This is a genomic window from Aeromicrobium stalagmiti (assembly GCF_013283745.1).
In the GTDB taxonomy this organism is placed as follows: Bacteria; Actinomycetota; Actinomycetes; order Propionibacteriales; family Nocardioidaceae; genus Aeromicrobium; species Aeromicrobium stalagmiti.
In genome coordinates this window covers 1-53,956 of the sequence record NZ_JABSTZ010000006.1, presented here as the reverse complement: position 1 = coordinate 53,956, position 53,956 = coordinate 1, and the positions used below count along the sequence as shown (strand labels likewise).

The 53,956-nt window shown below is 68.3% G+C and carries 51 protein-coding genes, 1 tRNA gene, 1 rRNA gene and 2 pseudogenes; 9 read left to right on the top strand and 46 right to left on the bottom strand.

All coding sequences use genetic code 11. The features are described 5' to 3' along the window. A pseudogene (locus HQK15_RS17735) lies at positions 1 to 128 on the top strand (IS481 family transposase); the annotation flags it as partial. On the opposite strand, the gene HQK15_RS17730 reads toward HQK15_RS17735, so the two are convergent. The 4 genes from HQK15_RS17730 to HQK15_RS17715 are packed head-to-tail and all read right to left on the bottom strand — an operon-like array spanning position 125 to position 3,841. After that, positions 125 to 2,077: a bifunctional copper resistance protein CopD/cytochrome c oxidase assembly protein gene (locus HQK15_RS17730; protein ID WP_173492838.1), complete on the bottom strand. Its 1,953-nt coding sequence runs from the start codon at positions 2,075 to 2,077 to the stop codon at positions 125 to 127. The pseudogene HQK15_RS17735 and the gene HQK15_RS17730 sit on opposite strands and share 4 nt — an antisense overlap. Further along, a complete protein-coding gene (locus tag HQK15_RS17725) occupies positions 2,058 to 2,573 on the bottom strand; it encodes a copper resistance CopC family protein (RefSeq protein WP_173492837.1) in 516 nt (171 codons plus the stop codon). Before HQK15_RS17725 ends, HQK15_RS17730 begins: the two co-directional genes overlap by 20 nt. Continuing rightward, positions 2,566 to 3,273, bottom strand: a complete 708-nt coding sequence (locus tag HQK15_RS17720) for a YcnI family protein (protein WP_173492836.1) — start codon at positions 3,271 to 3,273, stop codon at positions 2,566 to 2,568. The genes HQK15_RS17725 and HQK15_RS17720 overlap by 8 nt, the downstream gene beginning before the upstream one ends. Positions 3,274 to 3,310: 37 nt before the next feature. Then, on the bottom strand, positions 3,311 to 3,841 hold the full coding sequence (locus HQK15_RS17715; RefSeq protein ID WP_173492835.1) for a hypothetical protein: 531 nt from the start codon (positions 3,839 to 3,841) through the stop codon (positions 3,311 to 3,313). Positions 3,842 to 3,898: 57 nt separating this feature from the next. Between HQK15_RS17715 and rocD the strand changes: the two genes are divergently transcribed. Next, complete coding sequence (gene rocD, locus HQK15_RS17710; protein ID WP_173492834.1) at positions 3,899 to 5,110, top strand: ornithine--oxo-acid transaminase; 1,212 nt, start codon at positions 3,899 to 3,901, stop codon at positions 5,108 to 5,110. Positions 5,111 to 5,207: 97 nt separating this feature from the next. Here the strand turns inward: rocD and HQK15_RS17705 are convergent, their stop codons facing one another. After that, positions 5,208 to 6,029 (bottom strand): spermidine synthase, encoded by an 822-nt coding sequence (locus HQK15_RS17705; protein WP_173492833.1) that lies wholly within the window; start codon positions 6,027 to 6,029, stop codon positions 5,208 to 5,210. Positions 6,030 to 6,120: 91 nt separating this feature from the next. Here HQK15_RS17705 and HQK15_RS17700 point away from each other — a divergent pair, with 91 nt between their 5' ends. Beyond that, positions 6,121 to 6,519, top strand: coding sequence for a hypothetical protein (locus tag HQK15_RS17700; RefSeq protein ID WP_173492832.1), 399 nt, complete (start codon positions 6,121 to 6,123; stop codon positions 6,517 to 6,519). Between the two features lie 25 nt (positions 6,520 to 6,544). Here the strand turns inward: HQK15_RS17700 and HQK15_RS17695 are convergent, their stop codons facing one another. Next, positions 6,545 to 7,600 carry an LLM class flavin-dependent oxidoreductase gene (locus HQK15_RS17695; RefSeq protein WP_173492831.1) on the bottom strand — a complete coding sequence of 352 codons (1,056 nt, stop codon included), beginning with the start codon at positions 7,598 to 7,600 and terminating at the stop codon, positions 6,545 to 6,547. A 33-nt stretch (positions 7,601 to 7,633) separates the two neighbouring features. Between HQK15_RS17695 and HQK15_RS17690 the strand changes: the two genes are divergently transcribed. Further along, positions 7,634 to 8,044, top strand: coding sequence for a hypothetical protein (locus HQK15_RS17690; protein ID WP_173492830.1), 411 nt, complete (start codon positions 7,634 to 7,636; stop codon positions 8,042 to 8,044). Positions 8,045 to 8,081: 37 nt separating this feature from the next. Here the strand turns inward: HQK15_RS17690 and HQK15_RS17685 are convergent, their stop codons facing one another. After that, positions 8,082 to 8,312, bottom strand: coding sequence for an RNA-binding S4 domain-containing protein (locus HQK15_RS17685; RefSeq protein ID WP_173492829.1), 231 nt, complete (start codon positions 8,310 to 8,312; stop codon positions 8,082 to 8,084). Between the two features lie 23 nt (positions 8,313 to 8,335). Here HQK15_RS17685 and HQK15_RS17680 point away from each other — a divergent pair, with 23 nt between their 5' ends. Next, on the top strand, positions 8,336 to 8,701 hold the full coding sequence (locus tag HQK15_RS17680) for an RNA-binding S4 domain-containing protein (RefSeq protein WP_173492828.1): 366 nt from the start codon (positions 8,336 to 8,338) through the stop codon (positions 8,699 to 8,701). A 2-nt stretch (positions 8,702 to 8,703) separates the two neighbouring features. Here HQK15_RS17680 and HQK15_RS17675 read toward each other — a convergent pair whose 3' ends face one another. The 5 genes from HQK15_RS17675 to HQK15_RS17655 form a co-directional block, all read right to left on the bottom strand. Further along, positions 8,704 to 9,327 carry an alpha/beta hydrolase gene (locus HQK15_RS17675; RefSeq protein ID WP_173492827.1) on the bottom strand — a complete coding sequence of 208 codons (624 nt, stop codon included), beginning with the start codon at positions 9,325 to 9,327 and terminating at the stop codon, positions 8,704 to 8,706. 25 nt (positions 9,328 to 9,352) lie between these two features. Beyond that, positions 9,353 to 9,757, bottom strand: a complete 405-nt coding sequence (locus HQK15_RS17670; protein WP_367649240.1) for an NUDIX hydrolase — start codon at positions 9,755 to 9,757, stop codon at positions 9,353 to 9,355. Then, a complete protein-coding gene (locus tag HQK15_RS17665; protein ID WP_217361832.1) occupies positions 9,754 to 10,350 on the bottom strand; it encodes an LOG family protein in 597 nt (198 codons plus the stop codon). The genes HQK15_RS17670 and HQK15_RS17665 overlap by 4 nt, the downstream gene beginning before the upstream one ends. 90 nt (positions 10,351 to 10,440) lie before the next feature. Continuing rightward, positions 10,441 to 11,625 carry an endonuclease/exonuclease/phosphatase family protein gene (locus HQK15_RS17660; protein ID WP_173492825.1) on the bottom strand — a complete coding sequence of 395 codons (1,185 nt, stop codon included), beginning with the start codon at positions 11,623 to 11,625 and terminating at the stop codon, positions 10,441 to 10,443. After that, positions 11,622 to 12,911, bottom strand: a complete 1,290-nt coding sequence (locus HQK15_RS17655; RefSeq protein WP_173492824.1) for an endonuclease/exonuclease/phosphatase family protein — start codon at positions 12,909 to 12,911, stop codon at positions 11,622 to 11,624. The genes HQK15_RS17660 and HQK15_RS17655 overlap by 4 nt, the downstream gene beginning before the upstream one ends. A 1,113-nt stretch (positions 12,912 to 14,024) precedes the next feature. On the opposite strand from HQK15_RS17655, the gene HQK15_RS17650 reads away from it, so the two are divergent. After that, positions 14,025 to 16,421 carry a heavy metal translocating P-type ATPase gene (locus tag HQK15_RS17650; protein ID WP_173492823.1) on the top strand — a complete coding sequence of 799 codons (2,397 nt, stop codon included), beginning with the start codon at positions 14,025 to 14,027 and terminating at the stop codon, positions 16,419 to 16,421. A 29-nt stretch (positions 16,422 to 16,450) separates the two neighbouring features. Next, positions 16,451 to 16,744: a metal-sensitive transcriptional regulator gene (locus tag HQK15_RS17645; protein ID WP_173492822.1), complete on the top strand. Its 294-nt coding sequence runs from the start codon at positions 16,451 to 16,453 to the stop codon at positions 16,742 to 16,744. Here HQK15_RS17645 and HQK15_RS17640 read toward each other — a convergent pair. The 11 genes and pseudogenes from HQK15_RS17640 to HQK15_RS17590 all read right to left on the bottom strand — a co-directional run bounded on the left by HQK15_RS17640 (position 16,701) and on the right by HQK15_RS17590 (position 30,974). Then, positions 16,701 to 17,611, bottom strand: a pseudogene (locus HQK15_RS17640) (cation diffusion facilitator family transporter). The gene HQK15_RS17645 and the pseudogene HQK15_RS17640 overlap by 44 nt on opposite strands. Before the next feature lie 216 nt (positions 17,612 to 17,827). Next, complete coding sequence (locus tag HQK15_RS17635; RefSeq protein WP_437340257.1) at positions 17,828 to 18,121, bottom strand: ArsR/SmtB family transcription factor; 294 nt, start codon at positions 18,119 to 18,121, stop codon at positions 17,828 to 17,830. 310 nt (positions 18,122 to 18,431) lie between these two features. Continuing rightward, complete coding sequence (locus HQK15_RS17630) at positions 18,432 to 20,987, bottom strand: glycoside hydrolase family 65 protein (protein WP_173492820.1); 2,556 nt, start codon at positions 20,985 to 20,987, stop codon at positions 18,432 to 18,434. Then, the gene (locus HQK15_RS17625) at positions 20,984 to 23,431 is read right to left on the bottom strand and encodes a phosphoketolase family protein (protein WP_173492819.1); all 2,448 of its coding nucleotides are present in this window, start codon (positions 23,429 to 23,431) and stop codon (positions 20,984 to 20,986) included. The genes HQK15_RS17630 and HQK15_RS17625 overlap by 4 nt, the downstream gene beginning before the upstream one ends. Before the next feature lie 143 nt (positions 23,432 to 23,574). Next, positions 23,575 to 24,492 (bottom strand): carbamate kinase, encoded by a 918-nt coding sequence (locus tag HQK15_RS17620; RefSeq protein WP_173492818.1) that lies wholly within the window; start codon positions 24,490 to 24,492, stop codon positions 23,575 to 23,577. A 376-nt stretch (positions 24,493 to 24,868) separates the two neighbouring features. After that, complete coding sequence (locus tag HQK15_RS17615; RefSeq protein WP_173492817.1) at positions 24,869 to 26,434, bottom strand: multicopper oxidase family protein; 1,566 nt, start codon at positions 26,432 to 26,434, stop codon at positions 24,869 to 24,871. A 6-nt stretch (positions 26,435 to 26,440) separates the two neighbouring features. Further along, complete coding sequence (locus HQK15_RS19205; protein WP_217361831.1) at positions 26,441 to 26,746, bottom strand: SHOCT domain-containing protein; 306 nt, start codon at positions 26,744 to 26,746, stop codon at positions 26,441 to 26,443. 92 nt (positions 26,747 to 26,838) lie between these two features. Then, on the bottom strand, positions 26,839 to 27,804 hold the full coding sequence (locus tag HQK15_RS17605) for a DMT family transporter (protein WP_217361830.1): 966 nt from the start codon (positions 27,802 to 27,804) through the stop codon (positions 26,839 to 26,841). Further along, positions 27,801 to 28,193 carry a DUF6629 family protein gene (locus HQK15_RS17600; RefSeq protein WP_173492816.1) on the bottom strand — a complete coding sequence of 131 codons (393 nt, stop codon included), beginning with the start codon at positions 28,191 to 28,193 and terminating at the stop codon, positions 27,801 to 27,803. The genes HQK15_RS17605 and HQK15_RS17600 overlap by 4 nt, the downstream gene beginning before the upstream one ends. After that, positions 28,174 to 30,633 (bottom strand): heavy metal translocating P-type ATPase, encoded by a 2,460-nt coding sequence (locus HQK15_RS17595; RefSeq protein WP_217361829.1) that lies wholly within the window; start codon positions 30,631 to 30,633, stop codon positions 28,174 to 28,176. The genes HQK15_RS17600 and HQK15_RS17595 overlap by 20 nt, the downstream gene beginning before the upstream one ends. A gap of 101 nt (positions 30,634 to 30,734) precedes the next feature. Then, the gene (locus HQK15_RS17590) at positions 30,735 to 30,974 is read right to left on the bottom strand and encodes a DUF2933 domain-containing protein (protein ID WP_173492815.1); all 240 of its coding nucleotides are present in this window, start codon (positions 30,972 to 30,974) and stop codon (positions 30,735 to 30,737) included. Positions 30,975 to 31,292: 318 nt separating this feature from the next. Here HQK15_RS17590 and HQK15_RS17585 point away from each other — a divergent pair, with 318 nt between their 5' ends. Further along, positions 31,293 to 32,528 (top strand): IS256 family transposase, encoded by a 1,236-nt coding sequence (locus tag HQK15_RS17585; RefSeq protein ID WP_437340256.1) that lies wholly within the window; start codon positions 31,293 to 31,295, stop codon positions 32,526 to 32,528. 174 nt (positions 32,529 to 32,702) lie between these two features. Here HQK15_RS17585 and HQK15_RS17580 read toward each other — a convergent pair. The 13 genes from HQK15_RS17580 to pyrG all read right to left on the bottom strand — a co-directional run bounded on the left by HQK15_RS17580 (position 32,703) and on the right by pyrG (position 43,474). Then, a tRNA-Pro gene (locus HQK15_RS17580) sits at positions 32,703 to 32,776 on the bottom strand. Positions 32,777 to 32,842: 66 nt separating this feature from the next. Beyond that, positions 32,843 to 34,168, bottom strand: a complete 1,326-nt coding sequence (der, locus tag HQK15_RS17575; protein ID WP_173492813.1) for a ribosome biogenesis GTPase Der — start codon at positions 34,166 to 34,168, stop codon at positions 32,843 to 32,845. Continuing rightward, positions 34,161 to 34,853, bottom strand: coding sequence for a lysophospholipid acyltransferase family protein (locus HQK15_RS17570; protein WP_173492812.1), 693 nt, complete (start codon positions 34,851 to 34,853; stop codon positions 34,161 to 34,163). The genes der and HQK15_RS17570 overlap by 8 nt, the downstream gene beginning before the upstream one ends. A gap of 5 nt (positions 34,854 to 34,858) precedes the next feature. After that, the gene (cmk, locus tag HQK15_RS17565; RefSeq protein WP_173492841.1) at positions 34,859 to 35,509 is read right to left on the bottom strand and encodes a (d)CMP kinase; all 651 of its coding nucleotides are present in this window, start codon (positions 35,507 to 35,509) and stop codon (positions 34,859 to 34,861) included. Positions 35,510 to 35,580: 71 nt separating this feature from the next. Continuing rightward, positions 35,581 to 36,657 (bottom strand): prephenate dehydrogenase, encoded by a 1,077-nt coding sequence (locus HQK15_RS17560; RefSeq protein WP_173492811.1) that lies wholly within the window; start codon positions 36,655 to 36,657, stop codon positions 35,581 to 35,583. Beyond that, complete coding sequence (locus HQK15_RS17555; protein ID WP_367649239.1) at positions 36,654 to 37,382, bottom strand: pseudouridine synthase; 729 nt, start codon at positions 37,380 to 37,382, stop codon at positions 36,654 to 36,656. The genes HQK15_RS17560 and HQK15_RS17555 overlap by 4 nt, the downstream gene beginning before the upstream one ends. Then, complete coding sequence (gene scpB / locus HQK15_RS17550) at positions 37,375 to 38,097, bottom strand: SMC-Scp complex subunit ScpB (RefSeq protein WP_173492810.1); 723 nt, start codon at positions 38,095 to 38,097, stop codon at positions 37,375 to 37,377. The genes HQK15_RS17555 and scpB overlap by 8 nt, the downstream gene beginning before the upstream one ends. Next, positions 38,090 to 38,998, bottom strand: coding sequence for a segregation and condensation protein A (locus HQK15_RS17545; RefSeq protein ID WP_173492809.1), 909 nt, complete (start codon positions 38,996 to 38,998; stop codon positions 38,090 to 38,092). Before HQK15_RS17545 ends, scpB begins: the two co-directional genes overlap by 8 nt. Next, positions 38,995 to 39,342: a hypothetical protein gene (locus HQK15_RS17540; RefSeq protein WP_217361828.1), complete on the bottom strand. Its 348-nt coding sequence runs from the start codon at positions 39,340 to 39,342 to the stop codon at positions 38,995 to 38,997. Before HQK15_RS17540 ends, HQK15_RS17545 begins: the two co-directional genes overlap by 4 nt. Beyond that, positions 39,327 to 40,175 (bottom strand): ParA family protein, encoded by an 849-nt coding sequence (locus tag HQK15_RS17535; RefSeq protein ID WP_173492808.1) that lies wholly within the window; start codon positions 40,173 to 40,175, stop codon positions 39,327 to 39,329. The genes HQK15_RS17540 and HQK15_RS17535 overlap by 16 nt, the downstream gene beginning before the upstream one ends. A 91-nt stretch (positions 40,176 to 40,266) precedes the next feature. After that, positions 40,267 to 41,196 carry a site-specific tyrosine recombinase XerD gene (xerD, locus tag HQK15_RS17530; protein ID WP_173492807.1) on the bottom strand — a complete coding sequence of 310 codons (930 nt, stop codon included), beginning with the start codon at positions 41,194 to 41,196 and terminating at the stop codon, positions 40,267 to 40,269. Next, positions 41,193 to 41,801, bottom strand: a complete 609-nt coding sequence (locus tag HQK15_RS17525; protein WP_173492806.1) for an NUDIX domain-containing protein — start codon at positions 41,799 to 41,801, stop codon at positions 41,193 to 41,195. The genes xerD and HQK15_RS17525 overlap by 4 nt, the downstream gene beginning before the upstream one ends. After that, complete coding sequence (gene pyrG / locus HQK15_RS17520) at positions 41,798 to 43,474, bottom strand: CTP synthase (protein WP_173492805.1); 1,677 nt, start codon at positions 43,472 to 43,474, stop codon at positions 41,798 to 41,800. Before pyrG ends, HQK15_RS17525 begins: the two co-directional genes overlap by 4 nt. Before the next feature lie 165 nt (positions 43,475 to 43,639). Here pyrG and HQK15_RS17515 point away from each other — a divergent pair, with 165 nt between their 5' ends. Further along, complete coding sequence (locus HQK15_RS17515) at positions 43,640 to 45,529, top strand: beta-propeller domain-containing protein (protein WP_173492804.1); 1,890 nt, start codon at positions 43,640 to 43,642, stop codon at positions 45,527 to 45,529. Between the two features lie 5 nt (positions 45,530 to 45,534). On the opposite strand, the gene HQK15_RS17510 is transcribed toward HQK15_RS17515, so the two are convergent. The 10 genes from HQK15_RS17510 to rrf all read right to left on the bottom strand — a co-directional run. Further along, on the bottom strand, positions 45,535 to 46,413 hold the full coding sequence (locus HQK15_RS17510; RefSeq protein ID WP_173492803.1) for a copper transporter: 879 nt from the start codon (positions 46,411 to 46,413) through the stop codon (positions 45,535 to 45,537). After that, complete coding sequence (gene steA / locus HQK15_RS17505) at positions 46,410 to 47,585, bottom strand: putative cytokinetic ring protein SteA (RefSeq protein ID WP_173492802.1); 1,176 nt, start codon at positions 47,583 to 47,585, stop codon at positions 46,410 to 46,412. The genes HQK15_RS17510 and steA overlap by 4 nt, the downstream gene beginning before the upstream one ends. A gap of 90 nt (positions 47,586 to 47,675) precedes the next feature. Continuing rightward, positions 47,676 to 49,361, bottom strand: a complete 1,686-nt coding sequence (gene recN / locus HQK15_RS17500; RefSeq protein ID WP_173492801.1) for a DNA repair protein RecN — start codon at positions 49,359 to 49,361, stop codon at positions 47,676 to 47,678. After that, positions 49,361 to 50,275: an NAD kinase gene (locus tag HQK15_RS17495; RefSeq protein WP_173492800.1), complete on the bottom strand. Its 915-nt coding sequence runs from the start codon at positions 50,273 to 50,275 to the stop codon at positions 49,361 to 49,363. Before HQK15_RS17495 ends, recN begins: the two co-directional genes overlap by 1 nt. 13 nt (positions 50,276 to 50,288) lie before the next feature. Continuing rightward, the gene (locus tag HQK15_RS17490; RefSeq protein ID WP_173492799.1) at positions 50,289 to 51,119 is read right to left on the bottom strand and encodes a TlyA family RNA methyltransferase; all 831 of its coding nucleotides are present in this window, start codon (positions 51,117 to 51,119) and stop codon (positions 50,289 to 50,291) included. Then, complete coding sequence (locus HQK15_RS17485; RefSeq protein WP_173492795.1) at positions 51,116 to 51,355, bottom strand: hypothetical protein; 240 nt, start codon at positions 51,353 to 51,355, stop codon at positions 51,116 to 51,118. Before HQK15_RS17485 ends, HQK15_RS17490 begins: the two co-directional genes overlap by 4 nt. Further along, positions 51,352 to 52,374, bottom strand: a complete 1,023-nt coding sequence (locus tag HQK15_RS17480) for an HAD-IIA family hydrolase (RefSeq protein ID WP_173492798.1) — start codon at positions 52,372 to 52,374, stop codon at positions 51,352 to 51,354. The genes HQK15_RS17485 and HQK15_RS17480 overlap by 4 nt, the downstream gene beginning before the upstream one ends. Further along, a complete protein-coding gene (locus HQK15_RS17475; protein WP_173492797.1) occupies positions 52,371 to 52,718 on the bottom strand; it encodes a single-stranded DNA-binding protein in 348 nt (115 codons plus the stop codon). Before HQK15_RS17475 ends, HQK15_RS17480 begins: the two co-directional genes overlap by 4 nt. Positions 52,719 to 52,792: 74 nt before the next feature. Continuing rightward, positions 52,793 to 53,764, bottom strand: a complete 972-nt coding sequence (locus HQK15_RS17470; protein ID WP_173492796.1) for a tetratricopeptide repeat protein — start codon at positions 53,762 to 53,764, stop codon at positions 52,793 to 52,795. Positions 53,765 to 53,859: 95 nt separating this feature from the next. Further along, positions 53,860 to 53,956 (bottom strand): 5S ribosomal RNA (rrf, locus tag HQK15_RS17465); the annotation flags it as partial.

The following is a 53,956-nucleotide window of genomic DNA, read 5'->3' as shown; positions in this document are numbered from 1 at the left end:
CAAACGACCAGCGCACCGCAGCGCTGCCGCGCTGGCTGCACTTCTACAATCATCACCGAGCCCACTCCGCTACCGGCGGCAAGCCACCAGTCACCCGACTGACCAACGTCCCTGGACATCACACCTAGGGCTCGCGCCGCTTGCCGTACTCGGCGAGGTCGCGCAGCCGTGCGTTGTAGGCCTCGAGCGCGGCGTCCTCGGTGCGGTCCTCGGCACGGTCGAAGCGCTTGGCCTCCCGGGCGTCGGAGCGGAACCACTGGAACAAGATGGCGACCATCACGAGCACCAGCGGGATCTCGCCCATCGCCCAGGCCATGCCGCCGCCGAGGTACTGGTCGGCCAGCAGGTCCGTGCGGTAGGGGCGGTCGAGCTCCTTCCAGTAGTCGAGGGCGAAGACCGTGTTGGACGACATCACCGCGATCGCGAAGAAGGCGTGGAATGGCACCGTGACGAGCAGGACGCCGAAGCGGGCGACCGGCTGCAGGTTGCGCGGCGAGGGGTCGATGCCGATCAGCACGTAGTAGAACAACGTCCCGACGGCCAGGAAGTGGATCTCCATGATCGCGTGACCCCAGTGGTTGCCCATCAGGGTCTCGAAGATCCCGGTGAAGTAGAGCCCGTAGAGGCTTCCGACGAACAGGACCGGCCCGACGACGGGATGGGTCACGAACGAGGAGTAGCGCGAGCTGAGGAACCCCAGGAGCATCGACCGAGGTGAGACCTCCCCCGGCTGACGAGGACCGGGCAGGGTGCGCAGGGCCAGGGTCATCGGGGCGCCGAGGGCGATGAAGATCGGCGCGACCATCGACAGCAGCATGTGCGACGCCATGTGTGCGCTGAACAGCACGTGGGAGTACTCCCCCAGGCCACCGAACGTGGCCCAGGCGATGACCAGCATCCCTGCCATCCACGAGAGGGTGCGCCCGACGGGCCAGTGGTCGCCGCGACGACGCATCGTCAGCACGCCCCGCAGGTAGAACGCGGTGCCGAGGCCAACGATGGCCAGGCCGACGCCATTGCCGGAGAAGCCCCACAGGAGCCTCAGGACCGTCGGCGCGTCGGGCAACGGCCCGCCGAGCAGCTCCTCGACCGGGGTCTTGAGGACGTCGTCACCGACCGGCGTCGGTGTGCGTGAGAGCGCCACGGCGAGACCCATCGCGGCGCCCATGACGAACACCTCGGTGATCGCGATGCGGAGGAACCCGCCGCCCGTGGCGACGATCCTGCGGCGGTGCCAGTAGCCGAAGCCGCCGAGGATCACGAGGGCCGCGATCTTGGTGACGACGAGCAGGCCGTATGCCTCGCCGAACACGTCGCCGAGCGATCGCAGCCGTACGGCAGCGTTGACGGCGCCGGAGACGCCGACGATCACGAAGGCCCACAGGGCCACCGACGAGTAGCGGGCGATGGCCGGCTCGAGCCGCTTGCTGCCGCGCAGCGCGACCCACGCCAGCGCGGCGAGGCCGCCGACCCAGATCGTGGCCCCCATGATGTGCAGGTAGAGGCTCGTGGTCGCGAGGTCGTGCGACCCGGAGCCGGCCGAGTGACCGGTGAGGGCCACCGGAGCCAGGGTCGCCAGCGAGAGCCCCAGGATCGCGGCCAGGGCGCGGATCGAGAGCGTCCAGCGCGTCGCGACCGCGACGAGCAGTGCGGCGAGCGCCTGCACCCAGACCGCGCGGCCGTTGGAGGTGCCCGCGAAGCCGGTGATCTCGGCGAACGACAGGTCGAGGATGCCCTTGCCGAACGCCTCGGCGGTCTTGGCGAAGAAGGAGAAGAGGCTCGCGACCCACCAGACGTGCGCCCAGCGGGAGGCCAGTCGCACGGCCTGCACCGAGAGTCCCTGGGCCTCGGGCTCGGCCGACGGGAGCAGGAAGGTCGCGGCCAGCAGGAAGCCGACCACGAGCACCGCGCAGACGTCCGTCAGCAGCTTGACGAACGGCACGCTCCAGCCGACGAACGCCCCCGGGTCACCGACCGGGGTCGGCTCGGGTGCTCCCCCGCCGACGACGAGGAAGAACAGCAGGGCGAGGCCCGCGACCAGGAAGCCTGCCGTGGTGTCACGCACGGTCTGCGTCATCGCGCCTCCTCAGGGGTGCCAGGAGCAGTGCGACCGCGACGACCGCGGCGAGGATGCCCCAGAACAGGTGGTTGCTGTGCCGGTGGAAGAAGGACTGCTCCTGCGGCGCCTCCACCTGGGTGACGGCGCGACCGGCCGAGACGTCGTACGTCAATGTGCCCGCGACGGGGTGACCGTCGGCCGACACGACCCGGTAGGCCGCGCTGTAGCGACCCTTCTGGTCGACGTCGGCGACCGTGGCGGTGACCTCCTGGTCGACGGCGCGGATGTCGGTGACCGACAGCTTCGTGCCGTCCGGCGCCGTCACGGCGAGATAGGCCGGGTTGCCGATCGGCTCGTTGAAGGTCAGCGTCACGGTGGTCGGCGCGGACGTCTGGGTCGACCCGTCGGCCGGGTCGGAACCGACCAGCGCCGCATGGGCACTGGCCGGTCCCGCCCCGGCGACGAGCAGCACGAGACCCACGAGGATCCCGCGGATGAGGACGTCTTTACGCACGACGTCGATTCTCCCGCAGTGCCACAACAAGTGCAGCGAGAGCCACCAGGAGCGCCCCGCCGCCGAGCCACGTGCCGAGGCTGTCGCCCGAGTCGTCGGAGCCACTGGCCTCGTCGGTGTCGTCGGACTCGTCCGCGGCGGACGTCGCCGTCGCCGCCCCGTGGTGGTCGGTCGTCGCCTTCGCCAGGGCGAGGACAGGCGCCGGGTTCTCGGGCTCGGTGTCACCCTCCTGCGCCTCGTCCCAGCTGGAGACCTCGCCGTCGTCATAGGTCTGCTCGACCGTGAAGGCGATCTCGTCGGCCTCCGGGAACGGTCCGCCGGAGATCGCGAACTCGTCGAACTGTCCGACCGGGATGCCGTCGCCGCTCGTCGTCCACGTGATGGTGCGGACGGCCTCGGTCAGCTCGAAGTCGCCGACCTTCGTGGCGCGGTCGAGCTTCTTCTTCGCGATCGTGACCTTCCAGCCCGGCTTGGCGCCGGCGGTCACGAAGGCGAACGGGGTGTCGGCCGGCAGGGTCACCGCGACCGTGGTCGTCGCGGCGGTGTCGGACTCGTTGGGGACGCGGAACACGGCCTTGCCGTAGCCGCCCTGGGCCGCGTCGGTCGACGAGACGTTGACGTGGGCCGAAGCCGGGGCGGCGACGGCCACGAGGGCAACCGTGATGAGCGCAGCGCTGAGCCGCGCGGTGGTGCGATGCATGATGGTGAGCTTTCTGGGTGAGAGGGGTGCGGTCGGGTCAGCTGAGCCCGAGCGGCGGTCCTCTCAACGAGCGCGAGTGCGCGAGACGTACGTCGTGCAGGGTCCGCTCGACCAGCACGGGCAGCAGCCGTGGGGTCAGCGGCAGTGCGCCGATCGTCCACCGGACCGGCAGCAGGCGCAGACCGAGCCGCTCGGCGAGGAGGAACACGAGCCGCTCGCCGCGCGCGAGCGTCAGCACGCTGACGGCAGTCGCCACGACGTGGGCGCCGAGCATCGACACCGACATCGTCATGTCCTGGCCCGAGGCGCCCAGGTGCACGGCGACCTGGCACAGCACGAGCAGGCCGAGCATCTGGCCCACAGTGACGCGCCGGGCGGCCAGCAGCCACGCGACGGCGCCCGCCCCCGCCAGGACCGAGAGCACGGCGACGAGCGGCAGCTCTCCCCCGGCCTCGTGGTGCCCGACGGCTGCTGCCGTCACGCAGACCAGTGCGGCGGCCAGGGACCGAAGAGCCCGGACCGGACCACTGACCGGGCGCACGGCGGCGGCGAGATCGGGTCCAAGCACGTGCTCAGGCTAGCCTGCCGGGCTGGCGACAGATCTCGCGGCTTGTACCGTGGGCGCATGGCTGATTCCGGACTGACCTCCTCCTTCATCAAGCTCGACGAGGAGTGGGGGGCGCACAACTACCACCCGCTCCCGGTCGTGATCGCCGAGGCCGAGGGCGCCTGGGTGACCGACGTCGACGGCAACCGCTACCTCGACTTCCTGTCGGGCTACTCCGCGCTCAACTTCGGCCACCGCCACCCGGCCCTCGTCGAGGCGGCGCGGTCACAGCTCGACAAGCTGACGCTGACGTCGCGCGCCTTCCACAACGACCAGTTCGGCGCGTTCTGCCGCGAGCTGGCCGAGCTGACCGGCACCGAGATGGTGCTGACGATGAACACGGGCGCCGAAGCGGTCGAGTCGGCCATCAAGGTCGCCCGCAAGTGGGCCTACGAGGTCAAGGGCGTGGAGTTCAACTCCGCCGAGATCATCGTCGCCGCGGGCAACTTCCACGGTCGGACGACGACGATCGTGTCGTTCTCCGACGACCCGGCCGCGCACGACAACTACGGACCGTTCACGCCGGGCTTCATCACGGTGCCGTACGGCGACCTCGAGGCGATCCGCGCGGCGATCACGCCCAACACCGCGGCGATCCTGATGGAGCCGATCCAGGGCGAGGCCGGCGTCATCGTGCCGCCGTCAGGGTTCTTCGCCGGCGTCCGCCAGCTGTGCGACGAGAACAACGTCCTGATGATCGACGACGAGATCCAGTCGGGCCTGGCGCGCACGGGCAAGCTCTTCGCCCTCGACCACGACGACGTCCGTGCCGATCTCTACACGCTCGGCAAGGCCCTCGGCGGCGGCATCATCCCCGTCTCGGCGGTCGTCGGTCGCGCCGACGTGCTCGGCGTGCTGAAGCCCGGCCAGCACGGGTCGACGTTCGGCGGCTATCCCGTGGCCTGCGCCGTGGGTCGCGCGGTCGTCGACCTGCTCGCCACCGGGGAGTTCCAGACGCGGTCGCTCGAGCTGGGTCGCTACCTGCACGGACGCCTCGACGAGCTGGTCGGCAAGGGCGTCGCGACGGTGCGCGGTCGCGGCCTCTGGGCCGGCGTCGACATCGACCCGCGCGCCAAGACCGGACGCGAGGTGTCGATGGCGCTGCGCGACCGCGGTGTCCTCTGCAAGGAGACCCACGAGCGGACGCTGCGCATCGCTCCCCCGCTGGTGATCACCAAGGAGGAGATCGACCACGCCGTCGACGCCCTCGCCGAGGCCCTCAACGCCTGACCCCCGATCCGCGAGTGGCGCAAGATCAACAAAGTGAGACGGCGAGTCGTCCGATTTTGCGCCACTCGGGGGACGGTTTGCGCCACTCGCGCGGGCGTCAGCTGAAGAAGGTCGCTCCGCCGGGCGGCGCAGGCGATCGTTGGCTGTCCGCGTCGGTGAACGGTGCCTTGGCTGCGAACGCGGCGACGACGTCGCGGTAGGGCAGCACGCGGTAGGGGAACGGCGAGCTGGCGGCCCGGCGTGCGAGCGCCTCCCACGGCAGGGGCGCTCGGGACGCCACGACCAGCACGTTGCCGAACCGGCGGCCCTTCAGGGTCGCGGGCTCGGCGCTGATCATGACCTGCGGAAACGTGTCGCAGACGCCGCGCACGACCCGGCGGGCGTACGGGAACGGCGCCTTGTCGGCGATGTTGAGCAGGACGAGACCGTCGTCGACGACGACCCGCGCCAGCTCGGCGAAGTACTCCACGGTCGTCAGCTCGGCCGGGATGCGTGCACCGTCGAAGGCGTCGAGCACGATGATGTCGGCGAGGTCGTCGCGCATCGCGGCGATGCCCGAGCGCCCGTCGACCGGGCGGATCTTGATGCCGCTGCTGCGGGGCAGCGGCAGCCGCTCGCGCACCAACGCCGTGACGGCCTCGTCCGGCTCGAGCACGGTCTGGGACGACCGGGGCCGGCTGGCCGCGACGTAGCGGGGAATCGTCAGGGCCGCTCCCCCGACGTGCACGCACCGCAGCGGAGCGCCCGCCGGGCCGTGTGCGTCGATGACGTCGGCGATGCGTTGCATGTAGTCGAACTCGAGCCGCGTCGGGTCGTCGAGATCGACGTAGGACTGGTCGGTGCCGTCGATCTGCAGGGTGAACGCCGACGGTCGGTCACGGTCAGGGACGATCTCGACACGTCGCTGGGCCTCGTCCACCCTGCCACTCTAGGAGGCGTGCGGCTCCGCCCCCCTCGCCGGTGCCACCGACTGCGGATACGGTCGAGGCTGCACCACAGGGAGGGAACCGATGCGACGGCGGATGCTGCAGGTGGTGACGCTGACGGTCGCCGTCGTGGTCGCGATCGGCGCTGGCACCCTCGTGCGCCGCCATCTCGACGGTCCCGACCCCATCGCCACGGTCAGGGCCGCGACGGCCGCGTACGCGAGCGGCGACTGCTCCGCGCTGCGCAAGGTGACCGTCGATCCCGACACGGTCGACTGCGCCGCGGTCGACAGCGTCCGCGACGCCTATCGGGCCGAGGGGCTCGAGCCCGCCACGTTCCGCTACGACGTCGTCGCACGTGACGGCGACGACGCCACGGTGCGCATCTGGTACGACCGAGGCAAGAACGCCGAGCAGGAGCTCGTGCAGGTCCGCAAGCGCGACGGCAGCTGGAAGGTGTTCCCCGCACCGCTGGGCGGCTGAGCCACCCCGCGCCCGGGCGTCACCGTCACGCCAGGGCTGCGTGGACGAGCGGCGCGACCTCGCGCCCGTAGAGCTCGATGCTCCGCATCAGCTTGTCGTGCGGCAGTGCCCCGTTGCTGAACTTGAGGTCGAACCGGTCCAGACCCAGGATGCGGGTGTTGCGGACGATCTTGTCGGCGACGGTCTGGGGCGATCCGACGTAGATCGCACCCTCGGGGCCCGCGGACGCCTCGAACTCCTCGCGGGTCGGTGGCGGCCAGCCTCGCTCCCGCCCGATGCGCTCGCGCTGCACCGCGAAGTGCGGCCACAGCTCCTCACGGGCCTGCTCGTCGGTGTCAGCGACGTGGCCGGGCGAGTGCACGCCGATCGGCAGGACGGGCTGGCCCAGCTGGTCGAGGGCCTGGCGGTAGAGGTCGGCGTACGGGGCGAACTGCGCGGGCGGACCACCAATGATGGCGAGCATCAACGGGATGCCGTAACGGGCCGCGCGGATGACAGACTCGGGACTGCCGCCGACGCCGATCCACGTCGTGACCGACCCGGCCGCCGTCTTGGGAAAGATATCCTGCTCCACCAGCGGCGGTCGCAGGTTGCCCTCCCACGTGATGGGGCCTTCGCTGCGCAGCGCGGCGAACAGGTCGAGCTTCTCGGCGAACAGCTCCTCGTACTGGGCGAGGTCGAAGCCGAACAGCGGGAACGACTCGGTGAACGAGCCCCGTCCCAAGATCACCTCGGCCCGTCCGCCGGAGACCGCGTCGAGCGTCGCGAACCGCTCGTAGACGCGGATCGGGTCGTCCGAGCTCAGCACCGTCACGGCCGTGCCGAGGTGGATGCGCGTCGTGCGCGACGCGATCGCCGCCAGGACGACCTCGGGCGCCGTGACCGCGAAGTCCTCGCGGTGGTGCTCCCCCACCCCGAAGAACGCCAGTCCCAGCTCGTCGGCGAGCACCGCCTGGTCGATGACGTTGCGGATCACCTGGTCGTACGGGAGCGGTGTGCCGTCCTCCCCGGCAGTGACGTCACCGAAGGTGTCGAGACCCAGCTCGAGGGGCGCGGAGGATCGGGGCGCGTCGGAGTCCATGGTTCGAGCCTAGGGGGCTGCCAGACTGGGGCCATGCTCGAGATCCTGGTCATCGTCGTGGGCGTCCTGGTGCTGGGTCTCCTGGCGCTCCGCCTCAAGGTCGGATCCGTCCGACGGCGTCATCGTCGCCGCATCGCCGCGACCGATCCCGAGCACAGCGCCCCGGCCAACCTCGTCGGGGTCGCCTCGGAGGGCAAGGCCCAGGTCCGCGGCCCCGGGACCCTGGTGCTCGGCCGCACCGACCTGGTGTTCGTGCAGCTCATGCCCGAGCGGGAGGTCGTCGTGCCCCGCGACATCATCACGTCGACGCGCACGACCCGGCACTTCCTGGGCAAGACCACGGGCAGCGACCTGCTGGTCGTCACGTGGGACCGCGACGGCCTGACCGATGCCGCCGCGTTCGCCGTGCAGGACCTCGAGGTCTGGCGCGACCGGCTGGCCTGACCGGCTGGCCTGACCGCCTCACCCCGGTGGACCCGGGTCAGCCGACCTGGGCGACGTGGGTCTCGGCCGCCGTGCGGACCTCGATGACCATGCCCTTGGCCAGCTGACGGCCACGACGGGTCTCGATCTCGCCGTCGACCAGCACGTCGCCGTCGCCGATCATCGCGCCGGCATGGGCGCCGGAGTCGGCGAAGTTGGCGAACTTCAAGAACTGGCCGAGACGGATCATGTCGCCGCTGATCGGGATGATCTCGATGTCGTCGCTCATGGCGCCAGTCTAGAGTCGGGCCCATGGACAGCACCGCGCGCGCCGACGTCTGGGTCTCGTCCGTCCGGCTCTACAAGAACCGCAGCATCGCGTCGTCGGAGTGCAAGGCGGGCCACGTCCGCATCAACGGCGCGAAGGCCAAGCCCTCGCAGCCGGTCAAGATCGGCGACCGCATCGAGGCCCTCACCGAGGGCGGCCTGCGCGTCGTGGTCGTCACCCGCATCATCGTCAAGCGCGTGGGCGCTCCCGTCGCGGTGCAGTGCTACGACGACAAGACGCCACCGCCTCCCCCGAAGGAGGAGGTCGCGGTCATGCCTCGGCGCGACCGAGGTGCCGGTCGGCCGACCAAGCGTGACCGCCGAGCGATGGACCGGCTCCGCGGACGCTGACCTCAGAGCACGTGCCGGTGCAGGAACGCCGCGATGTCGTCGAGCTCCTCGGCCGAGATGCCGTGCGCGAGTCCCGCATAGGTGCGGTCCGTGGTGTCGGCATGCTCGGCGAGCCAGGTCGATGCCCGCTGCGTCGCGTCCACGGCGATGACCGGGTCGGCGTCGCCGTGGCCGAAGAACACCGGCACCTGCCGAGCGGCGAGATCAGCATCGCCGGGCTGCTCGTCGTCGAGGACGAACCCCGACAGGACCAGCCCGGCCGCGAAGCGTCCAGGACGCGCACGGAGCAGCTGGCTCACCATGAGGCCTCCCTGGGAGAAGCCCAGCAGCACGACCCGGCGGTCAGCGTCGACGTGCGCGTCGAACCAGGTCAGCAGCGCGTCGGTCGATGCCGCCGTGATCTCGGGGTCGGGACGTCCGGGCACCCGTATCGGCACCCAGGCGTACGAGCCGGGACCGATCGTCAGGGGCGCCCGCACCGACGCATACGCCAGCTCATCGGGCAGGTACGCCGCGAGGCCCGGCAGGTCCTGCTCGTTGGAGCCGTAGCCGTGCAGCAGCAGGACGAGCGGCAGCGCGTCGTCCCCCGAGCGGACGGTGTGGGCGTCGTCGACGGGTGAGGTCATGCGACCACCTTAGTTGTCGGTTAAATCAACGGGCGAGGAGCAGCGGCAGCAGTGCCTCGCTGCTGAGCGGAGCGAGGTCGATGTCACCGGTGGCCCGCGGGTCGACCCACCGGCTCTCGGCGATCTCCGCTGCCGCGACGGTCAGCGCCGCGTCGATCGTCAGCGCGAAGACCTCCGCCCTGACCCGGTGCCCCGGCTCGTTGGCCGCATCCTCCTCGAACGAGCCGACCCACGTCAGGTCGTCGGCGCTCGGTCGCAGCCCGAGCTCCTCGTCGAGCTCGCGCCGCAGCGCGTCCAACGACGACTCCCCCGCCTCGATCTTGCCGCCGGGCTGCATGAACATCGTCGTGCCGTGCTTGCGCACCATGAGGGCACGCCCCGCCGCGTCCACGACGAGTGCCGCTGCGACATGGATGACCGGCGCTGTCACGGCGACGGGGTCTCGGCAGTCGAGGCGCCCCACTTGTCGGTCCATGCTGGCGGCGCCGCCAGCATGGTCAGCAGCTCGTCGAGGTCGTCGGAGAAGGAGACGATGCCGGACTGCTCGGCCCGGACGAACCCTTGACCCACCATGGTGTCGAGCATCTCGCGCATGGGGGTCCAGAAGCCGGCGACGTCCAGGAAGCCGCTGGGCTTGGCGTGGATCGTCAGCTGCGCCCACGTCCACTGCTCGGCGATCTCCTCGAGGGTCCCGGCCCCACCGGGCAGCGCGATGAACGCGTCGGAGAGGTCGGCCATGAGCTGCTTGCGCTCGTGCATCGACTCGACCACGTGCAGCTCGGTCAGCCCGTGGTGCGCGAGCTCGCGGTCGTCCAGCTGACGCGGGATGACCCCGATGACCCGTCCACCCGCCTCGACGGCGGCATCGGCGACAGCACCCATGAGGCCGACGTGACCGCCACCGTAGACGACGTCGATGCCCCGCTCGGCGAGCGTGCGTCCGGTGAGCCGGGCCGCCTCGGCGTACGCCGGCGAGGTCCCGAAGCTCGAGCCGCAGAAGACGGCGACAGAACTCAGCGCCATGGATGCCCCTTCCCAGAAGTCGTCATGTAATTGTCCCGCCCGCCGAGCGGTCGTGGACGCTCGCCCCCGGCGTCGGCGCGACGGCCGCAGTCAGGAGCCGGTGACGCCGACCTCCACGTCGGCCCAGACGGGATCGTGGTCGCTGAGCTGGTTGCTGTATGCGACGTCGCGCGAGATCAGCCCCCACGCCTTCACGGGCGTCCGACGCGGCACGAAGATGTGGTCGAGGTGGCGTCCGGGGCCGAACCGACGCCGGTCGCTCGACCGCTGGTTGATCGTGTTGAGGCGGTGCTGCGACCGGGTCGACGCGACCATGACCGCATCGGTCAGGCCGGCCTGCCTGACGGCCTTCCAGACGCGCTGGCGGTGCGAGTCCGAGTCGTACCGCCTGGTCTGTTGCTGGACCAGGGAGTTGAAGTCGCCGATCTCGAAGACCGGGACACCCGGGTGGGTCCGGCGCCACGCAGCGATGACGCGCTCGACGTCCCGGTGCTCGTTGGCGCGGGCACGATCCTTGCGGGCCGTGTCGAGCGCCGTGAGGTGGTAGCCGGCGACGACCAGCCGCGCCCCGGTGGCCCGGTGGCGCAGCTCCTGGACCGGCGCCGGACGGGTGCCGGTGCGTCGGGTGTGTCGTGCCAGGACGGTGCGTCCCCACAAGTGACCGTCGTCGGGCGTGCGGGCCGACATCGTCCGGTACCGGTAGAAGAGGTAGGTGCCGCTGTGACCCGCGGCCCGCTGGTAGCCGACGTCGTCGAGGGCCGCGACGAGTCTCCGGTGCACCCGGGACGTACGCGCTCCGGCCTCCTGGACGGCCAGCACGTCCGGCTGCCGCTCGGCCACCTGGGCCACCATGCCGCGCAGGCGGGCGGGCGTGGGGAGCGTGATCGCGCGGCAGCGCTGCGTGCACAGGTTGTAGGTCATGAGGCGCACGGTCACGGACGACGGCCTGGTCGCGAACTCGCCCCGAGCCGCCATCGGCTCCTGCCCCTCCCCGACGAGCGAGGTGAGGTCGTACGTCAGCCGCCGGCCCACCGCATCCGCCGGGAGGTCGACCTGGATGGTCGAGCCCTCCGACGTCGTGTCGACGACGATCGAGCCGGCTCGCGAGACCACGAGGTGGAAACCCGAGGCGGCTGCGGGCCACGAGACCGTCACCCGGGTGGGACTCACCTGCGTGATCGACTGCGCGGGCGCCTCGACGTCCGCCGACACCGCGGCGCCTGCCGTGCCCACCATCAGGGCCGCGGCCAGCGACAGGAGCAGGCTCCACCTCATGGCAGCAGAGCGGTCACCCTGACCAGGTTGTGGTCCGACGCGATCGGCGTGACGTTCCTGCCGCCGCGGGTCGGCGCGACGACCGCCCAGCTGTCAGCACCCGTCCTGCTGTGCAGGAACACGTGGTCGACGTGGTCGCCGTACTTCACGCCGCGCACCGGACGCTTCTCGTAGCCGTTGTAGGAGTTGATGTAGGCCTTGCTGTACCGGGCCGACCGGTCGTAGGCGTCGCGGTATCCGGCACGCTCGAAGCGCAGACGCGGGCTGTCGTTCGGGCGGTTGCGGTGGGAGTTGAAGTCGCCAGCGAACACGATCGGCACGCCGTTCGCCTCGTCCTTCGCCTTCGTGATCAGCCGGCGGGTCTCGCCGTCGCGCGAGCGGGCGTTGCCGGCCGACTTGCCGGCGGTCAGGTGGGCGCTGACGAACACGTACGACTTCTTGGTCTTCTTGACCCGCAACCGGGCCCAGGTGGCAGTCGCTGCCCCGCCGAGCCTGAACGTCCCCGCGACGGGCGTCGTGGTCGTCACGGGCTCACAGACCTCCCGCGCCCACTCGACGCCGTCGTAGGTCCAGGTGACGCCGTCCGTGTCGGTGTGGGTGCCCGACTCGGTGTCCCAGGTCGAGGTGTCCACCTCGTCGGGAACCGTCTCGTCCTCGCAGACGGTCTCGGTCGAGCTCGTCGTCACCTGGGCCAGCTTCGACGTGCGGTAGAACACGCCCTCCGTGCTCGAGGCCGATGCCAGGGCGTAGCCGTGGGCCGTGAGCCGCCGCGCGATGCGGCCGAGCACCGACGAGCCCTCCTGGATGGCGACGACGTCGGCCCTGGCCTCGCGGATGCGGGCGATCACCGCGTCCTCCCGCGGACGCCAGGACCGGCAGCCGTTGGCCACGCCGCAGACGTTGAAGGTCGCGATGCCGACGCGGGTCTGGCTGCTGCGGTTGGCGTGGCGCATCGTGGAGTGGCAGTAGCGCTGGGAGCGGTTGGCGCCGCTCCCCGTCGCGGTCTGGAAGCAGTACATCTGCCCCGGCTTCAAGCCCGTGATCCGCACCGCGGAGCCGGCCGACTTCTTGGCCGTCGACGACGTCAGCACGCCGCTGTAGGACGTCGCGTAGAACGTGCGGTAGCCCGACGACCCACCGGGCCAGTCGAGCGTGATCGACGTGGTCGTCGACGCCGTCACCCAGGGCGCGCGGCCGGGCCCGGCCGCAGACGCCGCGGACAGGGACGAGAACGCCACGGCCAGGCACGTGGCCAGGACCAGGGGGACGGGCAGGAGTCGTGGCATGGGCAGAACCGTAGTCGCCGAGGGGGCCTCGTGGAGGCGGTTCGGCTCCATCGTGAGAAGGCGTCGTGAAAGGCACAGTCCCGGACCCGCTGACGCGGATCCGGGACTGTCGATCTCCGGGGAGATCACGAACGTCGGGCTGACAGGATTTGAACCTGCGACCCCCTGGCCCAGAGCATGAGGCCTGCTCGCTTTATCGCCAGTTGCTGGTTTTTGAGGACTTGGGGCCTGACCTGCGCAAACACACCGCGACGCTGCTCGCAGTCCGGACTGATCTTGATGAGATCTGACCTCGCAAGACGATTTGCGCGGTAGTTTCCGTTGAATAAGCGTTACACAACTCAAATCTCAATGACCGATTATCGGTACGCCCAGTGATCCGCTTGGGGCGTGCTTGGGGTTCCGTGTCCGAGGGGGACACCGCCAGCTCGACCCTCGAAACGAATCACCGCGCTCGTTCGAGTGCTGCAACCAGATTAGTCCACAATCACAGCCTTTTGCGCTGCACCGAGAACAGCCCAGTCACTGACCACCCCGCCGCGAAGTCTCGCAATAGCGTCCTTCGGCCATCGATGACCAACCCAATTTCATCGGCATTTCGGGTTTGCTACGCCTCCTGCGCAACCTTGGCCTTGTCAATTGCGAACGCTCAGGCCGCCACATTCGATACAGCCTCTACAACGAGCATGTCGCCGAGTTGATCGAGCAAGCCATCTATCACGCCGAGCACCTCCAAGTCGGTGCTACTGACCGACACCAAGAAGGCGCCGAGTATGCCCAGTGCGCGAGTTCCGTGACCGCCGCACGCTTCTCAGGATCAAGGTCCTTGACTAGTTGGGGTGCACTGCTCTCCAACATCGCCTCGGGTGGAGTCTGGTCCATGAATCCAAGATTTGTGGTGAGACGTCGGGCCCCCGACATCGCCCATCGCAGCAGTCAGACCCCGAGCGGTCGCGCGGGCCAAGACCGAAACTTTGTTCACGCCCACGTCGAACCTCAAGTCGTAGTCGCACGTACTCAACGACTACCCAACGATGTCTGCCACAAACACCACAGTTGGATCGCCACACCACTCCCCTTGTATACCCCTAGGGGGTAACGTATGGTAGCGATATGAGCAGTCACACTAAGGCATCAAGCACCGCTGACCTGCCTACCGTCACGGACCCTGTGTGCGGCATGAGCGTCGACGCGTCCGGCCCGCAGCACATCGAGCACGAGGGACGCGCCTACCACTTCTGCTCTGAGCGCTGCCGAACCAAATTCGAGGCGCACCCAGAGCTGTATGTCGGCGATGACGCAGAGCAAGGTAGCCACGCCCACAACTCACACAGCGGTCATCAGATGGTCGGGGCCGAAAGCGGCAATGCGGCTGAGCGCGAGGTGGCGGAGTACACCTGCCCGATGCATCCGGAGATCCGCCAACCTGGTCCGGGATCGTGCCCGATCTGCGGGATGGCACTTGAGCCAGTCATGGTCACTGCTGACACCGGCCCGAGCGCGGAGTTGGTCGACATGACCCGCCGGTTCTGGGTCGGTCTTGTGCTGGCGCTACCGGTGTTCCTGCTCGAGATGGGCGGTCATCTCTTCTCCTGGGTGCATGAGCTGATCCCGTCCTCGGTGTCAGTGTGGATCCAGTTGGTGCTGGCCACTCCCGTGGTGCTCTGGGCCGGGTGGCCGTTCTTCGTACGAGGTTGGGCCTCGGTTCGCACGCGGAACCTGAACATGTTCACGCTGATTGCGATGGGCACCGGTGTCGCCTGGGTCTACAGCGTCATCGCCACCGTTGCGCCGGGCATCTTCCCGGATGCCTTCCGCGAGAACGATGGCATGGGGATGGGCACGGTCGACGTCTACTTTGAGGCCGCCGCTGTCATCACCGTGCTCGTGCTGCTGGGCCAGGTTCTCGAGCTGCGCGCCCGAGAGCAGACCTCTGGCGCCATCCGGGCGCTGCTCGACCTGACTCCGAAGACCGCCATCCGGATCAACGAAGACGGCACTGATGAGGAGATTGGTCTCCAGGATGTGCAGATCGACGACCGCCTCCGGGTCCGGCCTGGCGAGCGAGTCCCTGTCGACGGCGCCGTCGAGGAGGGGCGCTCCTCCGTTGATGAGTCCCTTGTGACGGGTGAGTCGATGCCTGTTTCCAAGGCTGCAGGCGATGCCGTCATTGGCGGCACTATCAACTCCAGCGGCGGGTTGGTCATGCGCGCTGAGAAGATCGGCCGCGACACGATGCTCGCGCGGATCGTCGCGATGGTCGCCGACGCCCAACGTTCCCGTGCCCCGATCCAGCGCATGGCCGACCGTGTTGCTGGTGTTTTCGTGCCGATCGTCATCGGCGTCGCTGTCCTCGCGTTCATCATCTGGGCGTTGGTTGGGCCCGACCCCAGGCTCGCCCATGGCCTCATCGTGGCCGTGGCTGTGCTGATCATCGCGTGCCCCTGTGCGCTCGGGCTGGCCACACCGATGTCGATCATGGTCGGCGTCGGGAGGGGCGCTGGGCTTGGTGTGCTGATCAAGAACGCCGAGGCCCTCGAGCGAATGGAGAAGGTCGACACCCTTGTCGTGGACAAGACCGGCACCCTGACCGAAGGTCGACCCTCAGTCACTGCGACCGTGCCCGCTACAGGGTTTGAACAGGTCGAAATACTGCGCCTGGCCGCCGGGGTCGAACGCGCCTCCGAGCACCCCCTGGCCTTGGCCATTGTCGAAGCCGCCCACGCCCAGAAGCTCACGCCTCCGGATGTGCAGGACTTTGACTCCCCCATTGGCCGCGGCGCGCAAGGAACTGTCGATGGCCGGGCCATCGTCTTGGGCAATGCCGATTTCCTGGCCTCCCACCGCATCGACACCACGTCCTTGGACACCGAAGCCGACCGGTTGCGCTCCGATGGGGCGACCGTCATCTACATCGGCATCGACAGCCAAGTCGGCGGCATCTTCGCGATCGCCGACCCCGTCAAGGAGACCACCCCGGCCGCGCTCGCTGCACTGCGTAAGGAAGGTATCGAGGTCGTCATGCTCACCGGCGACAACCGTGTCACCGCAGAGGCTGTCGCACGACGGCTCGGCATCGACCGAGTTGAAGCCCAAGTCCTCCCAGACCACAAGAGCGACATCGTCACCACTTTGCGTAGCGAAGGCCGGGTCGTGGCCATGGCTGGCGATGGCGTCAACGACGCCCCCGCGCTCGCCGCAGCCGACGTCGGTCTCGCGATGGGATCGGGCACCGACGTCGCGATCGAGAGCGCCGGCATCACCCTGCTTGGCGGTGACCTGATGGGGATCGTCCGCGCACGCGAACTCTCCCAAAAGACGATGAGCAACATCCGCCAGAACCTGATGTTCGCTTTCATCTACAACGTCGCCGGCATCCCCATCGCGGCCGGAGTGCTCTACCCGTTCTTCGGCCTACTGCTGTCACCGATCATTGCGGCCGCCGCGATGGCCCTGTCCTCGGTCAGCGTTATCGCCAATGCCCTACGCCTACGCACCCAGAAAATCTGACTACAAGTAGAAAGAATCAGGACCAAACCATGCCCGACACTGCACCCGGCTATACGGACAACAAGGCGGCCCACCTCAAGCGCCTGCGCCGCGTCGAAGGTCAGATCCGTGGCCTGCAACGCATGGTTGAAGAAGACACCTACTGCATCGACATCCTCACCCAGATCTCCGCGGCCACCCGAGCCCTCGAAGCCGTAGCCCTGGGACTGCTCGACGAGCACCTTAAACACTGCGTCACCAACGCCATCCACGCCGGAGGCGAGCAAGCCGACGCCAAGATCAAAGAAGCTTCTGACGCCATCGCTCGACTCGTTCGGTCCTAGAACCGGCTGATCGCATGAAGACGGCGCGGCCGGGCCAGCCGCAACAAGGCGATTCGACCAGCGGTGCGCGATTAGAGGCTTTGCGGAGGACCGGCGTGCACCGTGGCGCCCGTAAGCTTCGGCACGTCGTGGCGAAGCCGGTCTTGGGCAAGATGGGCAATCGCGTGGGCGGACCGGAGGTCAAGGTGTCGTCGACTTCGATGCTCGTCTCTGCGTGCAATTGGTGACCAATCCAGCGAAGTTGTATCGCGTCGACCCCCGTGACGCCAGGTGTCGCGAGCAGTGACCTCTCACCCTGCTCGACCAGGGCCGGGTCAACACCAACGAGGAGTCGCCGGAAGACTTCGGTGGCAGCGCCTTTGAGCACGACGAGGATCGCCACCGTGATCAGTAGCCCGACGATGGGGTCGGCCAACGGGAAGCCCGCCAGGACACCGATCGCGCCGACGGCCACGGCCAGTGAGGTGAATCCGTCGGTGCGGGCGTGGAGGCCGTCAGCCATCAGGGCTGCAGACCCGATTTTGCGGCCGACACGAATGCGGTAGACACCGACCAGTTCGTTACCTGCGAATCCGATGATGCCGGCAGCAAAACAACCCACACGTTCGTGATATCTCGCGGGTGGATGAGCCGCGAGATGGATTCATAGCCGGCGATGACGGCCGACAGCGCGATCATCACAACGATGAACAGGCCCGCCACGTCCTCGACACGCCCCAAGCCGTAGGTGAACCGTTTGGTCGGTGGCCGCCGGACTAGGACAAACGCGATCCACAACGGAATGGCCGTCAGCGCATCGGAGAAGTTGTGGATCGTGTCCGCCAACAGCGCCATCGAACCGGTGAGGATGACCACAAGCAACTGCATGACAGCGGTGACGAGGAGAACTACGAGGCTGATCTTGACGGCACGGATCCCCTCGTTGCTGGACTCCAGGGCCGAATCGATCGAATCGGCAGCATCGTGACTGTGAGGTCTGAAGATTGACAGCAAGAAGCCCTTGATGCCTTCTGGATGAGAGTGACCATCACCGTGCGGATGGTCGTGCCTGTGCTCGTCGTGGCGGAGGTTCACGCCGATGTCCTATGCTGCGGGTGGTGGTGGCGTGCCGTCCAGGGAGTGTTCGGCCTGGAAGATGGCATCCGAAACCAGTTGGCTGGCATGCTCGTTGGCCAACCGGTAGAACACCCGGGTGCCGTCTTGGCGTGTGGTGACAAAATGAGCCAAGCGCAATTTCGCCAGGTGCTGTGAGACTGCCGCTGGCGATATGTCGACGATATTGGCCAGATGATTGACCGACATCTCCTCATCGCGCAGAGCCAGGATCAGCCGAATGCGGGTCGCGTCGGCCAGCATCGTGAAGACCTCGACCGCCAGCTCGACGTATTAGCTGTCGGGATCACGCCCACATACCTGGTTATCTGCGTCCATACGCAGATAATTGCATAGCAATCCACGCCGGGCCCATGGCCAGCTGGTAGAAAGGAATCCCCCAATCCGTGGAGCCGTCCCAGCGCAAGCCCCCTACCGGCACGTCACTGCCCTACGGATGGCGAAGTCGCTTGGCGTAGTCGCCAAACGGCAGTCGCGACTAGTGCCGCCATCGACAGACCCGTGACCACAAGGGCGCTCGGCAACAGTGCACAAGTGGAACCGATGCATCACCTCGCGCGTGCGTACCTGTGCGTCACTGGGTGGGGCCGGCCGACGCGGGGCCGGCCTCGTGAACACCTTGACCGCTCGGCTCCTCAGGCGCGAGGGCCGCTACGTGCACATCGCCTGGCGACAACACGCTCATCCGGTCCTCGATGCACACGGCGATTGGATCACCAGGCCCCGAATGCGATCGAATGCGGACTTCCGATTGCGTAAGCTCGACAGTGATCGGCTGTCCGCGGTAGACCATTTCGAATGCGGTGCGGGCAAGCTCGGGGGGAAGTCTTGGATGCAACCGAAGCACGTCGTTGCGGATCTCCAGCCCGGCGTAGCAACGCAGGATCAGGTCGACGGTGCCTGCCATCGCGCCAAGGTGAACCCCTTCGCGCGTCGTGCCGCCCTGGATGTCGGCAAGGTCGCTGTCCAATGCCTCGGTGAAGAGCGACCACGATTGATGCCGGTCGCCGCGAACAAGCACCCAGGAGTGCACCAGACGGCTCAGTGTCGAGCCGTTGCTGGTGCGGTTGATGTAGAAGTCGACTATGCGCGGAACGGTTTCCGGCAGCAGCGAGTAACCCATCGAGTCGAGCAGCTCGCGCAGCTCCTCAGCAGAGAACAAGTAGAAGAGCATCAACACGTCGGCCTGCTTGGAGAGCCGATAGTTGTTGGGACTGTCTCCCTCGGCGGCGAGGATCAGGTCGAGGCGTCCGATGTCGCCGTACCGTGCTCGGTAGGCCTTCCAGTCGAGCTCCGCCAACTTCTCGTAGCCCTCGAACTGGCTGATGACGCCGTCGGCGTGGAACGGCACCCGAAGCCGGTGACCGATCCGGTCCCAACGTTCTCGTTCTCCCGAGCGCAAGTTCAACGCGTCCTCCAGCGGCCCGCAGTCCTCGCCATTCAACAGATCGAGCACCGCCAACGTCCGGCCGACGAGCCATGCCACCATCACGTTGGTGTAGCTGTTGTTGCGCACGCCTCGACCCGGCGCATCGGGATAACCGTCGTGGAACTCGTCGGGCCCCATCACGCCGACGATGTCGAAGCGGTCATTGGCTGCGTCATACGTGGCCAGGCTCGCGAACAGTCGAGTGACCTCCACCATCATCTCCGCGCCCCCTTCGATGAGGAAAGTGAGGTCGGCGGTGGCCTGGTAGTACTGCCAGACGCTGTAGGCGACGGCTAGGCCCACATGGCGCTGCAGATGCGAATTGTCCGGTATCCACATCGAGGAACGCTGATTGTAAAGCTCATCGGGTGTCTCTTCGCGCCCGTCGCTGCCGCTCTGCCACGGAAACATCGCACCGTCCAACCCGGCATCACTGGCTGCGGACTGCGCCTGCTCCAAGCGGCGGTGGCGGTAGCGCAACAACGCCCGGGTCAGGTCAGGCCGACGCACGGTAAGCATGGGGTAGACGAACATCTCGTCCCAGAACACGTGCCCGCGATAGCCCTCGCCGTGCAGTCCCCGCGCCGACACACCCGCATCGATGTCGGGTCCGGCCGCAGCGACCGTCTGCAAGACGTGAAAAGTGTTCAGGTTCAACGCCAACGACGGTCGCTGGCCCGCCCCTAGGTCGACCCCGAACCGCCCCCACAGGCGTTTCCAGGCGGCCTCGTGTGTGCTCACCAGCGCAGAGGCACTCGGGGCCCGGGCAGCACGGTCGATCGCGAAGAGTTCCGGACTGGACAGGGCTGGGTCCCGGGAGGTCGCCACCGCGACGACCTTCTCGATCGTCACCGGTAGCCCCGGTTGCAATTCCAGCACCAGGTATTGTCCCGCGAATGCGGGATCGCCGTCGAGTGGTTGACGCTCCACCTGGAGGACGTCTGAAGATTCAGAGCTCAGCCGGGTTCGGGAGGCCATGGCGATGTGCACGCGGGACTGGCTGGTGACCATGTGCAGCAGCACCGTTTCTGTGCCGACCTCCTGGGCAGCGACCGGTTCCAGGTGCTTGTCGGCGAGCAGCCGGTCTGCGGCGACGTTGCTGTTGGACACCCGCCCATCGATGCCGGAGTGCACGACCAAGCGGCCGGACCAGTCCTCGGCCTCCACGGTGGTCTCGAGCACTGCGAGATGCTTTTGGACCAGGTGTATCAGCGAGATCGAGCTCACTCGTGTGGTGTGGCCGTCGACGTCGCGGAAACGACAGACTCGGGTCACCACCCCGCGCCGTAGATCAAGCCGCTGGGACGAGCTGATCATGTCCGCAGACCCGGGCAGATACGGCGGACCGCCTGGTGGGCCTACGGTGAGTGAGGCCCAGTTGGGGGCATTCACCATATGCTCGTTCTCGACCATCCGGCCGCCGATCTCGCTGCGAAGCCGGTTGTAGATCCCCGCTAGGTAGGTCCCGGGGTAGTGGACGCCGTCGGCAGTACTGCCCGGTGCGGATCCGCGAGTTCCCCAGTAGCCGTTTCCCAGCGTCAACAGGGCTTCACGGGTTCCTTCCAACTCAGGGTCGAACCCGTCGAAGACCAGATTCCATTGGTCCGTACCGACCGAGGCGCCGGCGCACCAGCGTTCTGAAGAATTGGCGATCGCGGTGTCCGCGCCGACCGTGTCAGACCGGTTTGAGCGCCGAGTCATGCCGGGTTCCCGCCCCCGTACGGCCACGTCCAGTCGGTGATCGCCGGGTCGTCCTTCCCGTGAGCACGGGTATAGGCCCGGGCTCGCAGTCGTTCATCGATCATCCGCTGGCGCAAGTGTCCCGCCGCAGCGCCAAGGTCTGGCCCTCGGTCGATGACATCCATGACGAGGTGGAAACGATCTAGATCGTTCAACATCACGATGTCGAAGGGGGTGGTGGTGGTGCCTTCCTCCTTGTAGCCGCGCACATGGATGTTGGCATGGTTGGTTCGCCGATAGGTCAGTCGATGAATCAGCGAGGGGTAACCGTGGTAGGCGAAAATGACCGGCCTGTCGACGGTGAACAACGCGTCGAATTGCGCGTCGGACAGACCATGTGGGTGTTCGGTGTCGGGCTCCAGCCGCATCAGGTCAACCACATTGACGACCCGCACCTTCAGCGAAGGCAGGTGCTCACGAAGCAAGGCCGCAGCTGCGAGAGTCTCCAGGGTCGGAACGTCCCCGGCGCACGCGAGCACCACATCCGGCTGCCCGAAAGCTGTAGGCCCGTCGGCATCGTCACCCTCATCGTTGCTGGCCCACTCCCAGATCCCAAGGCCTCGGGTGCAGTGCGTCACCGCTTCATCGATCCCCAGGTAGGACAGCGTCGGCTGCTTGCCGGCAACGATCAAATTGACGTACTGGCGACTGCGCAGACAGTGGTCCGCCACAGACAGCAGCGTGTTGGCGTCCGGCGGAAGGTAGACCCGCACGATCTCCGCCTTCTTGTTGACCAGATGGTCGATGAAGCCCGGGTCCTGGTGCGAGAAGCCGTTGTGGTCCTGACGCCACACATGGGACGTCAGCAGGTAGTTCATCGACGCGATCGGACGGCGCCAGGGGATGTCGTTGGTGACCTTCAGCCACTTTGCGTGTTGATTGACCATGGAGTCGACGATGTGGATGAATGCCTCATAGCAGGAGAAAAGGCCGTGACGTCCGGTGAGCAGATAGCCCTCCAACCATCCCTCGCACAGGTGCTCGGAGAGCACCTCCATCACACGTCCCGACGTGGCCAGATGTTCATCAGTGGGAAGGGACTCGCCCTCCCACACGCGGTCGGTCTGTTCGAACACTGCCCCCAACCGGTTGCTGTTTGTCTCATCGGGACCGACCAGCCGGAAGTTGTGCGGATTGTCACGGATCACGTCACGCAGAAACGTGCCCAACACGCGGGTGGCCTCGTGCAGCACCGTTGCCGGTGCGTCGACCGCAATGGCATAGTCGCCGAAGTTCGGGAGTTTCAAGGGTTGCAGCAGCTCACCGCCATTGGCATGCAGGTTCGCGCTCATCCGGGCACGTCCGGTGGGCGCTAGGGCCGCGAGATCCGCGATCAGCGCTCCTGTTTCGTCGAACAGCTCCTCGGGGCGGTAGCTGCGTAGCCAGTCCTCAAGTTGACGTAGGTGCTCAGGATTGTCCGCCAGGTTTGCAAGAGGCACCTGGTGGGAACGCCAGGTGCCCTCGGTCGGGAGCCCGTCGACCTCCTTCGGGCCAGTCCAACCCTTCGGGGTGGCCAGCACGATCACGGGCCAACGCGGTCGCTGTTGCTCACCCCCCTCGCGAGCCGCCAGCTGGATCCTGGCGATCTCGCTCACCGCCTCGTCGATCGCGGCCGCCAAATCCTGATGGACCTGGGCCGGGTCGTCTCCTCTGACCAAGTACGGCCGATGGCCGTAGCCCTCGAGGAGTGCCATCAGCTCAGTGTCCGGGACACGCGCCAGCACCGTGGGGTTGGCGATCTTGTAGCCGTTGAGGTGCAGGATGGGCAGGACCGCGCCATCGTTGACCGGGTCGAGGAACTTGTTGGAATGCCAGCTTGCGGCCAACGGCCCGGTCTCGGCCTCACCGTCGCCCACGACACAGGCGACCAACAAGTCGGGGTTGTCGAACGCAGCACCGTAAGCGTGCGCGAGGGAATACCCCAGCTCGCCGCCCTCATGAATTGAACCGGGCGTTTCCGGGGCAACGTGGCTCGGGATGCCGCCGGGGAAGGAGAACTGCCGGAACAGTCTTCGCAGCCCCTCGTCATCTCTGGTGATCTCGGGGTAAACCTCGCTGTAGGTGCCCTCGAGATAGGCGTTGGCCACCAGGCCCGGCCCACCGTGACCGGGCCCGATCACATACATCGCGTTCAATCCCCGTTCGACGATGAGCCGGTTGAGGTGGGCATAGATCAGGTTCAATCCCGGTGTCGTCCCCCAGTGCCCCAAGAGCCGAGGCTTAACGTGTTCCAGGAGCAGCGGTTCGCGCAGCAGCGGGTTGGCCAGCAGGTAGATCTGTCCCACCGACAAGTAGTTCGCTGCCCGCCAGTACGCGTCAAGCAGCTGCAGATCATTGGACGTGAGCGGGACCGAGCCGTCTTGGCGGACGGTGCTGGCCGATAGTGGCGGTTGAGTCTCGGTCATCGATGCTCCAAGAGTTCGTAGGTAGTCGCACTATTGCCAGTAGCCTTCACAGAATCACGAAGTCGTCCTGGACCGACAAAGTCGGAGGTCCCGTGCCGTCGCCGAAGGTCCCACCATGACCTCACGAGAGACTGCCTGTGCACTCATCCGCTCAAGACCTGTGTGCCGGAGCTTCCGTCTATGACGCCGGCTGCCTCATCCAGCGATCCGATTGCGGCGCGCCCGCCCGTCGCTTTCACGAAGCGGCAAGCGGCCGCGACCTTCGGCCCCATCGACCCAGCGGGAAAGGTCAGGGCTTCGAGACCCGCAACCGTGATCTCACGGATCGGCTGTTGCGAAGGCGTACCGAAATCGGTGAGAACAGCAGAGACATCCGTCAGCATCACCAGGACGTCCGCGTTCGTGACCTCCGCGATCAACGCGGCGGTGAAGTCCTTGTCCACGACCGCGTCGACCCCCTCCAGGCCACGAGGGCCTTCGATTACCGGCACCCCGGCTCCTCCTGCGAGGATCACGGTGACCCCGTTCCGGAGCAGCATCTCGGCGATCCCGATCTCCACGATGCGATGGGGCATCGGCGACGCGACCACCCTTCGCCAGCCCACGCCGTCGGCGCGCACGCTCCAGTCGTTGGTCCGGGCGAGCTCGCGGGCCTCGTCCTCGGAGTACACGCTGCCGACGAACTTCGTCTTGTCCCTAAACGCAGGATCCTCGGCGTCCACCACAGTCTGTGTCACCAAGGTGACGATTTGCGACACGAGCCCAGCGTTGGCCAACCCCTGTTGCAACCAGTAACCGATCAGCCCTTGGGTCTCGGCCACGAGGTCGCTGAACGCATACGGGCGGGTGAGAGACGTGTCCGATCCACTCTGCAGTGCGAGCATCCCTACCTGCGGGCCGTTGCCGTGAACAAGTATGAGCTCGTGATCGGTCGCCGCCTTTGCCAGAGCGGGCGACGCGTGCGCCACATGACCGATCTGAATGTCTGAGTCCGGGCGTTCGCCCCGACGCAGCAAGGCGTTGCCACCCAGGGCAACCACGAGGCGCCCCGCCTCACTCATGGTGGTTCGCGACCAAGAGGGCTCGATCGTGGACCTGCGTCATGAACTCTCCTCGGTTAGTACGGAGGAGAGCGCCGCGCCGACCCTTGCGTAAAGGGTCGCGACGCGCTCTCCATCCGGCCCTTCTCAGCATTCACTCGCCACAGCCCATCCTCCAGTGCCGAAGGTCCCACGCGACCGGGATTTCACCGCGGCACTCATGCACCCGCCGGGCTGGGTCCGGCCAATCACCGGCATGAGCGATTCCGGCCTCCAATTTCACGCCGTCCCGCGACACGAGTCGCAACTGACCCATCGGCTCTACTTTCGATGGACCAGTTGCATTGCTTCCAGACCAAGACGCACCTCCGCGAGCAAGACTTGCGTACACAGCACGTCAAGCCACGGTTGCTGCATCGTGCTGACGAAGGGTGTCCCTTCCCGCGACCCATTCGACGTATGACGTGACGCCCATCATGCCCAGCTCGGCGTGGTAGATGTTGTGGCAATGGATCATCCACTGGCCGGGGTTGTCGGCCTGGAACTCGATGCTCTGCCGCCCCATGGGTAGCACGTTGACAGTGTCCTTGCGCAGTCCGGAGCCTTCTAAGGCAAAGGTGTGTCCGTGCAGATGCATAGGGTGGAACATCATCGACCGGTTGGTCATCGAGATCCGCACCCTCTCTCCCTGCCTGACTTCGAGTGGCTCATGCTCGGCGAAGGTGCGGCCGTTGAGCAGCCACTGGCGCCCGCCCTCGCCCGACTGCAGCGTCAGGTCCATTGAGCGGTCCACGGGCCGGGACGGCAACCGAACCTCGTCCGTTGGGCTCAGATCGGCGTAGGCCAGAAGTCGTCCGCCGAGCTGCGGCACGGTCCTCGGGTCTGTAGATACAGCACCGGAGGAGGTTCGCAGCACGGCCAGCGCTCCAGGGTCGTTCTTCTTGCCCTCGGGGACGGCGGCAATCGCGAACACACCGTCATTCGCGGTGACCTCGACGTCGTACCGCTCACCCATGCCGATCACGAGCGCGTCGACGGTGACCGGTTTGGTCGCGAAGCCGTCGGCGTGGGTGACGGTCAGCGCGTGGCCGGCGATAGCGAACCGGTAGGCGGTGTCTCCCCCTGCGTTGATGAGGCGCAGTCGGACGCGCTGGCCGGGTCTGGCCCTCACCGTGTCGGGGTCCGCGGGGAGGCGTCCGTTGATGAGGTGGCCCGGGTAGGCGACGTCCCCGGTGTCAGCGCCCAGTGGCTCGTCGGGTGTGGTGCCCATACCGCCCATGGAGCCCATGGAGCCCATGCAGTTGCGACGGAAGTCGGCCAAGATCGCCGACGGACTCTTGCCCCAACCGTCGGTCCAGTCATCGAGCACCAGGACCGCCTCGACGTCGTAGGCACCGCGTTCGTTCGGGTCGTCAACGATGAGCGGGCCGTACAGGCCGGTGTCGAGCTGGGCGCCGACGTGAGGGTGGTACCAGTAGGTGCCGGGATCGGGGACCTTGAACGAATAGACGAATTCTGCACCCGGCTTCACCGGCGGCATCGTCAGGCCGGGCACCCCGTCCATGTCGTTGCGCAGGGCGAGTCCGTGCCAGTGAACGGTCGTGTCGATCGGCAGGTCGTTGCGCAACCGCACCTCAAGGGTGTCACCCGTGTTGACCCTGATCAGAGGGCCATGGACCGAGTCGCCGTACGCGAAGGTCTTGACCACACGACCACCCAGGTCGATCTCGGTCGAGCGGGCGACAAGTGTCTTACGGACCACATTGCCTGTCGACGGGCGCGCCCGCTCAGCGGCTCCCACAACGGCGCTCGTGGCGCTGATCGCTGCAGGGCGGCTGCGCAACAGGTAGGCGGTACCGCCACCGCCCAAGACCACGGCTGCGGCAAACCCGCCTCCGATGAAGGTTCGACGGCTGACCGGCCGGCGGGTGGGACCTATCGATGGTGCGGGTTCGTCATGCATCGGTCGTCAGCTGCGCAGCGCGCTGAGCCGCGATTGATACTCGGCCTGATCGATGTCGCCCCGGGCCAACCGTTCCGCGAGGATTCGCTCAGCGGACTCCGTCGTACTCCTTGGAGCCTCAGGCGCCGAGCTGCCGGTGGCCATCGGGTTCGAGCGTACGAACCACACGATCCCCACTGCGATCAACGCCCAGAATCCCAGCATCCCCAGCATCATCGCGAAACCCCATCCCCCATCCATGTGTCCGTTGTCCCAATACATGTCATCAGCCCTTCCGCGCAGGTCCGGCACTGCGCTACGGACCTTGATCACCAGAATGCTCCCGCCCCGCAACTGCTCCTAGAGTCGAACGACCCCCTGGTGAGGGACGTGGTACTCACGCGCGGCAATCCCAAGGGGCCTCATCACCGGAAAGACGCGCCATTGCGACGTACCTGATCGTCGACACCATGCAGGTGCCCCGGGCCGTGACCGGCGATCCCTTGCTGCGTGAGTGCCACACGCATGCTGATCAGCACAAGCACGATCCCTGTCAACGTCAGGAGAGAGGGACGTTCGCCTAGCACGGCGATGCCGACGACAAGTCCGAATACAGGCACGAGGAACATCCACGGGGTCAGCGTCGACAGCTCGCACCGCTGGGTCTCCACGAACCACGCGAGCGTTGTCGCAGCGGTGGCGACGAGGCCCAGAAACGCGAGGACCACCACGAACCGCAGAGTCCAGTCGATGTGCGGAACACCTTCCACGAACGCGGCGGCGAGAGCCAGAACCAAACCGCCGAACAGGAAGTGCGCTGCACTCGCCACCACGATGTCCACAGGTCCCAGATAGCGAACCATCAAGGTCCCGGCGGTCACTGCTGAAGCGGCCACCAGCGACAACACGGCCCCTTGCCCGCCGCCACCGGGCACTGCGACGATCAACAACCCTCCGAAGCCCAGAGCCAGCGCGCTGCCGGTGCGTATCGATACTCGCTCGCCGTACAGCCACCACGCAGGCAACAGGATCAGCAACGGCTGGGCGTTGGCCAGGACCGCCGCAGTGCCTGTGGCCAAGCCGGCAATGCCCGCGAACATCGCCGCGAACGCCAAGCTCACGTTGACCAGACCCAATGCGCCGATGGCACTCCAGCTCCGGATCGAACGCGGCAGCGGCCGATGCTGGACGGCTGCGACGAGCGCGAGTGCCACCCCGCCGAGCAGCGCTCGCATCGACGCGAACCACAGCAAGGGAGCGTCGCGCAGACCCCACCGCACGCCGATGAAACACATCCCCAGCGCAACGGTGATCCACAACATGCGCAAAGGCGCCGGTCGACGCAGCGGCGACTCCTTCGTATGCATCTTGGCACCGACGTGTCGGATCATGCTGTCCCGCTTCCGAGCGGACCGGCACTCGTGACCGACAAGTCGGGGGCTGTTCGTGACGCCAAGGTCTCCCTGCACGCCTGCATCGGGCCGCTGAAATGCAGATAGATGAGAAGGCTCAGAATCGCCGCGTAGAAGCACCACACGGAGACGAACGTCGTGATCGAGACACATGCGGCGACCACAGCCAGGATGAACGCCAGAATCCCAGAAACTTTGTCGCACCGGTGGCTGGAGAACAACCCGCTGACACGTGTGGCCATTAGATACGCGGCAAGCACACCGGCGATGTAGAAATGCGGCGATTCATATAGGACGCTGCCTTGCTCCGCCTGAGCGGTGACGGGGAACCGGATCTCTGGCGTCGGTTCAACGCACATCGGTTTCATGGGGTGCACCTTCAGAGTTCTCTGACGGAGCCCTGGCCGCCTGCTGGGTCGTCGTTTCTGGTGGCTCTGGCAGCCGGAGACGTTTAAGGGTCAGCGCGTTCACTGCGACCAGGAGGCTCGAGCCCGCCATTGTGATCGCGGCTATCTCTGGCCGCAGTACCAACCCGAAGGCCGGTTCGAAGACGCCAGCGGCAATCGGCAGGGCTACGGCGTTGTAGCCGACCGCCCAGAAGAGGTTCTGTTTCATCTTACGCACCGTGCCACGGCCGATCCGCAACACCACCACCACATCGAGGGGGTCCGAGCGCATCAGAACGACATCAGCTGTCTCCACCGCCACATCCGTGCCGGCGCCGATAGCAATACCGAGGTCAGCCTGAGCCAACGCCGGAGCATCATTGACGCCATCTCCGACCATGGCGACCCGATGGCCGGCAGCGGCGAGCTCCTTGACCTTTGCTGCCTTGTCGCCAGGGAGCACGTCGGCAATGACGGTAGTCACACCCAGTTGCGATGCAATTCGCTGTGCCGTCGCGAGGTTGTCGCCAGTGAGCATGACCACCTCCACCCCCAGCTCGCGCAGCCCTTCGACGGCGGCCGCGGAGGTGGGTCGCACGGCGTCCGCTAGGCCGATCACCGCAACAGCACGGCCGTCGATCGCGACGAGCACGGCCGTCTTGCCACTACCGGCGAGCTCCTTCTGCCGAGCGCCGAGCGTTCCTAAGTCGACAGACTCTGCCACCATCAAAGGCAGGTTGCCGACCGCAACCCGGTGGCCCTCGACGGTCGCAACCGCGCCCTTGCCCGGCACATTGGCGAAGTCTGTAGCAACGAAACGGGTGGCCCCTGCGGCCTCGGCGTGACGGACCACGGCCTCGGCCAGAGGATGCTCAGATTCTCGTTCCACCGCGGCGATCAGGGCCAACGCGTCGGTCTCGGGCATCCCCTCAACGGTCAGATCGGTCACTTCCGGCGCACCCAGAGTCAGCGTGCCGGTCTTGTCCATCACCACCACGTCGATCTTCTTCGCCGTCTCGATCGCGGTGGCATTCTTGAACAACACTCCGCGTTCTGCTCCGAGCCCGGTGCCGACCATGATCGCGGTCGGGGTCGCCAAGCCCAGCGCGTCTGGGCAGGTCACCACCACCACGGTGATCGCGAAGAGGAGCGCCACGCTCACAGGCACGCCGGCCAGAAGCCAGACCAGGAATGTGCCCACCCCTCCGACCAGAGCCACGAAGACCAGCCAGAACGCCGCCCGATCGGCGAGTCGTTGTCCCGGCGCCTTGGAGTTCTGTGCCTCCTGAACCAATTTGACGATCTGCGCAAGGGCCGTGTCAGCACCCACCTTGGTGGCGCGAACGCGCAGCGTCCCTGTTGTGTTGATGGTGGCCCCGACGACCTCGTCGCCGAGGGCTTTGTGGACCGGGAGGCTCTCGCCGGTGACGGTGGACTCATCGACGTCGCTCTGTCCGTCCTCGACCACACCGTCGGACGCGATCTTCGAACCCGGACGGATCAGCAGCAGGTCTCCCACGACGACCTGATCGGTGGGAATCTCCACCGGCTCACCGTCGCGGAGCACCACGGCAACGGGCGGTGCCAGTTTCAAGAGAGCACGGACGGCCTCGTTGGCACCACCACGCGCGCGCATCTCAAAGTAGTGACCCAGCAGGACAAATGCCGTCAAGATGGTCGCTGCCTCGTAGAACACCTCACCGCCGCCGGTCAGCGTGACGCCGACGGAGTAGATCCATCCGGCGCCCACGGCCACTGCAACAAGCACCATCATGTCCAGCGTCCGTGCACGCAAAGCCCGGTAGGCCCCGGCAAAGAACACCTGCGCGCTGTAGAAGATGACCGGCAGGCTCAGAATCAGCTGGAACACGTCATCGCGGAGCCCGAACGGCGCGGGAACGGAGAAGTTCAGCACGTCGCGTCCGATCATCGACCACAAGGTGATCACGACCCCGAAGACCGCAGCCACCAAGAACCGGTTGCGCATGTCGCGAACCATGGACGCCATCGACATCTCACCGTGCCCGCCGTGTCCCATCACATCGCCTGGACTGCCCGTTCGAACCGCGGTCCCGGCGCCAGCGCGCTGGTCGTGACCAGTGTGAGCCTCATGTCCGGCACGGGATGCGGAACTGTTCGCCGGCTTGGCATCAGCGACGACGGGAGCGCACAAGTGGTCCGGTACAGATTCGCCGCGACAGTGGTATCCACACTCCTCGATCCACGCCGCGAGCGCCTCGATGCTGGTCGCGGCCGGGTCATACGTCACTGTCGCGGTCTGAGAAGTAGGGTTGGCCGCGACGTCCAGCACACCTGGTCGGCGGCGCAGTTCAGCTTCCACCACGTTCTTCTGAGAGGCCCAGTGCAGACCGTCAAGCTCCAGCACCACGCTTCGCGAGGAGGATCCATGGTCTTGCATCATCAACTTCTTCCTTCGGTCGAAGAGATCGCAACGACGAGACAATCAACGGCACGAGAGTTCTGTTGCATTTGTGCCCGGCAAAAGGGCGAAAGACCTGCGCGTCAGGGGTGATCGACGCGTGGGTCCGTTTCATCGACGTGATCAGGATGTGTTGGTGCAGCAACCTGCTTCTTGCCATCGGGATGACCCGACTCGCCGTGCATTCCACGCATCATCATGAACATCATCAGCGGACAAACCAGAAGGAAGATCAAAAAGAGCGGCGAAATGCCAGCCCACAACGCCACCGCACCGACTCCCAGTGCAGCGACGGCGTATATCAGATATCTGTTGTTGTTCATGATTCACTCCAGTACGTGATCCGGGACCGTCCCGTCTGAGCCCTACGTTCGCAGTCTTCGCCGTGGCGCGGCAGGGCCCATGGTCCTACTACTGCCAGCCGTTGGTCCAGCAGCCCGTCTCCATTTCATTCGTCGCTGCGACGGGACGAGCGGATCACCTGCTTGCACTCGTACAGATCGGGTCTGTCCGGAATTTTGTGTAAGTGACATGGCGTGATGTCCCCGGCGTTGGTTCGGGGCGGATTGAGAATCACGGACATGAACGAGCATGAAGAGCAGTACGAGGATGGGTCGCAGTGGTCGGCGAATCTGCCGGCGATGGCCGGTCCTGACATGACGGATCTGGCTCAGCAGCTGGTGGCTGCGGCGGCGAACAAGGGTCTTGATCTGACGGGCGAGAACGGGTTGTTGACGGCGTTGACGAAGCAGGTCCTGCAGTCGGCGCTGGAGGTCGAGATGGCCCAGCATCTGGGCTATGACAAGCATGACCCCGGTGGCAGGAACCGGGGCAACTCGCGCAACGGGTCGACGCCGAAGACGATCACCACGGACGTCGGCAAGGTGACCGTCGACGTCCCGAGGGACCGGCATGGGTCGTTCGAGCCGCAGATCGTCCGCAAGCACCAGCGCCGGCTGGCGGGGTTCGACGAGGCTGTCATCAGCCTGTATTCCAAGGGCATGACGACCGGTGACATCAGCGCCCACTTGTCGGAGGTTTATGACACCGACGTCTCGCGGGGGCTGGTCTCGAAGGTCACCGAAGCTGTCGTCGAGGACATGAAGAAGTGGCAGTCCAGGCCGCTCGACCCGGTCTATCCGGTGATCCTGATCGACGCGATCGTGCTCAAGATCCGCGACGGTCAGGTCGCGAACAGGCCGGTATATGTGGCGTTGGGCATCAGCGTCGACGGGTTCCGCGACGTCCTGGGCCTCTGGATCGGGCCGTCTGGGGGTGAGGGCGCGAAGCAATGGATGAACATGCTGACCGAGCTGAAGAACCGTGGCATCCTCGACGCATGCATTGTCTGCTGCGACGGCCTCAAGGGGTTGCCCGAGGCGATCGTGGCGACCTGGCCCCAGGCAACGGTGCAGACCTGCGTGGTCCATCTGGTCCGCAACTCACTTCGGTATGCGTCCAGGAAGTACTGGGCCGAGATCGCCAAGGACCTCAAACGGATCTACCACTCCGCGACACTGGATGCGGCCGAGGCCGAGCTCGAGAACTTCGCGGAGAAGTGGGAGCACAAGTATCCGGCGATGGTCGGGTCGTGGCGCCGCGCATGGCCGGAGTTCATCCCGTTCCTGGACTTCCCGATCAAGGTCCGAAAGCTCATCTACACGACCAATGGGATCGAGTCGCTGAACGCCCGCTTCCGTCACGCGACCCGCAGGCGGGGACACTTTCCCGACGAGCAGTCAGCACTCAAAGTGCTCTATCTGGCCTGCATCCAACGCGAGCACAACAGGCCGAATCCGACCGGTCAGATCTCCGGCTGGAAGGCCATCCTGAACACCCTCGCCATGACCTATGGCGAGCGACTCGAAGCAAACTAGCCATGACCACTTACACAGAAATCAAGACAGTCCCCCTTCCAGACGGTCACAGATGCCGATTCCGTTGAAGGAACTCGAACGTTTTCGTTGAATAACCGTTGAATAAGCCCATTTGGTTCAAGAATGCAAAGAGCCCCTGACCAACGTCTCCGCAGGTCAGGGGCTACTTTTCGGTCGGGCTGACAGGATTTGAACCTGCGACCCCCTGACCCCCAGTCAGGTGCGCTACCAAGCTGCGCTACAGCCCGTCCGTACCGAAGAGGAACTTTACCGCAGGGTGTCCTCGCTCCCTGCATCGGGAGGGGCGAGCACCGTCAACGGCGCTCGCGCTTCTTGCGAGGACGCTGCTGCAGGTGGATCGGCGACCCCACGAAGCCGAACTCCTCGCGCAGACGACGCTCGATGAACCGCATGTAGGACGCCTCGAGCTTGCCTGTCGTGAACAGCACGAACGTCGGCGGAGCCGTCGACGCCTGGGTGCCGAACATGATCCTCGACTGCTTGCCGCCGCGCACCGGGTGCGGGTGCTCGGCCACCAGACGGCCGAGGAACGCGTTGAGCGTGCCGGTCGGGACGCGGGTCTCCCAGCCCTCCAGGGCGGCGTCGAGCGCGCGTACGAGGCGGTCGACGTGCCAGCCGGTGCGCGCCGTGATGTTGATCGTCGGCGCCCACGGCACCTGGACGAGCTCGCGCTCCATCTCGCGCTCGAGGTAGTAGCGACGCTCGTCGTCGACGAGGTCCCACTTGTTGAACGCGATGATGAGCGCGCGGCCGGCCTCAGCCACCGAGCTGATGATGCGCACGTCCTGCTCGGTCAGCGGCTCGCTGCCGTCGATGATGACGACCGCGACCTCGGCCCGGTCGATCGCCGAGCTGGTGCGCAGGCTGGCGTAGTACTCGTGGCCCGACGCGTCGCGCACGCGACGGCGGATGCCGGCGGTGTCGATGAAGTTCCAGGTGCGTCCGCCGAGCTCGACGATCTCGTCGACCGGGTCGACCGTGGTGCCCGAAGCGTTGTCGACCACGACCCGCTCCTCGCCGGCGAGCCGGTTGAGCAGGCTCGACTTGCCGACGTTGGGCTTGCCGACGATCGCGACGCGGCGGGGTCCCGCAGGTGCGTCGAAGTCCTCGGGCGGCGGCTCGGGCAGCGCGGCGAGCACGGCGTCGAGCATGTCGCCGCTGCCTCGTCCGTGCAGGGCCGACACGGGGTAGGGCTCGCCCAGGCCAAGGTTCCAGAGGCCGGCGGCCTCGGCCTCGGCGCGCTGGTCGTCGACCTTGTTGGCGGCCAGGACGACGGGCTTCTTGGCGGCGCGGAGCAGCCGGACGACCTTCTCGTCGACGTCGGTGATGCCGACGGTGGCGTCGACGACGAACAGCACGGCGTCGGCGACCTGGATGGCGATCTCGGCCTGGGCGGCGATGCGTTCGGCCAGACCGCGGGCGTCGGGATCCCAGCCTCCGGTGTCGACGACCGTGAAGGCCCGACCGTTCCAGACGGCGTCGTAGGACACGCGGTCGCGGGTCACACCCGGGACGTCCTCGACGACGGCTTCGCGACGACCGATGATGCGGTTCACCAGGGTCGACTTGCCGACGTTGGGACGCCCGATCACAGCGAGAACGGGCACGGCGTCAGCCATCGGAGCTTCCTGTCGGCAGAGGGCCGGGCAAGTCGCGCTTGAGCGCGTCCTTGGCCCGGGAGACGTGGGCAAGCAGGTGATCGTGGATCTGCTCACCTGCGTCGTCCATCATCCCACGATCTCGCGGCCATCCCTGCATCGGCAGCCGGATCGGCTCTCCGTAGACGATGTCGAGCCGCGCTCCGCGGGCCGGGCGGGCCTCCCCCGGCTCCCCCGGCTGCCGCGTGCCGAAGATTGCGACCGGCACGACCGGCGCCCCGGTGACGAGGGCCAGGTAGGTCACGCCACCCTTGAACGACGTCATCTCGCCGTCCCCTCGGGTGCCCTCGGGATAGAGCAGCACGCACTGTCCGGCCTGCAGCGCCTGCACGGCCTGACGGATCGCGCCGACGTCGGTGCGCGAGCGCGAGACCTTGATCTGACCGACGAGGCGGAGCAGGTGACCGGTCTTGCCGGCGAACTCCTCCTCCTTGACCATCGCGTGCGGCGGACGTGGTGCCGTGGCGACGAGCAGCGGACCGTCGAGCCAGCCGATGTGGTTGCTCGCGAGGATCACCGGCCCGGTCTCGGGCACACGGCCCTGACCCCGCTCGTGGATCTCCCACCGACGGTGGAAGTAGCCGCGTGCCCGACCGCGCGCGAACCTCAACCCTCGTTCCGGGAGCCCCTGCGCGACGTCGGCCATCGAGATCAGCTCGCGGAGTCGACGATCCCGACGATGGCGTCGATCACCTCGTCGAGGTTCAGGTGGGTGCTGTCGACCACCACGGCGCCGTCGGGCTTCACCAACGGGGACGCCGCGCGGTTGGAGTCGATCTGGTCGCGCCGGGCGAGGGCGAGCTCGGTGGCGGCCGTGTCGGCACCACCGTTCTCGGCCGCGCGGCGTGCGGCCCGGGCGGCCGGGTCGGCGACGAGGTAGATCTTGACCGGAGCGTCCGGCGCCACGGTCGAGCCGATGTCACGGCCCTCCACGACGATGCCGTCGCTCGCGGCGATCGTCTCGCGCTGCAGGTCGACGAGGATCTCGCGGACTCGCGGCACCGCGGCGACGAGGCTGACGGAGCTGGTGATCTCCTCGGAGCGGATCGGGTCGGCGACGTCCGTGCCGTCGGCGTGGATCGTCGGGTCGATCGGGTCGGTGCCCGACTCCAGCGTGACCTTCTCGGCCGCTGCGGCGATCGCCTCGGCGTCGTCGAGGTCGACCCCCTGCTGCAGCAGCGCCCACGTCATGGCGCGATACATCGCGCCGGTGTCGAGGTAGGCGAGCTGCAGCCGATCGGCCACGCCGCGCGAGGTGCTGGACTTGCCGGACCCGGAGGGTCCGTCGATCGCGACGACCATGGGTGATGTCACAGGTGTTCGACTCCTTCAAGCATGCTGATTCTGGTTGCTGATCTCTCGTGGTGGCGCATCTAGCGGTAGGCGGTCCAGCCGCGGGACGTGAGTGCCTCGACCAAGGAGTCGCCGACGCCGAGGGCGACCGTGATCTCGGCGAGTCCGACAGGGCGTCCGAGGTCGTGGTCGAGGCGCAGGTCCTCGATGTTCACTCCTGATTGTCCCGTGTCCGACATCAGGCGCGACAGCTCACCGGGCTGGTCGGCGACCTGGACGTGGACGATGTCGACGCGGGCGGGCGCGGATCCGTGCTTGCCGGGGATCAACGCGGTGCCGCGGCGGCCCGACTCCAGGACGTCGCCGAGCGCCGTGTCGTCCTCGCCCAGCGCGTCGATGACCCGGTCGAGGTCGCCCCGCACCAGCTCGAGCACCGCGCGGACATCGGCGGCGTTGGTGCCGAGGATGTCGATCCACAGGGCGCTGTCGCTGCCGGCGATGCGGGTCGTGTCGCGCAGCCCTGCCCCGGCGAGCGCGAGATGGTTGCCCTGGGCGTCGTTGAGGCGGGCGGCCGTGAGCGTCGACATCACCTGCGGCACGTGCGACACCAGCGCGACCGCGCGGTCGTGCGACGCCGCGTCGAGGATGATCGGCACGGCGCCCACGTGCAGCGCCATGTCGACGACGGCGTCGAGGGCGGCCGGCAGTGTCGAGACACCCGGGGTGACGGCCCAGGGCCGGCCCTCGAAGAGCTGCGCCGAGCCTGCCGTCGGTCCCGAGCGCTCGCTGCCGGCCATGGGGTGACCGCCGGCGAACCGCTCGGCTCCGGGCTGGGCGTCGATCGACCGCTGCAGTCCGGCCTTGACGCTCGTGACATCGGTGACGAAGGCCGTCGGCCACCGCACGAGCGCAGAGGCGACGACCGCGGCCGCTGCCGCGGGTGGCACCGCAGCGACGACGAGGTAGGGCACGACGTCGTCGGTGAACGGACGGCCCGCACCCCGTTCGACCGCCGCCGCGATGTTGGCGGGCTCTGCGTCGACCAGCAGCACGTCGACGTCGTGCGCCCGCAGAGCCAAGCCGACCGACGTGCCGATGAGTCCGCAGCCGATGACCAGCACCGGTCCGGGAAGGGCGCGGGGGGCGACCGCGGTCATCGACCGTCGACGCTGTCGAACAGCGCCCCCAGCTCGTCGCGGGTGAGGTCGCGCATCGTGCCTGACGACACTCCGCCCAGGTGCAGAGGTCCGAAGGCCGTGCGGGTCAGCTCGCGGACCGGGTGCCCGGCAGCGTCGAGCAGCCTGCGGACGATCCGGTTGCGACCCATGTGGATGTCGAGCTCGACCAGCGACCGGCCCCGGGAGCGGTCCTTGACCAGGAAGCGGTCGACCTGGGCCGGGCCGTCATCGAGCTCGATGCCCGTCTTGAGCCGTGCACCCAGCGTGTCGGGCACGGTGCCGTCGACCAGGGCGACGTAGGTCTTGGTGATCTCGAACGAGGGATGGGCCAGCTTGTGGGCCAGGTCGCCGTCGTTGGTCAGGACGAGCAGCCCCGACGTGTCGGTGTCGAGGCGTCCGACGTGGAACAGCCGGTCCTCACGACCCTCGACGAACGAGGCCAGGTCGGGCCTGCCCCGCTCGTCGGCCATCGAGGTGACGATGCCGCGCGGCTTGTTGAGCAGGACGTAGGCGTGACCGCTCGCCACCGGGATGCGCTTGCCGTCGACCCGGATGACGTCGGTCGCCGGGTCGACCCGCGCGCCCATGACGTCGATGATCTCGCCGTTCACCTCGACCCGACCGTGCGCGATCATGTCGTCGCACCGCCGGCGGCTGCCGAGGCCGGCCTGGGCGAGGACCTTCTGCAGGCGGATCTCAGCCACGGTCGTCCGTCTCTTCGGTGGGAACAGCCTCAGTCGTCTGCTCAGCGGGCTCGGTCGTCTGCTCGGCAGTCTCGTCGTCGCCGATCGGGTCCTGCGACGCGAGATCGGCCAGGACCTCCTCCGCGCCGGCGAGACCCTCGTCCTCCATGTCCTCCATCTCGGGCAGGTGCTGGGCGATGTCGGGCAGCTCGGTGATGTCACCGAGTCCCATGCGCTCGAGGAAGTAGCTCGTGGTGCAGTAGAGGATCGCGCCGCTCTCGCCGTCGACGCCGTTCTCCTCGATGAGGCCACGGGTCACCAGCGTCCGCACGACGCCGTCGACGTTGACGCCGCGGATCGCGGAGATGCGCGAGCGGCTGATCGGCTGGCGGTAGGCGACGACGGCCATCGTCTCCAGCGCCGCCTGGGTCAGGCGGGCCTGCTGGCCGTCCAGGATGAACCGCTCGACCGCACCGGCGTACTCCTCGCGGGTGAAGAAGCGCCAGCCACCGGCGATGTTGCGCAGCTCGAAGCCACGCCCCTGGTCGGTGTACTCCTGGGCGAGCGCGGTCAGGGCCTCCTCGACGTCGCTCGGCGGGTGGCCCACGGCCTGGGCGAGGGTCAGGTGGTCGAGCGGCTGGTCGGCGACCATCAGCACCGCCTCGAGGGCGGGCTGCAGGTCGAGCATCTCCAGCTCGAGCTCGTGGGGTCCGGTGGGGACGTGCTGGTCAGTCATCACTGCTCTCAGTGTGGTCAGGTGCTGGGCTGTCGTCAGGGATGGTGGAGTCGTCATCGACGAGGTCCTCGGGGATCAGGACGACCTCGTCGGGCGAGCCGGCTGGCTCGTCGAACTCGTCGCCCACGTCGATGTCGCCCTCGTCGGTGCCGGTCCAGCGCACGTGCAGGTCACCGAGCGGTGTCGCCTGCTCGAACGAGATGGCGCCCTCGCGGAACAGCTCGAGCACCGCGAGGAACCGCGCCACCTTGGTCATGAGGTCGGGCGCGTCGGCCGTCAGGGCCCGGAAGGTCATCTCGCCCTTGCGCCGCAGCTGGTCGACGACGAGGTGTGCCTGCTCGCGCACGCTCACCTGGGGTGCATGCAGGTGCGTGAGCGACAGGATCGGCACCGGCTTGTCCTCGAACGCCTTGGCGGCGAGCATCGCCAGCTCGGCGGGACCGACCGAGATCAGCACCTCCGGGAGCAGGTCGGCGAACCGCGACTCGAGCGTCACGATGCGCGGGAACCGCTTGGACTCCTGCGCGAGGCGCTCGGCCATGATGCCGGCTACCTGCTTGAACGCTCGGTACTGCATCAGGCGGGCGAAGAGCAGGTCGCGGGCCTCGAGCAGCGCGAGGTCCTCCTCGTCCTCGACCTCGGCCTGGGGCAGCAGGCGCGCGGTCTTGAGGTCGAGCAGCGTCGAGGCCACCAGCAGGAAGTTGGTGGTCTGCTCCAGGTCGTCGCCCATCGCCTTGATGTAGGTGATGAACTCGCCCGTGACGGTCGACAGCGCCACCTCCGTGATGTCGAGCTCGTGCTTGGAGATCAGCTGCAGCAGGAGGTCGAAGGGGCCCTCGAAGTTGGTGAGGTTGACCTGGAACCCGGTCGGAGCGGCGTCGTCGACGTCCGCGACGGTCACGACTCGCTCAATCGCCGGGCGACGTCACTCTGGGTGCCGCGCGACTCCAGGTCGGCCAGGGCCACCGCGAGCGCCGCGCGCACGAACCGTCCACGGTCGACGCTGCGGCCGAGCTCGGCGCGGAGCGTCAGGCGGGCCTGCTCGACGGCGAGCAGCTCGGCCGCGGTCACGTAGACCGTCATCTTCTCGTCGTGCTTGACCCGGCCGCTGGCCGATACGCTCGGCTCGGGCTCGGGGACCTCGTCGGACTTCGCCGGGGCGGTGGCCCGGAACAGCTCGTCCGCACCGGGCATCGAGGGGCGCTTGCCGGCGCCTCCCGACGATGTCGTCACGCGTCGGGGCATCGAACGAGTACCTCCCTCGCCAGCTGGCGGTAGGACTCCGCCCCCGGTGACGTCGTGGCGTACTCGGTGATCGGCTCGCCGGCCACCGTCGAGTCGGAGAACTTCACGGTGCGCCGGATGACGGTGTGGAACACCAGGTCGCCCCAGCCCTCCACGAGGGTCTGCAGCACCTCCTTGCCGTGCAGCGTGCGGCTGTCGTACATCGTGCCCAGCAGGCCGATGATCTGCAGCTCGTCGTTGGTGCGGTCGCGCACCTTCTCGATCGTGTCCTTGAGCAGCGCGACGCCGCGCAGCGCGAAGTACTCGCACTCCAGGGGCACCAGCACGCCGTCGGCAGCTGTCAGGGCGTTGACCGTGAGCAGGCCCAGCGACGGCTGGCAGTCGATCAGGATGACGTCGTAGTCGGCGCGGATGGGCTTGAGCACCCGGGCGAGCACCTGCTCGCGACCGACCTCGGTGACCAGGCGCATCTCGGCGGCCGACAGGTCGATGTTGGACGGCACGAGGTCGAGGCCCTCGACGGCCGTCGGCATGATCAGGTCCTTGATGGCGATCTCGCGGTCCATCAGGACGTGATAGATGCTCTGGTCGAGCTCGTGCGCGTTGACGCCGAGGCCGACCGTCATGGACCCCTGGGGGTCGAAGTCGACCAGCAGCACCTTGCGGCCGGTCTCGACCAGCGCGGCACCGAGGTTGATGGTCGTCGTGGTCTTGCCGACGCCACCCTTCTGGTTGCACAGCGCGATGATCGTCGCGGGCCTGGACGGGTCACGCGGCGTGGGATCCGGGAAGTTCGGCATCGGCCGTCCGGTCGGTCCCAGTTCCTTGCTCATGCGTTAACCCCTGCAGCTCGACCCGGCGGACGAGCGCCACTCTACCGCCACAAGTCGACTTGACGACCACGCAGCCGGACGAGTCGCCGGCTTACTGCCGGGATGCCCGCGGATGTGCCGTCGCATAGATCTCGCGCAGCTTCTCCACCGTGACGAGGGTGTAGATCTGGGTCGTCGTCACCGACGCGTGACCGAGCAGCTCCTGCACCACACGGACGTCGGCGCCGCCGTCGAGCAGGTGGGTCGCGAACGAGTGACGGAGCGTGTGCGGCGACACCTCCGTCGTGATTCCGGCCCGCTCGGCAGCCTTCGTCAGCACCGTCCACGCGCTCTGCCGCGACAGCCGACCGCCACGGGCGTTGAGGAACACGCCGGGCGTCCGCGTCGTCGCCGACACGAGGGCGGGCCGCGAGGCCGTCAGGTAGTCGGCGAGGGACGCCCGGGCGTACGACCCGAGCGGGACGATGCGCTGCTTGCCGCCCTTGCCCCGCAGGAGCACGGTCGAGTCCTCGAGGTCGAGGTCGTCGATGTCGAGGCCGACCGCCTCGGAGATGCGGGCGCCCGTGCCGTACAGCACCTCCAGGAGTGCGCGGTCGCGTGCGGCCAGGACCGTGCCCGGCGCGCCCGCGGCCGAGAGGAGCGCCTCGATGTCCGACAGCGGGAGCGCCTTCGGCAGCCGAGCCGCCGGCCGTGGCGGCTTGATCGCCGCCGTGACGTCGGTGGCGACGATCTGCTCGCGCAGCCAGAAGCGGTGCAGCCCGCGGACGGCGACGATCGTGCGCGCCGCGCTGGCCGTGCCCAGCGCCACGTGGTCGGGGTCGCCGGTGCGCAGCTCGCCGAGGAACGCAGCGATGTCGTTCTCGGTGATCGCACCCGGCTCGGTCAGGTCACGCGACCCCAGGAAGGCGAGGTAGCGGCGCAGGTCGCGGCGGTACGACTGCAGCGTGTTGGTGGCCAGGCCACGCTCGACGCCCAGGTGGCTCAGGTAGTCCTGGATGCCCCGGGCGACCGGCGAGCTCATCGCTGACGCAGGGCGTGCGTCGCGAGGATCCCCGCGACGGTCATCGAGTCGGAGATCCGGCCGTTGAGCACGGCGTCGAGCGCCTCGTCGAACGGCAACCACCACTGCAGCATGTCGGCCTCCTCGGCCTCGCGCACGGTGCGATCAGCCTCGGGGACGGGACGCAGGTCGCTCGCGAGGAACACCTCCCAGCGCTCCGTGGAGTAGCCCGGCGTCGCCAGCAGCTGCAGGATCGACGACCATTCAGCGGCGATGACGTCGGCCTCCTCGGCCAGCTCGCGCACCGCCGCCTCGAGGGGCTCCTCCCCCGCCACGTCGAGCGTGCCGGCCGGCAGCTCGAGCAGGCGACGGCCGACCGGGTGGCGGTACTGCTCCACCAGCAGGACCCGGTCGTCCTGGTCGAGAGCCAGCACGCCGACCGCGCCGTTGGGCTGGACGACGGCACGGGTGTGCTCGTCACCGGACGGGTCGACGATCGTGTCGGACCGCAGCGTCACGTACGGCGTGTCGTAGACCGACTCGCTGCGCGCCACGGGCCACGACTGGTCGGTGTCGGCGATCGACGCGTCGGCCAGGCGTCCGGGCAACGAGGGGTGCGGCGTCATACCTCGACCGACTGCTGCTCCCCCACCGGGAGACGGGTCTCGCGCTGACGGGCCAGCGAGGCGCCGATCAGCCCGGCGAACAGCGGGTGGGCCTTGGTCGGACGCGACTTGAGCTCGGGGTGGGCCTGTGTCGCGACGTAGTAGGGGTGCACCTCGCGCGGCAGCTCGACGAACTCCACGAGGTTGCCGTCGGGCGACGTGCCGCTGAAGACCAGGCCGGCCGTGGCGAGCTGGTCACGGTAGGAGTTGTTGACCTCGTAGCGGTGACGGTGACGCTCCTCGACCTTGGTCGAGCCGTAGGCCTCGGCGACGAGGCTGCCCTCGTCGAGGCTCGCGGGGTAGGACCCGAGGCGCATCGTGCCGCCGAGATCACCCTCGCCGTCGACGATCGTCAGCTGCTCGGCCATCGTCGCCACCACCGGGTGGGGCGTCTGCGGGTCGAACTCCGACGAGCTCGCGCCGGCGATGCCGGCGACGTTGCGCGCGTACTCGATGACCATGCACTGCAGGCCCAGGCAGAGGCCGAGCACCGGGATGCCGCGCTCTCGGGCGTACTTGAGCGCCCCGAGCTTGCCCTCGATGCCGCGGATGCCGAAGCCACCGGGCACGCAGATGCCGTCGACGTCGCCGAGGTGCTGGGCAGCTCCGGCTTCGGTCTCGCAGTCGTCGGACCCGACCCAGCGCAGCGTGATGCGGGCGTCGTGGGCGAAGCCACCGGCCCGCAGCGCCTCGCCGACCGACAGGTAGGCGTCGGGCAGGTCGATGTACTTGCCGACCAGCGCGATCGTGACCTCCTCGGCCGGCTGGTGCACCCGGCGGAGCAGCTGGTCCCACTGCGTCCAGTCGACGTCGCGGAACGGCAGGTCGAGACGCCGCACGACGTAGGCGTCGAGGCCCTGGCTGTGCAGCACCTTCGGGATGTCGTAGATCGACGGGGCGTCGCTCGCGGTGACGACGGCCTCCTGGTCGACGTCGCACATCAACGAGATCTTGCGCTTCATGCTCTCGGGGATCTCGCGGTCGGCCCGGCAGACGATCGCGTCGGGCTGGATGCCGATCGAGCGGAGCGCAGCGACGGAGTGCTGCGTCGGCTTGGTCTTGAGCTCGCCCGAGGGACCGATGTAGGGCACCAGCGAGACGTGCAGGAAGAACACGTTGCCGCGCCCGACGTCGTGACGGACCTGGCGGGCCGCCTCGAGGAACGGCAGGGACTCGATGTCGCCGACCGTGCCACCGATCTCGGTGATGACGACGTCGACGTCGGAGCCTGCCATGGCGCGGATGCGCGACTTGATCTCGTTGGTGATGTGCGGGATGACCTGGACGGTGTCGCCCAGGTAGTCGCCGCGACGCTCCTTGGCGATGACCTCGGAGTAGACCTGACCCGTCGTGACGTTGGCCTTGCCCGAGAGGTCGACGTCGAGGAAGCGCTCGTAGTGACCGATGTCGAGGTCGGTCTCGGCGCCGTCGTCGGTCACGAAGACCTCACCGTGCTGGAACGGGTTCATCGTCCCGGGGTCGACGTTGAGGTAGGGATCAAGCTTCTGCATCGTGACGCGGAGCCCGCGTGACTTGAGCAGTCGTCCCAGGCTCGAGGCGGTGAGCCCCTTGCCCAGCGAGGATGCGACCCCGCCGGTGACGAATACGTGCTTGGTAACCGCGTTACCTGCCAAGGTGACTCCCGTGGTCGAAAAACGATGTCGAGCGCTCGTCTGACGCAGATTGCATCAGGGCTCCACGGGATTCCAGCCTACCAACGAATCGACCCTCACCGCCAACGACACACCTGTCGGTTGGCCCACACGTGCCGATCGCGCGGTTGCCGGACATCTGCCGACATGACCGATCACGACGCAGACCCGGCCCCGCGCCGACTGGCCCGCCCCCTGCTGGTCGCCGGTGTCGCTGCGGCACTGGCCGTCTCGTTCCTCGCCGGAACGCGAGTGGGCACCGGCTCCTCGCGACCGGACGCGCTGGGCCCGGACGCCCGCCCGGCGGCGTTCCGTGCCGACCTCGACGCCGCCACCTCGTGCGACGAGCTGCTGGCCTCGTACCGCGAGCGTGGCCGGGACCTGGTGACCGCCTGGGGCTGGGCAGGCCCGCCGGTCGTGGCCTACGGCGTGCTCGACGACCGCGCGCAGGACCGCTCCGACTCCGCAGGCGTGTCCAGGACCGTCCGCCAGACGGCGAGCGAGACCGGCACCAACGTCCAGGAGACGGGGGTGGACGAGCCCGACACGGTCAAGACGGACGGCGTGCGAGTGGTGCGTGTCCGGGACGACGAGCTGGTCGTCCACGAGGCGACCGATCGCGGGATGCGGGTCGTGTCCTCCCTGCACCTGCCGAAGATCGACGACGCCGAGCTGCTCCTCTCGGGCGACACCGTCGTGGCGATCGGCGCGGACCGGGCGAGCGTCCGTGACGACACGAGTCGCCGCCGACGAGGGGCGAGGGTCATCACCGTGTCGCTCGCCGACCCCGAGCGGCCGGCGATCACGTCGGACGTCATCTACGCCTCACGGGTGGTCGCCGTCCGTCAGCACGGGTCCGTCGCGCGTCTCGTGCTGTCCTCGGGACTCCCTGCGCTGCGGTTCGTCGAGCCGGACGGCACCCGGACGAGCCGGCAGCAGGCGCTCGAGACGAACCGCCGGGCCGTCGCCGCCTCGACCCTGGCCGACTGGCTGCCGACCTATGACGCCGGAGACGGCTCCCGCCGTCTGGTGGAGTGCACCGACGTGGCCGTGCCCGGTGACGAGCTGGGGCTCGACACGGTCAGCGTGGTCGGCATCGAGCTGTCCCGGCCCACCGAGCCGCAGGCGATCGCCCTCGCCGGTTCGACCCCGCTCGCGTACGCGTCGGCCGATCACCTCTACCTGGTGGCCGGGCCCGGCGACCCCGGTCCGTTCCCGGCAGGCTGCGCCGGCTGCCGGATCGGTGACCTCGGGGATCGCGCTCTCCCCTCGGGCGGGACGACCCACGTCTTCGACCTGGCGCTGGACGGGGCCCGCGCTCGACACGTCGCGTCGGGAGAGATCGAGGGGAGCATCGCCGACCGGTGGTCGCTCGACGAGGCCGACGGCGTGCTGCGCGCCGCCGTCGGGCCGTCGTCAGAGACCGGCAGCTTCAACTCGGTCGTCACGATGCGCCGCGACCGCGACCGTCTGGTCGAGATCGGACGGCTCGACAAGATCGGTCGGCACGAGCAGATCAAGGGCGTGCGATGGTTCGACGACCTGGCTGTGGTGGTCACCTACCGACAGGTCGACCCGCTGCACACGGTCGACCTGTCATCGCCCGGACGGCCCCGACTGATCGGTGAGCTGAAGATCCCCGGCTTCAGCGACTACCTGCACCCGCTCAACGACGACCGCCTGCTGGGCGTGGGCGTCGACGATGCCGGCAACGCGCAGGTCGCCCTCTTCGACACCCGTGACCTCGCGGACGTCAGCCGCACCGACGTCGTCGGCTATCGCCGCTCGCGCGCCGTCGCCACGACGGATCCTCGAGCCTTCACGTGGCTGCCCGGCCGCAGCACGGCTCTGGTGGTGCTGCGCAAGGGTCGCGGCGTCGACCTCGCGACGATCACCGTCGGCAAGCGCACGCTCCGCAGCACCGTCGAGCGCGTCGAGCACGGCCCGGACGCTGCCGTCGTCCGGACGATCGAGCTGGCCGACGGGCGCGTCGCACTGGTCACGGGCGAGGGCGTTCGGCTGCTCGACCTGCCGTGAACGACTCAGTCGGGGACGGCGCCGCTGGCGCTGCGCGAGGTGCCCCACGCGCCGGGCTGGCCTGCTGCCTGCTCGGCGGCAGCCAGCACCGTCACGACGCGACCGGCTGCGGAGTCCGTGACGTCGACCGTCGAGATCTCCGAGGCGCTGTCACTGTCGCGGACGGCCTTGACCGCTCCCCCGTCGGTGCTCGACGTCGCCGGCCCGGCGACCACGACACCCTTGCCCGTGGAGCTGAGCGCCGCAGCCAAGGCGGCGATGACGGTGCTCTGGGCGCTGCCGCTGGCCCGCTGCGGGGCAGTCACGAGCACCGTGAGCGTCGCGCTGCGCTTGGGTGCGCGGGTCTGGGTGATCAGGGCGCCCTCGGTGAACGCCGACAGGATCGTCGACGCGGTGCCGTCGAGCGTGGCGGCCTTGTCCGCCACGACCGCCCGTGCGAGCGCCGAGCCGATGCGGCCATAGCTGTCGCCAGCGCTGCTGACACCCGCGACACCCTCGGCCGACTGCTGGGCGACACCCTCGGCGAACTGACGACCCGACGAGTCGAGCATCTTGCTCGTGAGGGCCACCTCGCCGGTGACCTCGGCTCCCGCGAGCTCGAGATCGGTCGAGACGCCCTTGACCTCGGCGGCGTTGGTTCCGGGCACCGTGAGCACGACGACCGACTGCCCCTTGAGCTGGTCCTTGAGGAGGGCGGGCGCCGTGCGACTGGCGAATCCGGCCTCGAACGACCGCACCGCGGGATCGGCACCCTGGGTGGTCGTCTCGTCGCCGGTCAACGAGTCGCTCGCGTCGTCGAGGGGGCCTGATCCCAGCACGACACCGGCCGCCAGTGCGATGAAGATCGCGGCGATCGAGACGAGGTGGTAGCGGAAGTTGATCACGAGAAGAGTCCTTTGATCCAGGTGCCGAGGTCAGCGAGCTGGTCACCGAGCGAGTCGAACCAGTCCTGTCCGACCGGGGTGATCGCGATCGCGGCGCCGACGGCCGCGACGCCCGCGACGAGCACGAGCAGCACGGGCCACAGGGCGATGCGCTGCGAGGTGAAGTGGTGGACGGACTTGGCGTCGACGATCTTCGCGCCGGCCCGCAGCCGCGCGACGAACATCCGTGCCACCTCCGACGGCGGGCGCTCGAGGAATGCCGACAGCGTCGCCGGCGAGCCCACGTGGACGATCACGGCCGCCTCGTTGGTGTCGGCCAGCAGGATCGCCAGGTCGTCGTCGGAGCCCGTCGACACGAAGGTGACGACCTCCTTGCCGTGGCGCTCGAGCCGCTCCGGCATGTCGACGGTGCCCGACGACGTCGTCACCACGACCTCGCCCGAGGCCCGGATCGCCTGGTCGGAGATGTTGTCGAGCGCTCCCACCACGATCGTGGGTGTGTAGCCCGCCTTGAGCAGCACGTCGGCGCCCGGCCCGGCACCGATCAGGACCGGGTCGTTGTCGCCGATGTAGCGCTTGAGACCGCGCAGGTCGGCGACGTCGTCGTGGGCGCGCGACACGACCACGACGGGACGACCGCGCAGCTTGGTCCGCAGGTGCGGCACCTTGGCGCCGGTGAGCAGCATCGCCTGCTCGCGGTGGATGTGGTCGGTCGCGTTGGCCGCGAGCGAGTCGAGCCGGGTCGAGAGGCCGTCCTGTGCCGCCACCAGGTCGGATGCCGTGCGGGACTCGTCGAGCTCGGTGCCGCTGGCCACGAGGACCTCGTCGCGAAAGACCTTGCCGTCCTCGATGCGCAGCCGCTCGCCGCTCTTGAGGCTCGACCAGACGCCGTCGCTCGTGACGTCGACCAGCAGGATGCCGGCGCGGGCGAGCAGCTGGGGCCCCGTGTTGGGGATGCGTCCGCTGCTCGACGGTGCAGCGTTGAGCACCGCGCGGACGCGGCGGTCGATCAGCGCCTGCGCCTGCCGGGCGTCCATCTCGGGCAGCTCGACCAGAGCGATCTCTGCCTCGCGGAGGGAGGCGATGTCACGTTCGCGTCGCGCGAAGCTGAGGGTGCCGACGACGCCCTTCGCGTCAGGCGGCAGGGGTGTCTTGCGGTTCCAGATGGCCATCGCGATCCATCGTTCCTGCTGAGCGCGGCGCATGTGGGAGCAGCGGCGGCGTGTCGCTCACATCCGACAACTTTCAGGCAGGACTCAGGTTCAGGCGCGGGCGAGGTCGAGCAGCTCTCGGGCGTGCGCCTGGGCCGTGGCCGAGTCCTCCTGGCCTGCCAGCATCCGAGCGAGCTCGTCGACGCGGCCGGCCTCCTCGACCCGGATCACCGAGCTGCTGGTGACGTTGCCGTCATCGTCCTTGGACACCACGAAGTGGTGGTGCGCGAACGCCGCGACCTGGGGCAGGTGCGTCACGGCGATGACCTGGGCATGGTCGGCCAGCCGGGCCAGCCGCCGTCCGACCTCGACCGCGGCCTTGCCACCGATGCCGGCGTCGACCTCGTCGAAGACCAGCGTCGGGACGGTCGTGCGATCGGCCAGGACGACCTCGAGCGCCAGCATCAGTCGCGACAGCTCACCGCCGCTGGCGCCCTTGTGCAGCGGCCGCGGCGCCATGCCGCTGTTGGCCGAGAAGAGCAGCTCGACGTCGTCGATGCCGTGCGGCCCCGGCGTCGCGTCGTCGCTGGTCGTGACCTGCACCGTCAGGCGCGCCGACGGCATGGAGAGCTGCGCGATCTCGACGTCGACGAGCTCGGCCAGCCGTCCGGCCGCCTCTCGGCGCAGCGCGGACATCTGCTGGGCCAGACGTTCGACCTCGGGCACCAGCGCGACCCGCTCGACCTCGAGCGCCGCCACGGCCTCGTCGTCGTTGCCGAGCTCGCCGAGACGGGCCGCGCTCTTCTCGGCCCAGACCAGCACGTCGTCGAGCGTCGGGCCGTACTTGCGCTGCAGCCCGGCGAGGGCTGCCCGCCGCTCCTGCAGCGTTGCGAGGCGCTCAGGATCGAGCTCGACCGCCTCGGAGTAGGTGCCCAGCTCAGCGCCCACCTCGTCGAGCAGGATGCCGATCTCGAAGACCCGGTCGGCGAGCGCATCGAGCTCGGGGTCGTGGCCGCCCGCCTCACGCAGGAGCGCCGTGGCCTCGGCGACGGTCGTGCGGGCCGACGTCGCGTCGAGGTCGCCGACGAGCGCCCGATGGGCGTCGTCGGCCGCTCGCGCGAGCGACTCGGAGTGGGCCAGCCTGCTCTCCTCGCCCTTGAGCGACTCGTCCTCCCCCGCCCGGGGGTCGACCTCCGCCACCTCGTCGAGGCCGAACCGCAGGACGTCGAGCTCGCGAGCCCGCTCCTGTGCGTGGGTGCGCAGCTCGTCGAGCCGTCGCTCGACCGCGCGCCACCGGGCGTAGACCGGCGCATAGGCCTCGGCCGCCGCGACGAAGTCCTCACCCGCGAACCGGTCGAGGGCGGCCCGCTGCTCGGCCGGTCGCAGCAGCCGGTGCTGGTCGGACTGCCCGTGGACGGCGACGAGCTCGTCGGTCACCTCGGCGAGCAGGGCGGCCGGGACGGTCGCGCCACCGGCGAGTGCTCGTGACCTGCCCTGCGCGGACAGCACCCGGCCGAGGATGACGACGTCGTCGTCGATCCGGCCCCCCGCCTCCTCGACAGCGCTGATCGCCGCGGCACCGGCACGGACCCCGATACTCGCCTCGACGCGGGCCTGGTCGGCGCCCTGACGGACGAGCCCGAGGTCGGCACGGTCGCCCCGCAGCAGACCCAGGGCCGTGACGACCATGGTCTTGCCGGCGCCCGTCTCACCGGTGATGACCGTGAAGCCGGCGGACAGCTCGAGCTCGGCGGAGTCGATGACGCCCAGGGACGACAGCCTCAGGTGCTGCCACATCAGCCGCTCCCCTCGCGTCGACGCTCGGCCGCACCGCGCCAGCCGGCCACCGGGAGGTCGAACTTGCGCACGAGCCGGTCGGCGAACGAGGCCGCCTGCAGACGAGCCAGACGCACGGTCTCACGCCCCTTGCGGACCTCGACACGGGCGCCGAGCGGCAGGTCGGCCGCCCGGCGGCCGTCGCACCACAGGACGCCGGTCGACTGCTCCCCCACGACCTCGATCGCCAGGGTCGAGTCGGGAGACACCACGAGCGGTCGGGCGAACAGGGCGTGCGCGCTGATCGGCACCATGATGAGCGCCGAGACCTCCGGCCACACGATGGGTCCGCCTGCACTGAAGTTGTAGGCCGTCGACCCGGTCGGGGTCGCGCACACGATGCCGTCGCAGCCCCAGCGCGAGACGGGACGGTCGTCGATCTCGACGACGATCTCCAGCATCCTCTCCCGCGCGGCCTTCTCGACCGAGGCCTCGTTGAGCGCCCAGTTGGTCGCGACGACCTCGCCCGCCACCATGACGGTCACGTCGACGGTGAGCCGCTCTTCGACGGTGTAGGTGCGATCGACCACGCCGCGCACGACGTCCTGGAGGTCCTCGACGTCGGCCTCGGCCAGGAAGCCGACGTGGCCGAGATTGACCCCCAGCACCGGTGTCTCGGTGCCGCGGCACATCTCGGCGGCCCGCAGGATCGTGCCGTCGCCCCCGAACACCACCGCGAGCTCGCAGCCACCCGCGGCTCCCGGGCCGGCCGGAACGACCTGGGCGTCCTCGACGCCAGCAGACCGCAGGGCGTCGGCCTCGGTGTCGAGCACGCACACCCCGATGCCTGCAGCGCGCATCTCGGTGGCGAACGCCGCAGCGACCTTCGCGGCCTCCTCGCGGGCAGCATGCACTGCCAGCAGCACGGTCCTCATGCCAGCACCTTCCTCACGATGACACCTCGGGGACGACGAGCGGACCCGCCGCGACGACGTCGCGCGCCGCCTGCTCGCTGGGAGCCTCGGCGTCGGAGCGCAGCCAGCAGAAGTACTCGACGTTGCCGGCCGGGCCGGGCAGCGGGCTGGGCGCGAGCGCGCGCGTCCCCCAGCCGAGCTCGTGGGCGGACCGGCAGACACGGTGCACCGCGTCGGCGTGCAGCGCGGGGTCACGCACCACGCCGTTCTTGCCGAGGTTGCTCTTGCCGACCTCGAACTGTGGCTTAATCATCAGCACGATGTCGCCTTCCGGGCTCGGCTCGCACACCCGGGTGAGGGCGGGCATGACCACCGTAAGGGAGATGAACGACAGATCGGAGACGACGAGCTGCACGGGGCCGCCGATGTCGGCCGTCTCGAGGTTGCGCACATTGGTGCGGTCGAAGACGTGGACCCGCTCGTCGGACTGCAGCGCCCACACCAGCTGGCCGTAGCCGACGTCGACGGCGCACACCTCCCGGGCGCCCTTGCGCAGCAGCACGTCGGTGAAGCCACCGGTCGACGCACCTGCGTCGAGGCACCGCCGGCCGGTGACGGTCAGGCCCTGGGGCTCGAACACCCCCAGCGCACCGAGCAGCTTGTGGGCGCCTCGAGACGCATAGGTCGGTTCCTTGCTCTGCTTGACGACGATCGCCTGGTCGGTCGTGACACCCGTGGCGGCCTTGCTGGCCACGGAGCCACCGACCTTGACCAGTCCCTCGTCGATCAGGGTCGCTGCGTGCTCCCGCGAGCGGGCCAGGCCGCGACGCACGAGCTCGGCATCGAGCCGAAGCCGTCGGGTCACGGAGAGTCCAGCTCGACCTCGTCGCGTCCCGCGTTGGCGAGCGACTCGCGCAGCACGCCGTGGATCGCGTCGAACTCCTCGGGATGCTCCGTGATCGGCAGATCGCCGAGCCGGTCGAGCCGCTGGAGCGCCTCGTCGATCTGCGCGTGGCCGGTCGGCTCGACCGCCGCAACGGGGTCGACGACCTCGTCCGCGGCATCGACCGAGTGGTCCACCTCACCGTGCATGTCGCTCATGCGTCCAGTGTCCCATCCAGGACCACGAGAGTGTCGGACCGATCACTGATCTGCCACGCGAGCTCGACGACCGCCCGCAGGGTGTCGGTGGCACCGACCTGACCCGAGACGACCCGCACGACGCCCTCCTCGCAGATCGCCTCGGCGTCGCCACACCGCGCCTGCTGCCCGTCGACGACGACCTCGCGGTGGACGTCGCCGAGGCCGTGCAGGTCGGCCGCGACATAGGTGGGCCGGTGACCGACGGGGGCAGCGACGATCGTCGCGAGCGTGCTGACCCCGGTCAGGACCGCCAGGCTGTCGATGCCGGCGTTGATCGCCCCGTCGATGTCGGTGTCGAGCCGGTCGCCCACCATCAGCGGGTGGTCGCCGCCGACCCGGGCGATGGTCTCGTCGAACAACGCCCGCTCCGGCTTGCCGGCCACGATCGGCTCGGCCCCCGTGGCGTTGCGGACCGCCTGGACGAGTGACCCGTTGCCGGGCGCGATGCCTCGCGGCGTCGGGACCGTCATGTCGGTGTTGCTGACGTACCACGGCAGCCCGGCCTGGATCGCGTAGGACGCCTCGGACAGCTGGTGCCAGCCGATGTCGGGGTGGAATCCCTGGACCACGGCGACCGGGCCGTCGGCCAGCGCCGACACACACCTCAGGCCTCTGTCCTCCAGCGGGACCCGGAGCCCCTCTCCCCCGACCAGCAGCACCGGGGAGCCTGACGGCAGCGCATCGGCCATCAGGTGGGCCACGGCCTGGGCCGACGTCACCACGTCGGCGTCGTCGAGATCGGGCATCTGCATCGCGCGCAGCTTGTCGGCCACCTCGATCGCCGGCTTCGAGGCGTTGTTGGTGATGTAGGCCAGCCGGATGCCGACACCGCGCGCCGCGGCCAGCGCCTCGGACGCGCCGGCGATGACGTCGGGACCGAGATAGACCACTCCGTCGAGATCGAGCATCGCCAGGTCGTAGATCGAGCTGAGCTCCCGCGTCGTCGAGCCGAGTGACTGGTGCGGGGACGAGGTCATGCGTCCGAGGCTACCGCCGCCCGTGCGACCTTCCGGCAGGAGGCGACCTCGACCCTGACCCAGCTGACGGTGCCCGTCCCGCCGCGGGAGAACTGTCGACGCAGCTGGCCCTCGACCGTCACCTCGGTGCCAGCCTCGAGGCGCAGCACCGAACGCCGCAGAGCGGCCGTCCACGCCGAGCACTCGATCGTGTCGACCACCTGCTTGGACCGCCGGCGCGCGGCAGCGCTGCGCCTGACGATCAGGCGGAACGACACCACCTCGTCGCCGCTCGGCATGGTCACGGACTCAGGGGTGGCAGAGATGCGCCCGGTCAGGCGGACTCGGTTGTTGTCATCAGTCATGGACATGACGATGCCCCCCACCTGTGGTGAGGGGCATCAGGTCATCCGCGCCCTGTGGACGGACGGGCCGTGGGTCAGGCCTGTGGACGCTGGTCGAGCTCGGCGAGGCGCTCCTCGGCATCAGTCGTCTTGTTGCCGTCGACAGCGACCGTGCGGTGGAACCACTCGATCGCCTCGTCCTTGCGGCCCGCTGCCAGCAGCGAGTCCGCGTAGGCGTAGCGCAGGCGCGGGACCCACTCGCCACGTCCCTTGGTGTGCAGGGGCTCCGTCTCGAGCAGGCGGATCGCGGCGTCGTACTGACCCTGGTCACGACGCGCACCTGCGACGACGATCGACAGCTCGATCTGGCCGGCGTCGTCGAGCTGGCTGCGGATCTCGGTCGTGTCGTAGGCGATGGCCTTGTCCGGGCGCTTCAGCGCGCGCTCGCAGTCGGCCATCATCGGGGCATAGATGTAGCCGCCGGTCATGCGTCGCGCGGCGCGGAACTCCGACAGGGCCTCGGCCCACTTGCCGCAGGCATAGGCCGTCTCGCCGCAGGCCTCGCGCACCAGGCCGGTGCGAGTGGCGCGCGCACGGGCCGCCAGTGCGTGCTTGTGCGCCGTCTCCGGATCCTCGGAGATGAGCATGCCGGCCATCACGAGGTGGCGCGCCACCTTGTCGGCCAGCTTCTCCGGCAACGCCTGCAGCGCCTGACGCGCGTGCTTGTCGAGGTCCTTGGCGCTCACGTCGTCAGGGATCGGCGGACCGTCGTAGATCTTCTGCGCAGCGGTGCGATCGCCCTCCTCCTGGCGCCGGTTGCGCGGCGCGTCGTAGGGCTTGCCGTCGCGGCGCGGATGAGCCGGCTTGCCGTCACGCCGTTCGGCGGGCTTGCCGTCCCTGCGGCCTGCGGGCTTGCCGTCGCGTGCGCCCGGCTTGCCGTCGCGGCGCGGATCTCCGCTGCCGCGCTGGTCGCGGCCTCCACCGGTGGGCTTGCCACCCCGTCCTCCTACGGCGCCTCGGCCTGCAGGCTTCCCACCGTCACGGCGGGGGTTTCTCGACTCAGCCATGAGTCGTTCCTTCCATCGAACACTCTGTGTCATGCAAAACTACTGGATCAATGCAGCGAGGCCGCCCCAAGTGGGGCGGCCTCGCGCTAATGATTGTCCGGCGACGTCCTACTCTCCCACACAGTCTCCCGTGCAGTACCATCGGCGCTGAGAGGCTTGACTTCCGGGTTCGGAATGTAGCCGGGTATTTCC

Excerpts from the sequence above, each read along its gene's own strand:
- cmk (WP_173492841.1), bottom strand. The coding sequence starts at position 35,509 with ATGGTCGTCGCGATCGACGGACCCTCCGGGTCCGGCAAGTCCAGCACC.
- HQK15_RS17600 (WP_173492816.1), bottom strand. The coding sequence starts at position 28,193 with ATGAAACCGATGTGCGTTGAACCGACGCCAGAGATCCGGTTCCCCGTC.
- HQK15_RS17535 (WP_173492808.1), bottom strand. The coding sequence starts at position 40,175 with ATGAGCAAGGAACTGGGACCGACCGGACGGCCGATGCCGAACTTCCCG.
- HQK15_RS17590 (WP_173492815.1), bottom strand. The coding sequence starts at position 30,974 with ATGAACAACAACAGATATCTGATATACGCCGTCGCTGCACTGGGAGTC.
- HQK15_RS17655 (WP_173492824.1), bottom strand. The coding sequence starts at position 12,911 with ATGCCACGACTCCTGCCCGTCCCCCTGGTCCTGGCCACGTGCCTGGCC.
- HQK15_RS17570 (WP_173492812.1), bottom strand. The coding sequence starts at position 34,853 with ATGGCCGACGTCGCGCAGGGGCTCCCGGAACGAGGGTTGAGGTTCGCG.
- HQK15_RS17700 (WP_173492832.1), top strand. The coding sequence starts at position 6,121 with ATGCGACGGCGGATGCTGCAGGTGGTGACGCTGACGGTCGCCGTCGTG.
- HQK15_RS17650 (WP_173492823.1), top strand. The coding sequence starts at position 14,025 with ATGAGCAGTCACACTAAGGCATCAAGCACCGCTGACCTGCCTACCGTC.
- HQK15_RS17515 (WP_173492804.1), top strand. The coding sequence starts at position 43,640 with ATGACCGATCACGACGCAGACCCGGCCCCGCGCCGACTGGCCCGCCCC.
- HQK15_RS17620 (WP_173492818.1), bottom strand. The coding sequence starts at position 24,492 with ATGAGTGAGGCGGGGCGCCTCGTGGTTGCCCTGGGTGGCAACGCCTTG.
- der (WP_173492813.1), bottom strand. The coding sequence starts at position 34,168 with ATGGCTGACGCCGTGCCCGTTCTCGCTGTGATCGGGCGTCCCAACGTC.
- HQK15_RS17615 (WP_173492817.1), bottom strand. The coding sequence starts at position 26,434 with ATGCATGACGAACCCGCACCATCGATAGGTCCCACCCGCCGGCCGGTC.
- HQK15_RS17495 (WP_173492800.1), bottom strand. The coding sequence starts at position 50,275 with ATGAGGACCGTGCTGCTGGCAGTGCATGCTGCCCGCGAGGAGGCCGCG.
- HQK15_RS17595 (WP_217361829.1), bottom strand. The coding sequence starts at position 30,633 with ATGATGCAAGACCATGGATCCTCCTCGCGAAGCGTGGTGCTGGAGCTT.
- HQK15_RS17680 (WP_173492828.1), top strand. The coding sequence starts at position 8,336 with ATGGACAGCACCGCGCGCGCCGACGTCTGGGTCTCGTCCGTCCGGCTC.
- recN (WP_173492801.1), bottom strand. The coding sequence starts at position 49,361 with ATGTGGCAGCACCTGAGGCTGTCGTCCCTGGGCGTCATCGACTCCGCC.
- HQK15_RS17605 (WP_217361830.1), bottom strand. The coding sequence starts at position 27,804 with ATGATCCGACACGTCGGTGCCAAGATGCATACGAAGGAGTCGCCGCTG.
- HQK15_RS17645 (WP_173492822.1), top strand. The coding sequence starts at position 16,451 with ATGCCCGACACTGCACCCGGCTATACGGACAACAAGGCGGCCCACCTC.
- HQK15_RS17660 (WP_173492825.1), bottom strand. The coding sequence starts at position 11,625 with ATGAGGTGGAGCCTGCTCCTGTCGCTGGCCGCGGCCCTGATGGTGGGC.
- steA (WP_173492802.1), bottom strand. The coding sequence starts at position 47,585 with ATGGCCATCTGGAACCGCAAGACACCCCTGCCGCCTGACGCGAAGGGC.
- HQK15_RS17675 (WP_173492827.1), bottom strand. The coding sequence starts at position 9,327 with ATGACCTCACCCGTCGACGACGCCCACACCGTCCGCTCGGGGGACGAC.
- HQK15_RS17665 (WP_217361832.1), bottom strand. The coding sequence starts at position 10,350 with ATGGCGCTGAGTTCTGTCGCCGTCTTCTGCGGCTCGAGCTTCGGGACC.
- HQK15_RS17690 (WP_173492830.1), top strand. The coding sequence starts at position 7,634 with ATGCTCGAGATCCTGGTCATCGTCGTGGGCGTCCTGGTGCTGGGTCTC.
- HQK15_RS17730 (WP_173492838.1), bottom strand. The coding sequence starts at position 2,077 with ATGACGCAGACCGTGCGTGACACCACGGCAGGCTTCCTGGTCGCGGGC.
- scpB (WP_173492810.1), bottom strand. The coding sequence starts at position 38,097 with ATGACTGACCAGCACGTCCCCACCGGACCCCACGAGCTCGAGCTGGAG.
- HQK15_RS17540 (WP_217361828.1), bottom strand. The coding sequence starts at position 39,342 with ATGCCCCGACGCGTGACGACATCGTCGGGAGGCGCCGGCAAGCGCCCC.
- HQK15_RS17470 (WP_173492796.1), bottom strand. The coding sequence starts at position 53,764 with ATGGCTGAGTCGAGAAACCCCCGCCGTGACGGTGGGAAGCCTGCAGGC.
- HQK15_RS17685 (WP_173492829.1), bottom strand. The coding sequence starts at position 8,312 with ATGAGCGACGACATCGAGATCATCCCGATCAGCGGCGACATGATCCGT.
- HQK15_RS17720 (WP_173492836.1), bottom strand. The coding sequence starts at position 3,273 with ATGCATCGCACCACCGCGCGGCTCAGCGCTGCGCTCATCACGGTTGCC.
- HQK15_RS17480 (WP_173492798.1), bottom strand. The coding sequence starts at position 52,374 with ATGACCTCGTCCCCGCACCAGTCACTCGGCTCGACGACGCGGGAGCTC.
- HQK15_RS17695 (WP_173492831.1), bottom strand. The coding sequence starts at position 7,600 with ATGGACTCCGACGCGCCCCGATCCTCCGCGCCCCTCGAGCTGGGTCTC.
- HQK15_RS17475 (WP_173492797.1), bottom strand. The coding sequence starts at position 52,718 with ATGACTGATGACAACAACCGAGTCCGCCTGACCGGGCGCATCTCTGCC.
- HQK15_RS17525 (WP_173492806.1), bottom strand. The coding sequence starts at position 41,801 with ATGACGCCGCACCCCTCGTTGCCCGGACGCCTGGCCGACGCGTCGATC.
- rocD (WP_173492834.1), top strand. The coding sequence starts at position 3,899 with ATGGCTGATTCCGGACTGACCTCCTCCTTCATCAAGCTCGACGAGGAG.
- xerD (WP_173492807.1), bottom strand. The coding sequence starts at position 41,196 with ATGAGCTCGCCGGTCGCCCGGGGCATCCAGGACTACCTGAGCCACCTG.
- HQK15_RS17625 (WP_173492819.1), bottom strand. The coding sequence starts at position 23,431 with ATGACCGAGACTCAACCGCCACTATCGGCCAGCACCGTCCGCCAAGAC.
- HQK15_RS17630 (WP_173492820.1), bottom strand. The coding sequence starts at position 20,987 with ATGACTCGGCGCTCAAACCGGTCTGACACGGTCGGCGCGGACACCGCG.
- HQK15_RS17485 (WP_173492795.1), bottom strand. The coding sequence starts at position 51,355 with ATGAGCGACATGCACGGTGAGGTGGACCACTCGGTCGATGCCGCGGAC.
- HQK15_RS17560 (WP_173492811.1), bottom strand. The coding sequence starts at position 36,657 with ATGACCGCGGTCGCCCCCCGCGCCCTTCCCGGACCGGTGCTGGTCATC.
- HQK15_RS17585 (WP_437340256.1), top strand. The coding sequence starts at position 31,293 with ATGGCCGGTCCTGACATGACGGATCTGGCTCAGCAGCTGGTGGCTGCG.